This is a genomic window from Solirubrobacter phytolaccae (assembly GCF_027587195.1).
Taxonomy (GTDB): domain Bacteria; phylum Actinomycetota; class Thermoleophilia; order Solirubrobacterales; family Solirubrobacteraceae; genus Solirubrobacter; species Solirubrobacter phytolaccae.
The window spans coordinates 1-50,046 of record NZ_JAPDDP010000055.1 but is presented as its reverse complement, the minus strand read 5'-3'; the positions used below and the strand labels follow the sequence as shown (position 1 = coordinate 50,046).

At 72.6% G+C, this 50,046-nt stretch carries 50 protein-coding genes and 1 pseudogene; 23 read left to right on the top strand and 28 right to left on the bottom strand.

Features of this window, described 5'->3' with window-relative positions:
• Positions 1–683, bottom strand: a pseudogene (locus tag OJ997_RS24755) (hypothetical protein); the annotation flags it as partial.
• Between OJ997_RS24755 and OJ997_RS24750 the strand changes: the two are divergent.
• Complete coding sequence (locus OJ997_RS24750) at positions 673–1,116, top strand: hypothetical protein (protein ID WP_270027940.1); 444 nt, start codon at positions 673–675, stop codon at positions 1,114–1,116. The pseudogene OJ997_RS24755 and the gene OJ997_RS24750 sit on opposite strands and share 11 nt — an antisense overlap.
• Before the next feature lie 152 nt (positions 1,117–1,268).
• Here OJ997_RS24750 and OJ997_RS24745 read toward each other — a convergent pair whose 3' ends face one another.
• Genes OJ997_RS24745 through OJ997_RS24735 form a run of 3 tightly spaced genes read right to left on the bottom strand, consistent with a single transcriptional unit; the run spans position 1,269 to position 4,362 of the window.
• Positions 1,269–2,375 carry a serine hydrolase domain-containing protein gene (locus OJ997_RS24745; RefSeq protein WP_270027939.1) on the bottom strand — a complete coding sequence of 369 codons (1,107 nt, stop codon included), beginning with the start codon at positions 2,373–2,375 and terminating at the stop codon, positions 1,269–1,271.
• Positions 2,372–3,133 carry a hypothetical protein gene (locus OJ997_RS24740; protein ID WP_270027938.1) on the bottom strand — a complete coding sequence of 254 codons (762 nt, stop codon included), beginning with the start codon at positions 3,131–3,133 and terminating at the stop codon, positions 2,372–2,374. The genes OJ997_RS24745 and OJ997_RS24740 overlap by 4 nt, the downstream gene beginning before the upstream one ends.
• Positions 3,130–4,362, bottom strand: coding sequence for a hypothetical protein (locus OJ997_RS24735; RefSeq protein WP_270027937.1), 1,233 nt, complete (start codon positions 4,360–4,362; stop codon positions 3,130–3,132). Before OJ997_RS24735 ends, OJ997_RS24740 begins: the two co-directional genes overlap by 4 nt.
• A gap of 26 nt (positions 4,363–4,388) precedes the next feature.
• Here OJ997_RS24735 and OJ997_RS24730 point away from each other — a divergent pair, with 26 nt between their 5' ends.
• The 3 genes from OJ997_RS24730 (at position 4,389) to OJ997_RS24720 (ending at position 8,102) form a co-directional block, all read left to right on the top strand.
• Complete coding sequence (locus OJ997_RS24730; RefSeq protein WP_270027936.1) at positions 4,389–5,477, top strand: AAA family ATPase; 1,089 nt, start codon at positions 4,389–4,391, stop codon at positions 5,475–5,477.
• On the top strand, positions 5,474–6,589 hold the full coding sequence (locus OJ997_RS24725; protein ID WP_270027935.1) for a vWA domain-containing protein: 1,116 nt from the start codon (positions 5,474–5,476) through the stop codon (positions 6,587–6,589). Before OJ997_RS24730 ends, OJ997_RS24725 begins: the two co-directional genes overlap by 4 nt.
• A gap of 85 nt (positions 6,590–6,674) precedes the next feature.
• Positions 6,675–8,102 carry a hypothetical protein gene (locus tag OJ997_RS24720; protein ID WP_270027934.1) on the top strand — a complete coding sequence of 476 codons (1,428 nt, stop codon included), beginning with the start codon at positions 6,675–6,677 and terminating at the stop codon, positions 8,100–8,102.
• On the opposite strand, the gene OJ997_RS24715 is transcribed toward OJ997_RS24720, so the two are convergent.
• The 3 genes from OJ997_RS24715 to OJ997_RS24705 are packed head-to-tail and all read right to left on the bottom strand — an operon-like array spanning position 8,077 to position 11,885.
• Positions 8,077–10,314: a S15 peptidase family protein gene (locus OJ997_RS24715; RefSeq protein ID WP_270027933.1), complete on the bottom strand. Its 2,238-nt coding sequence runs from the start codon at positions 10,312–10,314 to the stop codon at positions 8,077–8,079. The two genes, OJ997_RS24720 and OJ997_RS24715, sit on opposite strands and share 26 nt — an antisense overlap.
• Before the next feature lie 52 nt (positions 10,315–10,366).
• Positions 10,367–10,840: a Crp/Fnr family transcriptional regulator gene (locus tag OJ997_RS24710; protein ID WP_270027932.1), complete on the bottom strand. Its 474-nt coding sequence runs from the start codon at positions 10,838–10,840 to the stop codon at positions 10,367–10,369.
• Positions 10,841–10,859: 19 nt separating this feature from the next.
• Positions 10,860–11,885: a winged helix DNA-binding domain-containing protein gene (locus OJ997_RS24705; protein WP_270027931.1), complete on the bottom strand. Its 1,026-nt coding sequence runs from the start codon at positions 11,883–11,885 to the stop codon at positions 10,860–10,862.
• Here OJ997_RS24705 and OJ997_RS24700 point away from each other — a divergent pair.
• The gene (locus OJ997_RS24700) at positions 11,884–12,420 is read left to right on the top strand and encodes a YbhB/YbcL family Raf kinase inhibitor-like protein (protein ID WP_270027930.1); all 537 of its coding nucleotides are present in this window, start codon (positions 11,884–11,886) and stop codon (positions 12,418–12,420) included. The genes OJ997_RS24705 and OJ997_RS24700 overlap by 2 nt on opposite strands.
• Here the strand turns inward: OJ997_RS24700 and OJ997_RS24695 are convergent.
• Genes OJ997_RS24695 through OJ997_RS24685 form a run of 3 tightly spaced genes read right to left on the bottom strand, consistent with a single transcriptional unit; the run spans position 12,410 to position 15,057 of the window.
• On the bottom strand, positions 12,410–13,027 hold the full coding sequence (locus OJ997_RS24695) for a cytidylate kinase-like family protein (RefSeq protein ID WP_270027929.1): 618 nt from the start codon (positions 13,025–13,027) through the stop codon (positions 12,410–12,412). The two genes, OJ997_RS24700 and OJ997_RS24695, sit on opposite strands and share 11 nt — an antisense overlap.
• Before the next feature lie 4 nt (positions 13,028–13,031).
• The gene (locus OJ997_RS24690) at positions 13,032–14,000 is read right to left on the bottom strand and encodes a DNA glycosylase AlkZ-like family protein (protein WP_270027928.1); all 969 of its coding nucleotides are present in this window, start codon (positions 13,998–14,000) and stop codon (positions 13,032–13,034) included.
• Positions 13,966–15,057, bottom strand: a complete 1,092-nt coding sequence (locus tag OJ997_RS24685; protein ID WP_270027927.1) for a quinone-dependent dihydroorotate dehydrogenase — start codon at positions 15,055–15,057, stop codon at positions 13,966–13,968. Before OJ997_RS24685 ends, OJ997_RS24690 begins: the two co-directional genes overlap by 35 nt.
• Positions 15,058–15,078: 21 nt before the next feature.
• Between OJ997_RS24685 and OJ997_RS24680 the strand changes: the two genes are divergently transcribed.
• The gene (locus tag OJ997_RS24680; RefSeq protein WP_270027926.1) at positions 15,079–16,368 is read left to right on the top strand and encodes a lytic transglycosylase domain-containing protein; all 1,290 of its coding nucleotides are present in this window, start codon (positions 15,079–15,081) and stop codon (positions 16,366–16,368) included.
• A gap of 416 nt (positions 16,369–16,784) precedes the next feature.
• Here the strand turns inward: OJ997_RS24680 and OJ997_RS24675 are convergent, their stop codons facing one another.
• From OJ997_RS24675 to OJ997_RS24665, 3 genes are read right to left on the bottom strand one after another with little or no spacing between them, the layout of a single operon-like run.
• Positions 16,785–17,645: an SDR family oxidoreductase gene (locus OJ997_RS24675; protein WP_270027925.1), complete on the bottom strand. Its 861-nt coding sequence runs from the start codon at positions 17,643–17,645 to the stop codon at positions 16,785–16,787.
• Between the two features lie 45 nt (positions 17,646–17,690).
• Positions 17,691–18,542: a GNAT family N-acetyltransferase gene (locus OJ997_RS24670; protein WP_270027924.1), complete on the bottom strand. Its 852-nt coding sequence runs from the start codon at positions 18,540–18,542 to the stop codon at positions 17,691–17,693.
• Positions 18,539–19,360: a GNAT family N-acetyltransferase gene (locus tag OJ997_RS24665; RefSeq protein ID WP_270027923.1), complete on the bottom strand. Its 822-nt coding sequence runs from the start codon at positions 19,358–19,360 to the stop codon at positions 18,539–18,541. The genes OJ997_RS24670 and OJ997_RS24665 overlap by 4 nt, the downstream gene beginning before the upstream one ends.
• A gap of 15 nt (positions 19,361–19,375) precedes the next feature.
• On the opposite strand from OJ997_RS24665, the gene OJ997_RS24660 reads away from it, so the two are divergent.
• Both OJ997_RS24660 and OJ997_RS24655 read left to right on the top strand, forming a co-directional pair.
• Complete coding sequence (locus OJ997_RS24660) at positions 19,376–20,206, top strand: alpha/beta fold hydrolase (RefSeq protein ID WP_270027922.1); 831 nt, start codon at positions 19,376–19,378, stop codon at positions 20,204–20,206.
• Positions 20,207–20,238: 32 nt separating this feature from the next.
• Positions 20,239–20,946 carry a DUF3105 domain-containing protein gene (locus OJ997_RS24655; RefSeq protein ID WP_270027921.1) on the top strand — a complete coding sequence of 236 codons (708 nt, stop codon included), beginning with the start codon at positions 20,239–20,241 and terminating at the stop codon, positions 20,944–20,946.
• A gap of 57 nt (positions 20,947–21,003) precedes the next feature.
• On the opposite strand, the gene OJ997_RS24650 is transcribed toward OJ997_RS24655, so the two are convergent.
• Both OJ997_RS24650 and OJ997_RS24645 read right to left on the bottom strand, forming a co-directional pair.
• A complete protein-coding gene (locus OJ997_RS24650; RefSeq protein WP_270027920.1) occupies positions 21,004–21,615 on the bottom strand; it encodes a sugar transferase in 612 nt (203 codons plus the stop codon).
• The gene (locus tag OJ997_RS24645; protein ID WP_270027919.1) at positions 21,612–22,712 is read right to left on the bottom strand and encodes a glycosyltransferase; all 1,101 of its coding nucleotides are present in this window, start codon (positions 22,710–22,712) and stop codon (positions 21,612–21,614) included. Before OJ997_RS24645 ends, OJ997_RS24650 begins: the two co-directional genes overlap by 4 nt.
• A 33-nt stretch (positions 22,713–22,745) precedes the next feature.
• Here OJ997_RS24645 and OJ997_RS24640 point away from each other — a divergent pair, with 33 nt between their 5' ends.
• Positions 22,746–23,228 (top strand): GNAT family N-acetyltransferase, encoded by a 483-nt coding sequence (locus OJ997_RS24640; protein WP_270027918.1) that lies wholly within the window; start codon positions 22,746–22,748, stop codon positions 23,226–23,228.
• Here the strand turns inward: OJ997_RS24640 and OJ997_RS24635 are convergent.
• Complete coding sequence (locus tag OJ997_RS24635; RefSeq protein ID WP_270027917.1) at positions 23,207–24,271, bottom strand: glycosyltransferase family 4 protein; 1,065 nt, start codon at positions 24,269–24,271, stop codon at positions 23,207–23,209. The two genes, OJ997_RS24640 and OJ997_RS24635, sit on opposite strands and share 22 nt — an antisense overlap.
• Positions 24,272–24,318: 47 nt before the next feature.
• Positions 24,319–25,461 carry a S8 family serine peptidase gene (locus OJ997_RS24630; RefSeq protein ID WP_270027916.1) on the bottom strand — a complete coding sequence of 381 codons (1,143 nt, stop codon included), beginning with the start codon at positions 25,459–25,461 and terminating at the stop codon, positions 24,319–24,321.
• Between the two features lie 163 nt (positions 25,462–25,624).
• Between OJ997_RS24630 and OJ997_RS24625 the strand changes: the two genes are divergently transcribed.
• The gene (locus tag OJ997_RS24625) at positions 25,625–26,584 is read left to right on the top strand and encodes a glycosyltransferase family 2 protein (protein WP_270027915.1); all 960 of its coding nucleotides are present in this window, start codon (positions 25,625–25,627) and stop codon (positions 26,582–26,584) included.
• Here OJ997_RS24625 and OJ997_RS24620 read toward each other — a convergent pair.
• Entirely contained in the window at positions 26,538–28,010 is a 1,473-nt protein-coding gene (locus tag OJ997_RS24620; RefSeq protein ID WP_270027914.1) for a lipopolysaccharide biosynthesis protein, read from the bottom strand. The two genes, OJ997_RS24625 and OJ997_RS24620, sit on opposite strands and share 47 nt — an antisense overlap.
• Before the next feature lie 30 nt (positions 28,011–28,040).
• Here OJ997_RS24620 and OJ997_RS24615 point away from each other — a divergent pair, with 30 nt between their 5' ends.
• Positions 28,041–29,315: a glycosyltransferase family protein gene (locus OJ997_RS24615; RefSeq protein WP_270027913.1), complete on the top strand. Its 1,275-nt coding sequence runs from the start codon at positions 28,041–28,043 to the stop codon at positions 29,313–29,315.
• On the opposite strand, the gene OJ997_RS24610 is transcribed toward OJ997_RS24615, so the two are convergent.
• From OJ997_RS24610 to OJ997_RS24585, 6 genes are read right to left on the bottom strand one after another with little or no spacing between them, the layout of a single operon-like run.
• Positions 29,245–30,672: an ArnT family glycosyltransferase gene (locus OJ997_RS24610; RefSeq protein ID WP_270027912.1), complete on the bottom strand. Its 1,428-nt coding sequence runs from the start codon at positions 30,670–30,672 to the stop codon at positions 29,245–29,247. The two genes, OJ997_RS24615 and OJ997_RS24610, sit on opposite strands and share 71 nt — an antisense overlap.
• Positions 30,669–32,171, bottom strand: coding sequence for an O-antigen ligase family protein (locus OJ997_RS24605; protein WP_270027911.1), 1,503 nt, complete (start codon positions 32,169–32,171; stop codon positions 30,669–30,671). Before OJ997_RS24605 ends, OJ997_RS24610 begins: the two co-directional genes overlap by 4 nt.
• Positions 32,172–32,212: 41 nt before the next feature.
• Complete coding sequence (locus OJ997_RS24600; protein WP_270027910.1) at positions 32,213–34,096, bottom strand: FlgD immunoglobulin-like domain containing protein; 1,884 nt, start codon at positions 34,094–34,096, stop codon at positions 32,213–32,215.
• Between the two features lie 16 nt (positions 34,097–34,112).
• Positions 34,113–35,219 carry a LytR C-terminal domain-containing protein gene (locus OJ997_RS24595; protein ID WP_270027909.1) on the bottom strand — a complete coding sequence of 369 codons (1,107 nt, stop codon included), beginning with the start codon at positions 35,217–35,219 and terminating at the stop codon, positions 34,113–34,115.
• 20 nt (positions 35,220–35,239) lie between these two features.
• Positions 35,240–37,144 carry a polysaccharide biosynthesis protein gene (locus tag OJ997_RS24590; RefSeq protein ID WP_270027908.1) on the bottom strand — a complete coding sequence of 635 codons (1,905 nt, stop codon included), beginning with the start codon at positions 37,142–37,144 and terminating at the stop codon, positions 35,240–35,242.
• Between the two features lie 41 nt (positions 37,145–37,185).
• Positions 37,186–38,181, bottom strand: coding sequence for a DUF354 domain-containing protein (locus OJ997_RS24585; protein ID WP_270027907.1), 996 nt, complete (start codon positions 38,179–38,181; stop codon positions 37,186–37,188).
• A 54-nt stretch (positions 38,182–38,235) separates the two neighbouring features.
• On the opposite strand from OJ997_RS24585, the gene OJ997_RS24580 reads away from it, so the two are divergent.
• The 6 genes from OJ997_RS24580 to OJ997_RS24555 all read left to right on the top strand — a co-directional run bounded on the left by OJ997_RS24580 (position 38,236) and on the right by OJ997_RS24555 (position 43,388).
• A complete protein-coding gene (locus tag OJ997_RS24580; protein WP_270027906.1) occupies positions 38,236–39,042 on the top strand; it encodes a serine protease in 807 nt (268 codons plus the stop codon).
• Between the two features lie 78 nt (positions 39,043–39,120).
• Positions 39,121–39,576, top strand: coding sequence for an STAS domain-containing protein (locus OJ997_RS24575; protein WP_270027905.1), 456 nt, complete (start codon positions 39,121–39,123; stop codon positions 39,574–39,576).
• 19 nt (positions 39,577–39,595) lie between these two features.
• A complete protein-coding gene (locus tag OJ997_RS24570; RefSeq protein ID WP_270027904.1) occupies positions 39,596–40,246 on the top strand; it encodes a DedA family protein in 651 nt (216 codons plus the stop codon).
• A complete protein-coding gene (locus OJ997_RS24565) occupies positions 40,230–40,994 on the top strand; it encodes an undecaprenyl-diphosphate phosphatase (protein WP_270027903.1) in 765 nt (254 codons plus the stop codon). The genes OJ997_RS24570 and OJ997_RS24565 overlap by 17 nt, the downstream gene beginning before the upstream one ends.
• Positions 40,991–42,049 carry a phosphoribosylformylglycinamidine cyclo-ligase gene (gene purM / locus OJ997_RS24560; RefSeq protein ID WP_270027902.1) on the top strand — a complete coding sequence of 353 codons (1,059 nt, stop codon included), beginning with the start codon at positions 40,991–40,993 and terminating at the stop codon, positions 42,047–42,049. The genes OJ997_RS24565 and purM overlap by 4 nt, the downstream gene beginning before the upstream one ends.
• Before the next feature lie 49 nt (positions 42,050–42,098).
• Entirely contained in the window at positions 42,099–43,388 is a 1,290-nt protein-coding gene (locus tag OJ997_RS24555; RefSeq protein ID WP_270027901.1) for a hypothetical protein, read from the top strand.
• A 493-nt stretch (positions 43,389–43,881) separates the two neighbouring features.
• Here the strand turns inward: OJ997_RS24555 and OJ997_RS24550 are convergent, their stop codons facing one another.
• The 3 genes from OJ997_RS24550 to OJ997_RS37815 all read right to left on the bottom strand — a co-directional run bounded on the left by OJ997_RS24550 (position 43,882) and on the right by OJ997_RS37815 (position 44,968).
• Positions 43,882–44,064: a hypothetical protein gene (locus OJ997_RS24550; protein WP_270027900.1), complete on the bottom strand. Its 183-nt coding sequence runs from the start codon at positions 44,062–44,064 to the stop codon at positions 43,882–43,884.
• Positions 44,065–44,074: 10 nt separating this feature from the next.
• Entirely contained in the window at positions 44,075–44,263 is a 189-nt protein-coding gene (locus OJ997_RS24545; RefSeq protein ID WP_270027899.1) for a hypothetical protein, read from the bottom strand.
• A 75-nt stretch (positions 44,264–44,338) separates the two neighbouring features.
• Positions 44,339–44,968: a CHAP domain-containing protein gene (locus OJ997_RS37815; RefSeq protein WP_270027898.1), complete on the bottom strand. Its 630-nt coding sequence runs from the start codon at positions 44,966–44,968 to the stop codon at positions 44,339–44,341.
• Positions 44,969–45,023: 55 nt separating this feature from the next.
• Between OJ997_RS37815 and OJ997_RS24535 the strand changes: the two genes are divergently transcribed.
• Genes OJ997_RS24535 through OJ997_RS24520 form a run of 4 tightly spaced genes read left to right on the top strand, consistent with a single transcriptional unit; the run spans position 45,024 to position 48,415 of the window.
• A complete protein-coding gene (locus OJ997_RS24535; RefSeq protein WP_270027897.1) occupies positions 45,024–45,740 on the top strand; it encodes a cytidylyltransferase domain-containing protein in 717 nt (238 codons plus the stop codon).
• Entirely contained in the window at positions 45,733–46,713 is a 981-nt protein-coding gene (locus OJ997_RS24530; RefSeq protein WP_270027896.1) for a DegT/DnrJ/EryC1/StrS family aminotransferase, read from the top strand. Before OJ997_RS24535 ends, OJ997_RS24530 begins: the two co-directional genes overlap by 8 nt.
• Positions 46,710–47,393 carry a WbqC family protein gene (locus OJ997_RS24525; protein ID WP_270027895.1) on the top strand — a complete coding sequence of 228 codons (684 nt, stop codon included), beginning with the start codon at positions 46,710–46,712 and terminating at the stop codon, positions 47,391–47,393. Before OJ997_RS24530 ends, OJ997_RS24525 begins: the two co-directional genes overlap by 4 nt.
• Positions 47,390–48,415, top strand: a complete 1,026-nt coding sequence (locus OJ997_RS24520; RefSeq protein WP_270027894.1) for an N-acetylneuraminate synthase family protein — start codon at positions 47,390–47,392, stop codon at positions 48,413–48,415. The genes OJ997_RS24525 and OJ997_RS24520 overlap by 4 nt, the downstream gene beginning before the upstream one ends.
• Here OJ997_RS24520 and OJ997_RS24515 read toward each other — a convergent pair.
• Complete coding sequence (locus tag OJ997_RS24515) at positions 48,412–49,020, bottom strand: pseudaminic acid biosynthesis-associated methylase (RefSeq protein WP_270027893.1); 609 nt, start codon at positions 49,018–49,020, stop codon at positions 48,412–48,414. The genes OJ997_RS24520 and OJ997_RS24515 overlap by 4 nt on opposite strands.
• Before the next feature lie 22 nt (positions 49,021–49,042).
• Between OJ997_RS24515 and OJ997_RS24510 the strand changes: the two genes are divergently transcribed.
• Entirely contained in the window at positions 49,043–49,645 is a 603-nt protein-coding gene (locus OJ997_RS24510) for a class I SAM-dependent methyltransferase (protein ID WP_270027892.1), read from the top strand.
• Between the two features lie 10 nt (positions 49,646–49,655).
• Positions 49,656–50,046, top strand: a 391-nt coding sequence (locus OJ997_RS24505) for a hypothetical protein (RefSeq protein ID WP_270027891.1), incomplete at its 3' end; no start/stop codon positions are given.

Genomic DNA, 50,046 nt, shown 5'->3' with positions numbered 1-50,046 from the left:
CCCGCGCCCGCCGCGCCGCCGTCGCTCCGCCGCGTCGTCGCTCCCACCTTCGTGCCGACGATCGCCGCGCGGCCCGTCGCCGCATCCGCGCCGCCGGCGCCCGCCGCGCCTTCGTTCCGCCCCGCCATGGCGTTCACCTTCACGCCCGCGGTCACGGCGCAGCGCTTGACGGCCGCGACCGCCCCCGCGGCGCCGGCCGTCCCGCCAACGCGACATGCCGCCCCGGCTCCGCGCCTCACGCTCACGCTCGCCCCGCGGCCTGTCGCGGCGCCGGCCGTCCCGCCAACGCGACGTGCCGCCCCGGCTCCCCGTCTCACGCTCACGGTCGCCGCGCATCCTGTCGCCGCGATCGCGCCGCCCATGCCGCCCGCGCTCCCACCGGCCGCCCCGTTCACCTTCACGCCCGCGACCGTGGCACGGCCCGCGCTCGCGCCGATCGCGCCGGCTCCGCGGCGCCCGGCTCCCGTGCCCTTCTTCGTGGCGCGCACCGCGCTTGCGGCCGCGCCGCCCGCGCCCGCCGTGCCGGCGTCGCGCTTCCCGACGGCGGCGCCGGTCGCGTCGCGGTCGCGGTTCGTGGCCGCTTCGCGTGTGGCGCGGTCGCGCGTGCCCGGGGTGCTGTGCGCTGTCGGCGGGCCTTGACCGTCACGGTCGCGGTTGCCAGTGTGCAGCCGGATGCACCGCACGCTGATCGTCGCCAACCGGACCGCGTCGACGCCGGTGCTTCTGCAGGAGGTCGACCGGCGCGCGGCGGAGCAGCCGACCGCGTTCACGCTGCTCGTCCCCGACCCGACGCCTGAGAACTGGTCGCTGGACGATGCGGTGGCGACCCTGCGCGCCGCCGCGGCCGGCATCCACGGCACCCGCGAGACGCACGTCGACGGGCTCTCCGGCGCTTCCGGGGACGCGTTCGAGTCGATCCAGGCCGCGGTCGCCGGGGGTCGCTACGACGACGTCGTGCTCTCGACGCTCCCGTCGCGCACGTCGCTGTGGCTGCGGCGCGACCTGCCGAGCCGCGTGGAGGCGCTCGGGCTGCCCGTCACGGTGATCACGCCGCCCGTCGCGCGCGGCATCCCCCTGTGGGGCAAAGGCCCCGGCTCACACGAGCGCGACCGCTAGGGAGCCCGCTGCAGAATTCCGACACACCTGCTGCGGCACATCCCCGGCACCTCGCGCCACCCACGACGCTCACGTGCCAGAGGCACGCCACGCTTGTCGCGGGCGTCCCGAGGCACTGGCGGCTGCACCACATCAGGCACATCGCCCATTCTTCAGCGAACTCCCGAGACCGCGTCGTGGAACGGCTGCGGGCTGTCGTCCGGCCCGGCCATCGCGCGCTGCGTCAACAGCACGGCCACGGTGTCGTGAGCGGGATCGACGGCCGCGGTGGTGCCCGTGCCGCCCGACCAGCCCCACGCGCCCGTCGCCTCGATGATCCCGGTCCCGAGGCCCCAGGTCGAACCAGGCGCCAGGAAGACCTCCGGCGCGGAGGCCCGCTGCTGCGGCGTGAGCGCGTTCGTGGTCATCGCGGCGCGTGAGGCGTCGCTGAGCAGCTCGCCGTCCGCGATCGCGCTGTAGAAGCGCAGCACGTCGCCTGCGGTCGAGACCAGCCCGCCGCTGAGCTGCTCGAAGCCCGGCGGGCGGGCGAACTTCCCGTCCGGCGGGTCGGTCAGCTCCAGGCCGGCCCGCTTCGGGCGGTACGCCGCCGCGAGCCGCGCCGGATCGCCGGCGAACGCGGTGTCGGTCATCCCCAGCGGACCGAAGACCCGCTCGGCCAGCAGCTCGCCGACGGTCTTGCCCAGCGCCCGCTCCAGCACCAGCCCGAGCAGGTTGAAGGACGTCTCGTAGCGCCAGCCCTCACCGGGCTGGAACACGAGCGGGAGCGAGCCGACCCGCTCCAGGAACTCGTCGCCCGTGCACGCGTGCCCCATCGCGCTCGGGAACACGTCGCGCTCGATCATCGCCGCCTGCAGCGGGTTCGGCTTCAGCCCCACGCCCCAGCCCGACGTCAACGTCACCAGGTGCCGCACCGTCACCGGCCGCACCGCGGCGACCGTGTCGTCCAGCGGCCCGTCCGGGTCGCGCAGGACCCGCGGCGAAGCCAGCTCCGGCGCCCACCGCGCCACCTCGTCGTCCAGCCCGATGAGCCCGTCCTCGACGAGCCCGAGCAGCAGCGCGCCGCCCATCGGCTTGGTGATCGACGCGATCCGGAACTGCGTCCCGGCCGTCATCGGCGCGCTGTCGGCCTCCACGGCCGTCCGCCCGGCAGCGTGGATCTCCACGTGCCCGCGGACCCGCACCGCGCCCACGTAGCCTGGGAACCGCTCGTCCGCCACGCCACCGTCCGGGACGCGCCAGATCTCATCGAAGGAGCTCATGTCCCGCTTCGACTGCCCGGGACGGCCGGATTCATCGCGATCCGCAGCTCCTCGAGCGCCAGGTCGGGCGTGAGGACGCTCAGGACGTACGTCCCGTCCTCCACCCGCGCGGCGAGCGTGAAGCGCCCGAGCAGCGTCGTGAGCCCACGTGCCCACACGTCCACGAGCCACGAGAACGGCAGCGCGGCGCGCACTACGTGCGTCTCGACCACCACCGTCGGCGCATCGGCCAGCGTGAGCGCGAGCTCCGCGTCCGGCAGGCCGAGCCAGTCGAGCAAGACCAGGCGCACGCGCCCATAGAACGCGGCGTAGGCACGCGACGACACCTCGCCGCGCTCGACGACGTTGGCCGCGACCGTTGCCACGAGCCGATCCGGCAATCCACCGGGCAACCGCAGGAGCGAGAGGTGCTCGGCGTCGAACGACACGATCGACGCGCCTCCCGCTCCCCTCGGCGCGTACGTGAACGCGTGCGCTTCGTCGGACTCGGCACCCCACTCGCGCGAGGCGATCCGGTCGGCCGGGCCGCGGCTCGCCAGCACGAGCACGTGCTCGTCGGCCGCGAAGCGCGTCCACGCGTCGAGCAGCTCGATGCAGGCGCACGGGTCCCCGCCGAGCGCGGCCAGCGTGCGCTCACCGTCGACGTCCGCATGATCGAGCGCGTGCAGCGCGCCGTCACGCCACTGCACACGATGCACGGCGTCGCCGCAGCGCACGCGCGTGACGGCGGGCGGAACGCCCTCCCACCACGCGCTCACCGCCACACCAGCGGAACGCGGATGACCGCCCGGTGGGTGTGGCCCGTGGGCATCAGGTCCACGTACGACGCCTTCGCGTCCAGTGGCGCCTCGAACTGGATGACGCCTGAGCCCTCCGTCTCGGAGCCGTCCCAGTTGCCCGTGTGTGCGACGTACGTGTGCCGCCGGTCGTCGGCGGCCCACCACACCAGATGCGAGCGCAGCGGGTCACCGCCGAAGTGCGACTTCACCGCCGCGCTCGGCGTCACGCGCACGATCAGGCTCCAGCCGTCTTCGGAGGACTCGAGGACGTCGACGGCGACCGCGCACTCGTCGAACACCGGCGTCACCGCGCCGACGACGACCACGCCGCGGGGGCCGTCGCCACCGCGGGGGTGCCCGTGGCCGCGGCGCAGCGACCGCCACGGCTCGGGCAGGCCGCGCTTGCCGCCGCCGTTCCCGTCCAAGGCCGTGTGCACGCGGCGGATCGTGTCCAGCTCGGGATGGTCGACTACAAGCGCGCCCGACGCCACGAGCGTGTCGATCACCGTCTCGAGCGGCGCCGGACGGTGCGACCACTCGTCCGGCGTGATCTGCCGCCACAGGTGCCGCAGCGCGGGATCGGACTCCCGCAGCGGCTCGAGCCGGACCTCGTGGTGCGCGTCCTCGTCCCGCAACTCCAGCCGCTGACCCTCGACCTCGAGCCAGCGCGTCGTCGGCGAGAGCGTGCGGCGCATGGGGTAGAAGGTCCCGTGCAGCTGACGGCCGGACCAGCCGCCCGCGAACTCGGCCTGCACCTCCGTGCCGGTGTCGTCCTTGACCCGCAGGCTGGGCGGCCCGTGGTTGAACGCCGACTCGTCGAGCAGGCCGACGACGCCGAGCTCGGCCCGCTCGCCGAAGATCACGTAGGTCAGGCGGAGCGTCCCGGCGGCATGCGCGACGTCCTGGCCGATCGCCGCCACACGCCGCGCTCGGAGCGGTTCGAGCGCCGCTGGGCCGGCCGTCCGCGGCGGAGCGTGCAAGTGGTGGAAGAGCTCGTGGACCTCGTGCCCACGCAAGGTGGCGGCGAACGTGTACTCCTCGAGCACCTCACCGGCGGTCTCCGCCGCCAGCGCGCCGATGGCCACCAGCGCCCGCGCCGCAGCCGTCGCGACGGTCTCCTCTCCGCCGCCGTGGCGCGGGTCGGGCGCTTCGAGCAGCGCGCGTTCCGCCACCAGGCGCAGGTGCAGCTCGGCGTCGAACACGCTCATCGCCGGGAGCGTGCCACAGTTGAGCGATGGAGCACCAGTCGACCGCGCTCGAAGCGCTCGGGATCGCCGTCGCGGCCCGGGTGCCCGTGCTGCTGTGGGGCGCACCCGGTACCGGCAAGACGTCCGTGATCCGAGCGCTCGCCGACGCGGCCGGCTGGCCGTGCGAGACGGTGATCGCCTCGATCCGCGAGCCGTCGGACTTCGCCGGGCTGCCGATCGTCGCCGACGGCTCGCGCGTGGACTTCGCACCACCGCGCTGGGCAGTGCGGCTCGCCGAGGCAGGCCACGGCGTGGCGTTCTTCGACGAGGTCTCGACGGCGCCACCGGCCGTGCAGGCGGCGTTGCTGCGCGTCGTGCTCGAGCGGACCGTCGGCGACCTCGAGCTGCCCGAGCACGTTGCGGTGGTGGCCGCCGCGAACCCGCCCGAGCAGGCGGCGGACGGCTGGGAGCTGACGCCACCGCTGGCCAACCGCTTCTGCCACCTGGACTGGCCCGTGGACGCGCGGACGATCGCCGCGGGCTTCGCGGGCGGCTGGCCCGACCCCACTCCACCGGACTTGAACCCGGGATGGGAGCGCCGGATTCCCGTCGCGCGCAGCTGGATCGCGGGGTTCCTCACCGTCCGTGGGCCGCTGGCCCTCGACGTACCCGACAACGCGGCCGCCGCGGGCCGCGCGTGGCCGAGCCCTCGCAGTTGGGACATGACCGCACGGCTGCTCGCCGCGGCCGGGAAGGCGAGCGAGCTGGCGCGATCCCTGCTCGTCCGCGGCTGCGTCGGCGCCGGGCCGGGCGTGGAGCTCCTCACGTGGCTCGCCGAGGCCGACCTTCCCGACCCCGAGGTCGCGCTCGCCCATCCCGAGGGCTTCATCCTGCCTGAGCGCGGTGACCGCGCCTACGCGGCGTTGAGCGCCGTCGCCGCGGCCGTCGCCACCGATCCCACGCCGGACCGCTGGGCGCGTGGCTGGCGCGTGTTCGGCCGCGCCACGGCTGCCGCGCCCGATGTCGCCGCCACCGCCGCACGCACGCTCGCCCGGTGCCGCCCGGCGGGCGCGCCGGTGCCGGACGAGGTCAAGGCCTTCGCCCCGCTGCTGCGCGACGCCGGGCTGCTGACTTGATCGACGCGCACAAGGTCGCCGCCGCGCGAGTGGCCGCCGCCGCGCGTCTGCCGTACCTGGCGAGCGCGTTGTTCGCCACGACCGTGCGCGCGGACCCCGGCTCGGGGACGATCGGCGTCGACCGAGCGTGGACCGTCCGCGCCGACCCGGCGGTCGTCGAAGCGCTGCCCGTCGACCAGCTCGCGCGCCTGCTCATCCATCTCACCGCGCACGTCGTCCGCGATCACGCGGGCCGCGCCGACGGGCTCGACCGGCGCGAGCACTGGAACCGGGCCGCTGACGCCGAGATCAACGACGACCTCGAAGACGCTGTGCCCGACGTCGCTCCCGACCGGCCTGAGGATCTCGGCTGCGAGCCGGGCCGGTTCGCCGAGCACTACTACGAGGCCGGAGCGGAGGGGCCACGCCGCTGGGACTGCGGGTCGGGCGCCGACGGCCGCCCCGACGCCTGCGAGGACGGCATCGGCCGCGAGCAGGCGGCGCTGCTGCGGCTCGGCACGGCCGCGGAGATCCACGCCCAGCCGCCGGGCACCGTCCCCGGCGGCTGGCAGCGCTGGGCCGAGTCCGTGCTCCCCTCCAAGGTCGACTGGCGACGGGTCCTCGCCGCCGAGGTGCGCGCCGCGGTCGCCGCCGTGTCGGGAATGGTCGACTACAGCTACCGCCGGCCCGCGCGGCGGCCGCACCCGGACGTCCTGCTGCCGGCGCTCGTGCGGCCGGTTCCGGACGTCGCGATCGTCGTCGACACCTCGGGCTCGATGCACGACGAGCTGCTCGCCCGGGCACTCGCGGAGGTCGAGGCCGTGCTCAAGCGAGCCGGGCTGCGACGGGTACGCGTGCTCGCGGTCGACACCGCGGTGCACGCCGTCCGCAGCGTCAGCCGCGCCGCCCAGGTGGAGCTCGCGGGCGGGGGTGGCACGGACATGGGCGCTGGAATCGAGGCGGCGGCGGTGCTGCGACCTCGACCATCAGTTGTCGTCGTGCTGACCGATGGCTTCACGCCGTGGCCGGATCGACCACCACGTGGGATCCGCGTCGTCGTCGGACTGCTCAGCGACGGGTGGCACGAGAACCCGCCCGAATGGGCACGGACGGTCGTCATAGAAGGCGCATGATCACGCCGTGCGCCCGCGCCAGACACACCATGCGGGGCGCCGCCGAAGTGGCGGCGCGTTCTACTTCTTGATGAAGCCGGGTCCCATGGTGCCTCTCATTCTAGACGCGGCCACAAGGGCGCTGGCGGTCCTGGCGGCGAGTTGGGTGCTCGCCTCGCCCGCGGCGGCCGAGCCCGTCGGGTTGATTATCGACCAGGTACCCGAGGTCCTGAAGCCCGGAACCGAGGCGCACGTCGATGCGGAGGCGCACGGGTTCGCCCGCTGCGCCCTGGTGTTCACCAGCAGGAACGCGCCGGCCGAGCCCTCGACCGCCGACGCGGACGGCGGCATGGACCTGCGGTGGCGCTGGACGGTCCCCGCCGATGCGGCCCCAGGCCCGCTCGAGGCGGAGGTGCGCTGCTGGCGGACCGGCGCCATGACGCCCTCCGACCGCCAGCGGATCTCGATGACCGTGGACGGCGACCCCGGCGCCACGGGCAGCGCCGTCGCCGCGGACACGCTGCGCGTCGCGGCCGCGCGGATCGAACCGGGCCCGAAGCTCACGGAGGTGATCTCGGTCGCCGTCGGGATGGTCACCCTGATGCTCACCGCGGTCGGTCTCTGGCTCGTGTTGCGTCAGATGCGGCTCACGGCGGGGGAGGGTCGTCGCGCACGCGTCTCGGCGCTGTTGGACCGCAGCCAGGGACGCGAGACGCTGCGGAACGTGTCACGCGGGCTGCGCTACATCAACGGCGTCAATGACGCGGGCGACTGCTTCGACCGTCTCCTCGCGTGGGACGTCGCGGTCAGCGGCGAATCGGAGCTGCTGGAGCGCGTCGAGCCCGACGAGCCCGGCCCGCGGATGAACGACATCCAGGTGACGATCGAGTTCTACGAGGAGCTCGCCGCCGGGCACAACGCGGGGACGTTCGACCGGACCCTGACCCGCCAGCTGTTCCGGTCTCCGATCGTGCAGCACATGGACCGCTACTGGTGGCTGCTGCACAGCCACCGGGACGGACGGAGCGCGGCGCTGCGGCCCGCTCCGTACGGGCGCCGGGAGCGGCTGTGGGCCTGGTTACGGCGGCACTCGCTCCCCGAACGTTGGGCGGTGACGCAGATCGGGGTGCAGAGGTTCGAGACCACCGCCTGGGCCGAGGTGGAGGCACTGGCGCGGTTCTTCGTCGCCGAGGACGACAAGCTCGAGCCCGCGGCACGGGACGTCTGGATCGTCGTGCTTCCCACCGAGATCAAGCCTCCGTCCAGCTGCCGGCGCGCGTCGCTCCACCTGAGCCGTCCGTTCGACCGGCTTCATGAGATCGAGCTCGTCCTTGGTCTCGATCCGTGGACGGACGAGCCCGTGAACGAAGCGCCCCCGAAGCGGGTCCTGTGCATCCCGCCGTGGCACCTCCCACTCTCCGACCACGAACGTTGCCGGCGACTGGCCCACGCGATCGCGGCGGCGGACCTCCAGGATCTGCTCCTGAAGGTCCCTCCGCCGCCCGCGCCTACGGGTTCGTCGTCGACAGCGTGAACGTCACCGTCCTGGAGTAGGTGCCGGTGCGCAGCGCGTCCGTCCGGCCGATGGCCTGCTTGAACGTGACGCCGACCGGCTCGTTCGCCGTCGGGCCGCTCCAGGACGACTTGGCCAGCTCGATCCGCAACGGCTGCGGGAGGCTGAACGGGCCGTTGACCAGGTGCCCCGGGTCGCTGACCGTCAGCGTCGCGTCGCCGGCGCTCGAGGTCACCGTGGCCGTGGTGGTCGCGGTGTAGTCGCGATCGATGCCCGGAACGAACGTCGGGAACGTCGCCGGTGCGCCCAGCGACAGGGCCAGGGTCGCCGGGACCGTGCCGCCGACGGTGCTGCTCGTCTGCGTCGCGTACTCGCGGGCGAGCGTGTAGCCCGCCGGGAGGTACTTGGCCTTCGGAGCGGCGACGCTCACGCCGCCGCCGAGGTCCGTGCCGGGCGCGTCGACGAGCGGCAGGCGCAGCTCGAGGTCGCTCACGGTGACCGACTGCTGGCCGGTCGGGGTGCGCAGGTACGTCGAGTCCTGGGCGAGCAGCTCGAGCTTGAGCACGTGGCCGGGCTCCACGCGCCACGCCTGCGGGTGCAGCTGGAAGACCTGCTCCGTCGGGCCGCCGCCCGGGTTCAAGGGGCGCTGGACGCCGCGGGCGATGAGGCGCTGCGAAGCCCCGTCGACGTCGTAGAGCCGCGCCGCGACCATGTCGTTGGCGCCCTTGACGTCGAGCGTGGCGACGATCGTCGGGGAGCCCGCGAGCGTGTACGCGGTGGTCGCCGGCGCGGTCCTGTAGGTCGCGGCGGACGCGTTGTCGGCGCTCGCGGTCGTCGTGCACACGTCGCCCGAGGTGAACGCGTTCGACGGCGCGGTGCCGGGCGCGACGACCGTCTGCGCCGCCGCGCCGGTCACGCGCAGCTCGCCGGGGGCCAGCTGCGCCCAGGTCGGCGCGTGGTACCGCGTCCCCGCGCCGGCCACGGGGCACTTGGAGGTGAGGATGTCGACGCCGCCGCGCGCGTCCGCCGGCTCGGAGCCGACGCCCTTGACGTAGTGGTCCAGCCACGCGTTCTCGGCCGTGGCCAGCGCGGCCCGGTCGGCAGCGGAACCGGAAGCAGCGCGCGGCGAGTGCCCGAAGTCCATGTGGAACATCGAGATCGGCGAGCTCGGGTGCTTCGCCCGGACGCGGTTGTAGTACCGGATCGACTCGTCGACCGGGAAGAGGTCGTCGTTCCAGCCGTTCGCGAGCAGGGCGGGCGCGGGCGGGACGCTGTCGTCGATCCCGTACGCCGAGTGCCGCGACGGCAGCTCGGCCACCATCGCGGCGGCCGCCGCGACCCCGTCGAACGGCCCGCCGGTGTCCGTGAGCGCCTTCCACCCCGGCAAGTCAGCGGACGGATCAGTCCCCATGGGGGCGTAATAGCCCAGCAGCGTGCCGGCCCCGTACAGCGTCGTGTTCCACGCCTGCTTCTGGATGCCGACGCGGTGGCCGCCGCCCAGGTAGGGCGCGTCGACGACGTAGTCGAGCGAGGAGCCGTTCGGGTTCAGCGCGGTCGCGAGGTCCGACCAGGTGTACTCCGGCACGGTCGCGGCGATCGCCATCGGCTTGCCGAGCGGGCTGGTCCACGGAACGTACGACCCGTCGGGCAGCAGCGTCCGGTTGCGCAGCGCGCCGAGCGCGATCGACATGCCGCCGCCGTAGGAGCCGCCGGTCGCACCGATCTTCTGCGGCTCGATCAGCCCGTCGTCGGCGAGCTGGCCGAGCGCGTACTGCGCGTCCCGGACCTCGTAGGCCGTGTGCATCAGGCGGATGTAGCCCTTGCCGGCGCAGCGCGGATCGGCGATCAGCAGGCGCCCGCACGAGCCGCCCCAGCCGCGGTCGGTCATCGTGAAGACGGCGTAGCCGCGGCTCAGGGCGCGCTGGACGTCGGCGCCGGTGAGGCCGAGCTTCGTCCCGCCCCAGCCGTGGAAGATCCCGATCACGGGGTACGGGCCGTCGGCGCCGCTCGCGGGTGCGGGCGGGAACGCGACCGCGACGTCGAGCGGGATCCCGTCCCAGCTCGGGATCTGGGCGGTGCCGGTGCCGCAGAAGCGCTGGCCGCTCGCCTGCACCGTGCAGTTGATCGGCGACGCCGTCTTGGTGAACACCTGAGGGATCGCCGCGTCCGCAACGGACGGGACGACGGCCCAGGCCGCCGCCGCACACGCGGCCGCGGTGAGCATCCTGCGCATCTCTCTCCTCCTCCTTGAGCCGGACTGACCCGTGGAGGAATCTGACAGCGCGTCAGCTGCCGCGCAAGTCGGCGATCACGGCGCTGGCGAGCCGCAGCCGCAGCGCGAGAATCCGCGCCAGGTCGCGCAGCATCAGGTTCGCGATCGCCGGCTCGTGCTCGTGCAGGCGATCGAACGCCGCGAGGTCGATCCGCACGACCTCGACGTCCGTCACGGCCTCGAGCGTCGCGCTGCGCGGGTAGCCGTCGAAGAACGCCAGCTCGCCGAGCACCGACGGGGCGTCGATCTGCTTGAACGCGCCCTCGTCACGCGGCAGGCGGACGCCGACCGTGCCGTCGGTCAGCAGGTACAGCGCGCGGTCGTGCTCGCCGGCCTGGACGAGCGCGAGCCCCGCGTCGACCTGGCGCACCTCCGCGTAGGAGAACACCGTCGCCCAGTCGGCCGCGGTGGCGTCCGGCAGGAACAGCAGGTCGGCGGAGTCCTCGTGCGCTTCCTCGACGAAGACGGTGAACGGTCCCTCGTGCATCGGGCGGAAACGTACTCGGTCAGGCGGAGAAGGCGACCAGCGCCGCGAACTCGCGGTCTACCTCGGCCCGCTGCGCCTTCGTCAGCTCGACGAACGGCGTCAGCGTCCCGTCGGGCTTCCAGGTGCCCGCGACGGCGCCGTCGACGAGGAACGTGCCGATCGACTGCGGCATCTTGGTGTTGAAGATCCGCTCGCGGAACGCCTCCGGCAGCAGGCCCGCGCGGCGGCAGTGCACGAGCAGCGCGGCGTCCCACGTCGGGAGGAAGCGGACGGGCGCGGGCGTGTCGGGGTCGGGCAGCGGCAGGCCGGGCAGGTCGTAGAGCGCGCCGCCGTCCTCGTCCTCGTGCGTGTCGAGCGGCAGCCGGGCGAGCGCGGGCTCGATCTCCTTGTTCGTCATTCCCGCCCAGTTGGCGATCTCGGCCTTGGTCGCCGGGCCGAAGCCCGTCAGGTAGCGAGTGACCAGGTGGTCGAGCGCCTCGTCCGGGTCGACGGCGGGCGGCTCGAGCCAGTCGTAGGCCAGCCCGTAGAGGTCGGCACGGCGCTGCTCCCAGGTGCCGAACGGGGGCACACGGACGAGGTCCACCCACGCGCCGATACCGCGCATCGCCTCCGCGCCGATCAGCGCGACGATCTCCTTGCGGCGCAGCGGACCGCCCTCCAGCGCGGTCTCGAGCACGTCCGCCGCCTCGCTCAGATCGCCGGACTTGGTGACCCGAAGCCACGACGCGCGGCGGGACTCGCGGATCGCGACCGCCAGCGGCCAGTAGTCGGCAGCGGACACGAGGTGGATCGTGAACCGCATCAGCGTCGCCTGGATCACGCTGCGGTCGTGCAGGGCGCGGGTGAGCGCGTCCCGCTCGAACCCTTCCACGCGCGACCACAGCCCGATGTACATCGACGGCGCGTACTGCGCCTGCAGGCCGCCCATCGCGTCGAGCGCCGCCGGCAGCTCCAGCGCCCGTCGCTCGAGCAGACCCTGGCGCGCGAGGACGGCGCGGTTGAGCTGGCGCTGGCTGAGGATCACACGCAGTACTTTGCCGACCATGTCACTGGAACGCCCGCAGGCGCCGGATCCCTACGACCTGCTCCCGCCGCAGCCGTCGTTCACGCTCGAGAGCGACGAGGTCCAAGACGGCGAGCTGATGGACAAGAGCTTCGTCGCGCCGATGGCGGGCGGCGACGCCGACCACTCCCCGCACCTGCGCTGGAGCGGGTTCCCGGCGGAGACGAAGGGCTTCGCGGTGACGTGCTTCGACCCCGACGCCCCGACCCACAGCGGCTTCTGGCACTGGGTGCTCGTCAACCTGCCGGCCTCCACCACGGAGCTCGCGAGCGGCGCCGGCAGCGGTGGCGAGCTGCCGGAGGGCGCGTTCCACGTGCGCAACGACTACGGCGAGAAGGCGTGGGGCGGCGCGGCCCCGCCGGAGGGCGACCCGTCGCACCGGTACGTGTTCGCCGTGCACGCGCTCGACGTGGACGAGCTCGACGTGACCGAGGACGTCTCGCCGGCGTTCGTCGGCTTCAACCTCGCGTTCCACACCATCGCGCGGGCCGTGATCCGGCCGTTGTTCAGCGCGTAAGGGCCGCCGCCGCGATCACCTCGACCACGGTCTCGGGCGAGAGCGCGGTCGAGTCGATCGTGAGGTGGTAGAGCGCGGGGTCGCGGGCGTCGCAGCCGTAGAAGTGGCGCACGTAGGCCTCGCGTGCGCGGTCGCCGTCGCGGCGGAGGCGCTCGGCGTCGCGGGCGGTCACGCCCTCCAGCGCCATCGCCTGCTGGACGCGGCGCTCCTGCGGGCCGTCGAGGCGGACGTGCAGCGCGTCGGGCGCGTCGCGCAGGATCACCGCGCCGGCCCGGCCGAGGATCACGGCGCCGCCCTTCGCGTGCTCGCGGATGAGGTTCTCGGTCTCACGCCGGTAGTCCTCGCCCGCGAGCACCCCGGCCTGGACCATCGCGCCCGCCAGCTCCGGCAGCAGCGCGAACGACGAGGCGAGGCGGCCGATCGCGTCGCCGAGCGACTCGTCGTGCGCGAGCGCGTCGTCCAGCGAGCAGCCGAGCTTCTCGGCGACGCGTGACGGGATGGCGCGGTCGAGGAACTCGACCCCGAGGCGCTCGGCCACGGCGGGGCCGATGCGGCTCCCGCCGGCACCGTAGGACGCGGAGATGGTGACGAGCGACGGCGTGCCCATGAATCTACCCCCAGACCACGCCGGATGCGCCTGGCAGCCGCGCGGCCTCGGCTTCGGCGGCCTCGCGGACGGCCTTGCCGACCTTCGCGAACGGCTCGATCGTGACCACGCCGTCCTCCAGCGCCCAGACGCCCGCCATCACGCCGTCCACGAGCAGGACGGGCGAGAACCAGCCGCCGGGGCGGTAGATCCGTTCGGGGGCGACGGTCGCCCGGTCGTCGCGCGGCGCCGCGACCACGTACTGGTCGAACGCCGGCAGCAAGCGCACGTGGCCCGCGGGCGCAGCGGCCTCGATCGCCTCGACATCGCCGGCCAGCGCAAGGCCGAACTCCGTCTCCTCCACGTCCTCCGGGAACCACTTGCCGGCCTGGGCGGGCGACGGGTGGCCGAACCACTTCGCCAGCTCCTCGCGGGAAGCGGGGCCGTAGCGCGTGAGGAAGCGGCGCGCGACCTCCCGCGTGGCCTCCTCGGGTGCGAGCGGCTCGAACGGCTCGGGCAGCGCGAAGCGCCCGTCCTGCGCGTAGATCAGCTCGCCGCGGAACGCGACCGGCTTGAGCAGGTCGCCATAGCCGCGCGCCAAGCCGGGGTGCACCGACTCCGCCAGCTCCTCGCGGCCCTTCGGCCCTTCGCGCAGCGCCTCCGGGACGCCGGTGATGATCCGCTGCACGTCCTCGGGCGTGAGCTTGAACGCCTTCAGCCACGCCTTCTGCTCGTAGCGCGGCTTGATCGCCGCCTGCGCGCCCACCCACAGCGGCAGCTCGTCCGTGCGGTGCAGATGGAGCGTGCCGCGCTGCGCCCACGTCTTGACGAGGCTGCGGTCCCGCCACAGCAGCGCGCTCACGTCCGGCGCGTCCTCGACCCGCGCCGACAGCGTCAGCTGGGCGCTGGAGAGCACCTGCGCGTGCAGGCCGCAGATGTCCGAGACGACCGCGAGCGGGTCAGCCGCGCGCGCCGTCAGGTGCTGGCGCGCCATGCGCCACGCCAGGACCGACTCCCACTTCACTGCCGACCAACTCCTGGATCGTGGTGGCGCCCGCCGCGCGCACGGCGCGGGCGAGCTCGGCGTTGATGCGACGCGCGAACAGCGGCCCGCCGTAGACGAAGCCGGTGTAGGCCTGGACGAGCGTCGCGCCCGCGCGGACCCGCTCGAGCACGTCGTCGGCGGTCTCGACGCCACCGACGCTCACCAGCAGCACCCGGTCGCCGACGCGGGCCCGCAGTCGCCGCAGGACCGCGAGCGAGCGCGCCTTCAGCGGGGCGCCGGAGACGCCCCCGGGCTTGGCGAGCAGCTCCGCGGGCGCGTGCAGACCCTCGCGCGAGATCGTCGTGTTGGTGGCGACCAGGCCGTCCAGGCCCGCCTCGACGGCGAAGTCCGCGAGCTGGTCGAGCTGCTCGTCGGAGAGGTCGGGCGCGAGCTTGACCAGCACGGGCTTGCCCGCCGCCTCCGCGCGCACGGCTGCCAGCAGCTCACGCAGGTGCTCGATCGTCTGCAGGTCCCGCAGCCCGGTGGTGTTCGGCGAGCTGACGTTGATGACCACGAAGTCGGCGTGCGGGGCGAGCAGCTTCGCCGAGGCGCGGTAGTCGTCCGCGGCGGCCTCCAGCGGGGCGACCTTGGACTTGCCGAGGTTGATCGCGACGATCCCGCGACCGGACCGCGCGGCCAACTTCGGCGCCACGGCGGGCGCGCCCGGGTTCGGGAAGCCCATCGCGTTCATCAGCGCGCGGTCCTTCGCCAGGCGCCACACGCGCGGCTTGGGGTTGCCGGGCTGGCCGATCGCCGTGATCGTCCCCACCTCGACGAAGCCGAAGCCGAAGTTGCCGAGCCCCTCGAAGGCCGTCGCGTGCTTGTCCAAGCCGGCGGCGACGCCGAGCGGCGAGTCGAAGGAGAGCCCGAGCGCCTCGACGCGCAGGACGGGATCGAACTTCGGACGCGGTGCCCGGGCGAGCAGCGCGAGGGCGCGCGTGCCGAGCAGATGCGCGCGTTCAGCGTCGACGCGCGACAGCACGCGGGAGTAGAGGGCGCCGTACAAGGTCGGGTTAGCCTAGACACGGTGCTTCGCCTCCGCCTCGCGCTGGTCGCTGCCGTGCTCGTCGCTGCCGCCGCGCTGTTGTTCGTCTCCACCCGCGGCGACGAGGACCCGAACGTCCCGGTCATCCCGACCCCGCCCGGCGCCGAGCGCGGGGAGGCCGTCGCGGACCCGTTCGCGTGGTCGCCGGAGCGCTCGGACGACCTGACGCGACGCGCCGCCGCGGGCACGAGCCGCGTGCTCTACAGCCGCTCACCGGGCGGCGCGGCGGAGACCGCCAAGCGCGTGGCGACGTTCCGCAAGGACGTCGAGGCGGCGGCCAAGACCGCGGGGGTGAACCCGGACCTGCTCGAAGGGCTCGTGTTCCTGGAGAGCGCCGGGCGGCCCGACGCGCGCGCCCCGGGCAACATCACGGGCGCGGCCGGCCTCACGCAGATCCTCGCCGAGACGGGCCAGAACCTGCTGCGGATGGACATCGACCCGGACCGGAGCGGCAGCTACACGCGCCGGCTCGAGCGGGCGCTGCGCGAGGGCAACCTCAAGCGCGCGGCGGCGCTCAACCGCGCCCGCCGGCGGGTGGACGACCGCTTCGATCCCGCGAAGGCGCTCGCGGGCACGGCGCGCTACCTGCAGCTCGCCCTGAAGGAGTTCGACGGCCGCGAGGACCTCGCGTTCGTCTCCTACCACATGGGCATGGGCAACCTGAACAACGTCCTCGAGGCGTTCGGGGGCGGCCCGCGGCCCTATGTGGAGCTGTACTTCGACTCCACGCCGCGGCGCCATCGGGCGGCGTTCGACAAGCTCGCGTCGTTCGGCGACGACTCCTCGAACTACTACTGGAAGCTGCTCGCCGCGCGGGACATCATGCGCGCCTACCGCAAGGACCCCGCCGCGGTGGCCCGGACCGCCGCCGAGCGCGCGCGGGACGAGAGCGGCCGCCTGGCGATGCTGCGCGGCCTGCCCGAGGGCGACCTGCGCGACGTCAAGGCCACGGCCGAGAACACGGGCCTGACAGTGCCGCCGGACCTGAAGCTGCGCGACGAGGCCGCCGCGACCGCCGTGTACATCGGCGGCGAGGTCCGCTCCATCCTCGGCAGCAGCGCCCTCGAGCTCACCAGCGCCACCGACGACGGCGCGAGCTTCCGCATCTCCCGCGACTACACGTCCGAGCCGCAGGCGCTCGCGTTCCAGTTCGTCCTGGACCGCCTGACGGTGCTCAACGTGATCGCCTGGTCGCGCGCGGAGCGCACCATCCGCGTCACGGCGGGCCGTGACGCGGACGTGCTCGAGCCGCTGCTCGACCGGCTCGGCTAGGGACAACGTCAACGGCTGACCACATCCACTAGCGACGGATGTGGGATGGGCAGGTGAGGAGGGTTCCCCTCACTGAGTGAACGCTCAGGCGTTCACCTCGATCCGACCACATACGACCATCCGCGCACGCCCGTTTTGGAGACGCACCACGCGAGCGTCGAGTTTCTCGGCTCCAGCACGAGAAAGTCGACGCTCGCGTGCAGAGGGCCGTGATCGTTTTGCATCGCGGAACGAACCCGAGCGAATCGCTCGAGGGGAACGCGAACGCGTTCACAGTCCGGGGAACCCGGCTCATCTGCACATGAGCGCACCCGCCCCGACGGGTCAAGAAATCCGTGACGACCGCCGCGCAGCGCCACGCCGTTGGGGCACGGATTTCTTGACGCGGCGGCCACGGGTGTGCTCGCCGTTCGTGCCTAGACCAGCTCTTCTTCCTGCGCGGGCGCCGATTGCGCCGCGCGGGCCTCGTACGCCGCGCGGGCGGCCGCGTCGGTGTCCTTGACGTGGTTGGAGTTCATCGCGCGGCTCACGGCCTCGCGGATGCGGCGCGGCGCGACGGCGCCCGTCCAGATCACGCCCGCGAGGCGCTTGGGCGCCCACACGTCGAACTTGGGGACCTTCAGCGCGTCGATGGTCAGCGCCGCGATGTCCTCGGGGGAGATCCGCGGGACGCCGCGCAGGTCGGGCACGCCGGCGGCGAGCTCGGTCTTGGCGAAGCCCGGCATCACGACCGAGACCTCGATGCCGGTGCCGCGCAGCTCCGCGCGGACGGCCTCGGAGAGCCCGATCACGGCGTGCTTGGTCGCGCAGTAGGTGGCCAGGCCCGGGGCGGCCGCCTTGCCGGCGAGCGACGCGATGTTGACGATGTGGCCCGTGTTGCGCGGGCGCATCCGGCGCATCGCCTCCTGCGTGCCGTGGATGACGGCGCGCACGTTGATCTCCAGCTGCCGCGAGATGCTGGCCTCGTCCTCGTCCTCGAGCGGGGTCACGTGCATGATCCCGGCGTTGTTGACGAGGATGTCGATCGGGCCCAGGCGCTGCTCGACCTCGTCGAGGAAGGCGGTGAACGTGGGGCGGTCGGTCACGTCGAGCGTCAGGCCGAGCGAGCCGTTGTGCAGGCTCGCGGCGGCGGACTCAGCCGCGGTGCCGTCGAGATCGCCGATGGCGACCACGACCCCCTCCCGCGCGAGAGCCTGGGAGAGCGCCAGGCCGATGCCGCGAGCGCCTCCCGTGACGACGGCGACCTTGCCGCTCAGCGAGCGGGGAGTCTTGGACATGGGTCGATTATGACCGGTAAGTGCCTGGCCAATAGGCAAGATGCGTCACAGGAACGCGCCGCTCGGCAGGTACGGGGTGAAGGTGCCGACGTCGCCGGAGGTGAACATCGCGCCGCCGCTGTTGATCCGCAGCTCCAGCCCGGCCTCGAGCGCCACCGCGACCGCCCACTGCTGCTTGGCGGTGAGCGTCTCGAGCTCCACCCTGCCCGTAGCGCGGGCAAGCGCAGCGCGCAGGAGGTCCGCGGCGGCCTCGTCGTCGAGCGCCGCGACGATCCGCACCGCGCCGTCGGTGTTGACGACGGCGTACCCGCGCTCGGGCACGATCAGCAGCGTCTGGCGCATCTCCAGCAGCGTCGCGATGTCCTGCCCGCGCGCGGCGCCGCGCACGTGGCGGTCGACCGTCTCCGTGAGCGGGATGTCGGTCGCGTCGCCGACCCGGACGCCGGCCGGTGGCGCGGCCGGCTTCGGCGTGCCGACCGCGGCCACGTACGGGTGCAGGTCCAGGCCGAGGCGCGAGTAGGCGCGCAGGGCCCGCGGGTCGGGCGAGGCCATGATGATGCGCCCGCGCGCGCCCTCCGCGTACGCGTGCGCTCGGGCGAGCAGCGCGCCGCCGATGCCCGACGACTGGCGATCGGGCCGGACGAGCAGCAGCGAGAGCCCCCACACGTCCTCGCGCCGCAGCGCGAGCGCGACGCCGACGACCTCGCCGTCCTCCTCGGCCACCCACGCGCCGTCCGGGTCCGTGGTGGCGAGGTTGCGGTAGCGCGGCAGGGCGACGGCGGGATCGGGGCGCGGCGGCGGCTCGACGCCCATGCTGATGTCGAGCGCCTCGAAGGTCAGGACGTTGAGGTCGTGGACGGCCAGCACGTCCTCGACGCGCATCGGGCGGATCGTCATAGGTAGGCCCCGCTCGGCAGGTAGGGGTGGAACGGCCCGACGTCGCCGCCCGCGAACAGCACGCCCGCGTCGGCGCTCAGCGCCATCCGCGCGGCGACGCACTCGTGCAGCGCCCACGGCTGGCGCGCGCTGATCCAGCCGACGCCGACCGCACGGCCGTCCGCCCGGGCCAGCGCCGCGCGCAGGAGCGTCCGCGCGCCGTCCTCGTCGTAGGCGGCGAGGATGCGGACGCCGCCGGTGTCGCCGACGACGGCGTAGCCGCGGTCGGAGACGAGCAGCGTCTGGCCGCCTTCGAGGAGGAAGCCGAGGTCCGGGCCGTGCGCTGCGCCGCGCACGTGGCGGTCCACGTCCGCCGCGAAGTCGAGGTCGTCCGCGCCACCTTCCCGCACCCCGTCCGGCGCCTCGACGCCCGCGGGGACGCCGTACGCAGCCAGGCACGGGTGCGCGTCCAGCCCGAGGCGGGCGTAGGCGCGCAGCGCGCGCGGGTCACGGCTGGAGGCGATCAGCCGTCCCTTGGCGCCGTCGGCGTAGGCGTGGACGCGCTCGAGCATCCGCCGCCCCAGCCCCGCCGACTGCAGGTCGGGCCGCACCGAGATCTCGGTCAGCATCCACAGGTCCTCGCGCCGCAGCGCGATCGCCACCGCCGCCAGGCCCGCTTCGTCCTCGGCCACCCAGGCGCCGTCGGCGTCGTGGCGCAGCGGATAGCGGTAGCGGGCGTGCGCCACCGCGTCGCTCGGCCGCGGGTCGTCGGACGCGGCGTAGACGAGCTCCGTCACCGCTTCGACGTCCTCGTCGCGCATCGGGCGCAGATCGGCCATGACTACGATCCTGGCATGGGGAGCTTCTCGATCGACGGTCAGCGGCTCGCCTACGCGGAGTACGGCTCCGGACCCAAGCTCACGATCCTGCTGCACGGGCTGCTGTTCAACCAACGCTTCCACGAGGCGCTGGCGCACGACCTCGCCGAGCGCGGCCACCGCCTCGTGGCCCTCGACCTGCTGGGGCACGGCGAGTCCGACCGCCCGACGGACAAGTGGCGCTACTCGATGCCGTCGTTCGGCGCCCAGGTCGAGGCGCTGCTGGACGAGCTCGGTGAGCGCGAGGCCGTGATCCTGGGCACCTCGCTCGGCGCGAACGTGGCGCTGGAGCTGGCCGTGCGCGCCCCCGACCGCGTCCGCGGGATGGTCGTGGAGATGCCGGTGCTCGACCACGCGCTGATCGGCTGCGCGCTCGCGTTCACGCCGCTGATGGTCGCCCTCACCGCCGGCGAGCCCGCCATGCGCGCCGTCTCCCGGCTCACGCGGCTCATCCCGCGCCGGCGGCTGCCGTGGCAGGCGGACATCCTGCTCGACTGGGTGCGCCAGGACCCGGCGCCGAGCGCCGCCGTGTTCCAGGGCCTCTTCTTCGACCGGATCGCACCGCCGCGTGACGAGCGCGCCGCGATCACGGCCCCGACGCTCGTAATCGGCCACCAGTTCGACCTCGTCCATCCCTTCTCCGACGCCGGGATGCTGGCCGACGAGCTGCCGAACGCGCGCCTGCTCCAGGCCCACTCGCTGGTCGAGTTGCGGGTCTCTCCTCTGCGTCTCACAAACGAGATCGCGGGGTTCCTGGACGAGTGCTGGCGACCCCGCGCGACCAAAGTACGCGCGCGGGCGTCTTAAACACACGTTTGGTCGCTACCATCGCCCGCCGGATGTCGAGTCGCCAAGAAGAAAAAGAACGTCGTAAGCGCGAGCGCCAGGAGCGCGAAGCCGCTGAGAAGGCCAAGGCCGCCAGCCGCAAGCGCACGCAGATGGTCCTCGGCGGCCTGCTCGGTGCAGGCGCCCTCGTCGCCGTCATCGTCGTCCTCGTAGTGGTGGTATTCGGCGGCGACGACGCGAACGACGAGCAGAACCTGCCCGCCGGCGCGGCCGCCATCCCGGCCCAGAAGGAAGCCGACGTCAAGAAGGCGGCGGAGCTCGCGGGCTGCACCTACGAGCCCAAGCTCGCCAACGAGGGCTCGGGGCACGAGGAGAAGGAGTTCAAGGCGGCGGACTACAAGCAGAACCCGCCGACGTCCGGCAACCACTTCCCGGAGTGGTACGAGGACGGCATCTACGCGGCGGGCGACACGCCTGAGCTCGGCAAGCTCGTCCACACGCTCGAGCACGGCCGGATCGACATCCAGTACAAGCCGGGCACGCCCGCGACCACGGTCGCGCAGCTCGAGACGCTGTACGAGGAGATGGACGGCGGTCACCACCTGCTCCTGTTCGAGAACGGCACCGGCATGACGTACGCCGTCGCCGCCACGGCCTGGGACGCCTCGCTGGGCTGCCCGACGATGAAGCCTGAGGTGTTCGACGCCATCCGCGCGTTCCGCACCGAGCACATCGACAAGGGCCCCGAGGTCGTGCCGTAGGCCTGAGGCGGCCACACGAAACTTGAGAAAGGGCGCCTGCGGGCGCCCTTTGTCGTTCTAGCCCCGCCAGCCGCCGGTCTCGCCGCGGTACAGCCCGTGGCCCGTCACGGCCATGCGCGCGGTGAGCACCAGGATGCGCAGGTCCAGCCGCAGGCTCGCCCGTTCGAGGTACTGCAGGTCGAGCTCGATCCGCTCGCTCCACGGCAGCGAGGCGCGGCCGTTGATCTGCGCCCAGCCCGTCAGGCCCGGCCGGACACTCAGCCGCCGGCGCTGCCGCTCGGTGTACTGGTCGACCTGGACCTGGATCGTCGGCCGCGGGCCGATCAGCGACATCTCGCCACGCAGGATGTTGAGCAGGTTCGGCAGCTCGTCGATCGACGTGCGGCGCAGCAGCGCGCCGATCTTGGTGATCCGCGCGTCGCCCGCGTCGACGGCCATGCCGGCACCCATGTGCTCGGCGCCGGAGACCATCGTGCGCAGCTTGATGACCTCGAACGCGTGCCCGTCCAGGCCGATCCGGCGCTGCCTGTAGATCGGATGGCCGGAGCTCTCGAGCCGCACCGCGAGCGCGGCGAGGCCGACGACCGGCGCGGTGATCGCGAGCAGTGGCACGGCGATCGCGAGGTCCAACGCGCGCTTGCGGCGCGAATGCAGGTAGCGGTTGCTCACCGGGTGTCCTCCGGCGCTTCCCAGCCGACCTGGGTGCCGTGACGCAGCCAGTCGTAGAGGCCGAGCGCGAGCGCGGTCGTGGTCAGGACGTAGTAGCGGGCGACGAGGACCGGCTTGGCCTTGCTCTTGGAAGCCGCGGCGAGCAGCAACGCCGTCTGCGCTACGGCCGCGGCCCGGTAGACCCCGCCGCGGCGCAGCAGCGCCAGCGTCGCGAACGCCACCAGCACGTGCAGCAGCGGCGTGCCGTAGCGCAGGAGCCGGTGGCTGGCGATCATCAGCGCGTACAGCGGCGAGTACCCGCGCGGGCTCAGCAGGCCGCCCTTGAGCACGATCGGCCAGCCGTAGGACATCATCCGCCGCTTGCGGGCCCACTCGCCCTCGATCGACGGCACCATCTTCTCGCTCGCCTTCGCCTCAGGCACGTAGACGGCCCGGAAGCCGGCCTTGACCATCTGGAACGGCATCGCGAGGTCGTGGCCCATCGCGGGGTCGACCCGGTCGTAGGCCGCGCGGCGCACCGCGTAGATCGCGCCGTTGCCGCCCGTGACGCTCGCGAGCGCCGACTCCTGCGCGCGCAGGAACATCTCGTAGCGCCAGTACAGGCCTTCCTGGTTCGTGCCCGCCTCGTTGGTGAAGGCGACGTTCCCGCACGCGTAGCCGACCTGCGGGTCCGCGAACGCGCGCACGAGCGTGCGCAGCGCGTCCGGCGCCCACATCGTGTTGGCGTCGCTGAAGGCGATGATCTCCCCGCGCGCCCGCTGGACGGCGGCGTCCTGGGCGAGGTACTTGCCCGTGCGCGCGAGCGCGAGCACGTGGTCGGCGCCCTGGGCCTCGGCCACGGTGGCGGCGTCCCCGCCGTCGACGGCGACGATCACCTCGAGCCCGGGGTAGTCGAGCGCGCGCGCGTTCGCGACCTTGGCCGCGATCACCGACTCCTCCTTGTAGGCCGCGACGACCAGCGTGACGCTCGGCGTGATGTCGGCGCCGGGCGCGGTCGGCGGGTTGCCCTTCAACCGGCGCAGGAGCGCCAGGGCGGGCGCGTAGGCCGCCTGCGTCCACACGATCAGGGCGGAGGAGATCCAGAAGAGCGCGCGCATGAGGCGGCGTGAAGGGTGGCAGACTGCCGGTTCGTGCTCGTCCTCCGCCCGCCCCAGTCCAGCGACGCCGACGCGCTCGTCGCCGCCTGCCAGGACCCTGAGATCCCGCGCTGGACCAACGTCCCGAGCCCGTACACGCGCGATCACGCGCTGACCTTCATCCATCGCGACGACCCGCGCGTGAAGGCCTTCCTCGGCTTCGAGGGCGATCAGCTCGTAGGCTCGTTCAGCCTCCTCGAGATCGATCTGGACGCCCACTACGGCGAGGTCGGCTACTGGGTGGCGAAGGAGGCGCGCGGACGCGGGATCGCGACCCAGGCGGTCGAGCAGCTCAAGGCGACCGCGCTGGAGCTGGGGATCACGCGGCTCGAGCTGCTCGCGCACAAGGACAACGCGGGCTCACGCGGGGTGGCGCGCAAGAGCGGCTTCCACGACACGGGTGAGCTGCGGCCCGCGCCGCGCGTGGACCCGCCGACGCCGCCGGACTACGTCGTCTACGCCTGGAGCGCCGAGTAGAGGTCGAGCGTGCGGCGGGCGATGTCGTCCCAGCCGTACTCGCCCGCCGCGGCGGCCTGTGATGCCGCGGCCATCCGCTCCAGCCGTGCCGGGTCAGCCAGCAGCGCGCTCAGCTCGCCCGCGAGCGCGTCGGGGTCGTCGGGCTCGACGATCGCCGCCGCGCCCGTGTCCGCCACCTCCGGGAACCCGCCGACGCGCGTGAGCAGCATCGGCTTGCCGAAGGCCAACGCCGTGAACAGCACGCCGCTCTGGTCGATCTCGCGGTAGGGCAGCACGACGAGGTCCGCGGCCCGGAACGCGCCCGCGAGCTCGCCCGCCGAGACGAACCGCAGCGCCGTCCGCACGTTGGGCCCGTGGATCGCGGAGACGTCCATGCGCGGCATGCCGATCACCCACAGCTCGGCATCGACGTTCGCGCGCCGCCAGGCCTCCAGCAGCACGTCGACGCCCTTGTACGGCCGCAGCAGGCCGAACATCAGCACGACCGGCTTGTCGGGTTTGGCGAACGGCGCCTCGCCGGGCACGTCGAGCCCGGTCAGCGTGCCGTGGCGAATCACGTGGACGAGCGCCGGGTCCAGCCCGACCTCGTCACGGAGCCGCGCCGCACCGTGCTCGGAGTGCACGACCACCGCGTCCATCCGCTCGTAGAGCTTGCGCTGGCCGGCGAGCTGCCCCGGGCTCGGCTCGCGCGGGAGCACGTCGTGCGCGGTCAGCAGGCGCGGGCGCTTGCGCGGCAGCAGGTACCCGTCGACGTGCTGGACCGGCAGCCACTGGAAGTGGACGACGTCGGCGGCCCGGGCGGTACGGCGGTACCGGAGCATGTCCGGGACGTGCTGCGCGAGCCGGGCGGCCTTGCGCCCCCACGCCGGCGCCCAGCGGTAGAACGCCTCGTCGACGTCCACCCCGGGTGCGGCGGGGACGTCGCCGTACGTGAACGCGCTCGTCACCAACGACACTTCGGCGCCCGCACGAGCGAGCGCCGAAGCGAGTGCCCGGTCGTAGGGCGGCGTATAGGCCGCCGGATCGACCAGGTGGACGCGCACGGCGCCCAGTATGCCTGGGCGCCGCGAACATAAAGCCCCAGGGGGCTTTAGGAAAGCGCCTTGACCAAATTCACGCGGCCGAAGCCGAACTGCTGGTCGCGGCCCGCCGCGCCGAGGTCGTCCACGGAGGTGTCGAGCTTGGAGCGGATCTGGGTCGCCGTGAAGGACGGGTTCTTGGCCGCGATCAGCGCCGCCACGCCCGCCAAGTGCGGGGTCGCCATCGACGTGCCGGAGAAGGCCACGTAGCCACCACCGCGCTTGGTCGAGAGGACGTCCACACCGGCGGCCGCGATCTCGACGTCGCTGTTGGCGTTCGAGAACGAGGCGCGCGCGTCGTTGCGGTCGGTGGCCGCCACGGAGACGACCTCGGCGTACGCGGCCGGGTAGTTGGCCGTCGCGTCACCGTCGTTGCCGGCCGCGGCGATGATCAGCGAGCCGCGCGAGGTGGCGTTGCGGACCGCGGTCTGCAGCGTCGTCGAGGCACCACCGCCGAGCGACATCGAGATGATCTTCACGCCCTTGCCCGCGAGGTAGGTGATGCAGTTCGCCACACCCGCCGTGGTACCCGAGCCGAGCGCGTTGAGCGCCTTGCAGATGGCGAGGCTCGAGTTGTAGGACACGCCCGCGACGCCGACGCCGTTGTTGGCCTTGGCCGCGATCGTGCCGGCCACGTGTGTGCCGTGGTCGTTGTCGTCGTTGCACGAGCCCTCACGGACACGGTCCGTCAGCAGCTGCACCGAGGCGCAGGCGACGACCTTCCCCGCCAGGTCCTCGTGCGCGGCGTCGATGCCGGTGTCGACGATGCCGACCGTGGTCGCCGGGATGTTCGGGTACCCCGCGAGATCCCAGCCCTCCGGCGCGTCCATGTCCGCGTCGTTGGCGTTGTTGAGCCCGTAGAGCTCGCCGAAGCGCGCGTCGTTGGGCACGCCGAGCGCCTTGAGCTCGAGGTTCGGCTCGGCGTACTCGACGGTCGACGAGCGGTTGAGCGTCGCCGCGGCCGCCTTGGCGTCCGCGACCTGCACGACCTGCGCGCCGGTCGCTTCGACCGCGCCGAGCACGGTCGAGAGCCCCGCCCGGTCCGCGGCCGCGGACTTGGACTTCGCGGCGGCACCGGCCTTGTACTTGACGATCACGCTGTCGGCGTTCGCCGTAGCCGGGACCGTGAGCAGCGCGGCGACTCCCAGCGCCACGCAGAACTTTCGCTGCATTGGATTGCCTCCCTTGAGCATCCCCTGAGGGAGGCTGGAACGCACACGGGCGGCGCGACTTGCGCTGCCGCTGACACGGTGTCAGCGATCTGGCAACCCTCAGAGGCGCATGTCACACAACGCTTGCGCCACACTGCAAGCCCTCGTGCCCGTCGAGCTCTCTTTCTGCGTGGTCAACACCGAGCAGCGTGGTCTGCTCCGCTACTGCCTGGACTCGATCGCCCGGGAGCGGGCGACGGTCGACTTCGAGACCGAAGTGCTGGTGCTCGACAACGCCTCCCAGGACGGATCGGTGGAGGTCGCGAGCCGCCATCCCGTGGTCAACGAGGTCATCGCCCTGCCCCAGCGCCAGGGCAAGGCGGCCAACGACTCGCTGCTGCTCGAGCGCGCCCGCGGCCGGTATTGCCTGCTGCTCAACGAGGACTCCGAGCTCGAGCCGGGCGCGACCGTCGCGCTGCACGCCGCGCTCGACGCCGACGAGCAAGCGGGAGCGGCGGGCGCGATGCTGGTGCGCCCCGACGGTGTCCAGCAACCGTCGGCGTGGCGCTTCCCGTCGACGAGCACCGCGCTCTTCACCGCGCTCTGGCTGCACAAGTCGTTCGTCGTCCAGAGCACGGGCATGACCGTCAAGCCGGTCGACTGGGTGCAGTCGGCGGCGATGCTCGTCCGCCGCGCGGCCGCCGAGGAGATCGGCTTCTTCGACACCGAGTTCTTCGTCTACTCCGACGAGGTCGACTTCTGCAAGCGCCTGCACGACGCCGGCTGGCACACGCTCTACGTGCCCGACTCGCGCGCCGTCCACCACGAGCAGCTGCAGACGGGCAACGTCCCGAGCCGCCGGATCGTCGAGTTCTCCCGTAACCGCGAGCGCTACATGCGCAAGCACCACTCGTGGCTCTCGGCGCTCATCGTCCGCTGGCTCACGGCCTGGACCTACGCCGTGCGGGCCGTCGGCGCGCTGGTGATCCCGGGCCACAACCCCAAGCGCTACCTCAAGCACGTCAGCGCCACGCTCGCCCCCGGTCGCGGCGAAGGCCTGCGCGAGGGCGCCGACGAGTTCAACCGGCGGCTGTCGCCTCCGATGGGCTCGGTCGACCTCGACTGAGCAGCCCGCGGGCGGCGCGTAGCTCGCCCGGCCGGAAGAAACGGGTGACGACGAGCGCGAGCGGCAGCGCGGCGAGCACCAGCGCGCGCGTGACGAAGCCCACGACGCCGTCGGTCGGCAGCAGCAGCTCACCGGCCGCGGTGAGCCCGCCGACGACGATGACGAACCGGGAGAGGCGACCCCATTCGAAGTCGACCGGGAACAGCTTGTGGGTGAGCGCCCACATCGCCACGAGCATGACCAGGTAGGCCCCGACCAGCGCGAGGCCGGCGCCCGCGATTCCCAGCGACGGCACGAGCACCACCAGCAGGATCACGTTGACCGCGAGCCCGCACAGCGCGGCGGGCGCGTTGCGGACGGTGACCTGCGCGCGACCGGCCATCGCCACCAGCACGAGGAAGAGCCCGTAGAGCGCCCAGCCGAGCGCCACCCAGGTCAGGGCTTCGTGGGCGGCGAAGAACTCGGGCGCGGCGAAGATCCGCACGACCCAGCGGCCGAGCAGGACGATGCCCGCGACCACGAGCCCGGTGAACAGCACGTAGTACGTGGCGACGCGGGCGTAGACGCGCGAGGCCTCGGCGTCGTCGACGATCGAGTACGCGAGCGGCGGCCAGGCGAGCTGGAACGCGCGCACCGTGAACACGACGATGCCGGCGAGCTTGACGCTCAGCGAGTACAGGCCCGCGTCGTCGGGGCTTTCCGCGCGGTAGAGCCAGAAGCGGTCGACGAAGAAGATCAGGAAGACGGACACCTCGGCGGGCACGGTGGGCAGGCCGAAGCGCAGCATCGAGCCGAGCTGCGGCCGTGACGGCAGGCCGATCGCGTCGCGCTCGACGAACCACAGGCCGAGCAGCACCACGGCGGACGCGGCGTAGTTGCCGAGCACGAGGCCGAACGCGCCCTGGTCGGCGACCACCACCAGCAGCACGGTGAGCACCACGGTCAGCCCGACGTTGATCAACGCGGCGATCGCGAAGTCCCGCGCCCGTTCCTCCACCCGCAGCAGCGCGTAGACGAGCTCGAGGTTCGTGAACGCCCACAGGCCCAGCGCGCCCGCGCGCACCACGTCGGCCTGCTCCGTACCGAGCAGCGCGCGGCTGACGGGGTCCGCGAAGACGACGATCACCAGCGCCGCCACCGTCGTGATCGCCAGCAGCGTGCCGATCGCCGTACGCGCGAGATGGCGCCGCCGCACCGGGTCCGCGTCCAGGTAGTGGAAGCGCACGAACGCCTCCCCCAAGCCGAGCCGCAGCACGATCGAGCTGAGGATGATCGTCGTCAGGATCAGCTCGGCGGTGCCGTAGTCCGCACGCGTGAGATGGCGCGTGTAGACCGGGAGCAGCGCGAGCGCGACGACCTTGGAGACCGCATCGGCGAGCTGGTACGCCGCCCCGGTGCGCAACAGCCGTCGCAGGTAGCTCGTCATCTCTTCGGGAGACGCTAGCGTGCGTGCGCGATGACCGACCCGGCCGGCGGCTACGGATGGCGAGCGGGACCCGCGGGCGCCGCGGCGCGCGCGCAGCGGTCGCTCGGCGACGACGCGCCGGCGATCGGCGTGCTGCTGCTGCCGCGCGCGCTCGAGTCGTTCATCCTGCGCGACCAGGCCGAGGATCTGCTGTCCGCGCCGGGGCTGTTCGCCGTCGAGCCCGCCCGGATCTCCTACGGCGCGTACCTGCGCCTGCCCGCCGCGGTCGGGGACGGGCTCGCGGCCACGCAGGCGAAGCGGCTGAAGCTCCCGGGCGTGCCGCGCCTGATCGTGATCTTCCACCCGCTGCAGTACCCGCTCGCCCGTGGGCTCATCGCGCAGCACCCGGACGCCGAGCTCTGGTACTGGCAGTGGGACCGCTTCGACGCGGCCTACGACGCCTCGCCGCGCCAGCGCGACCGGCTGCAGGAGCTCCATCTCGCGGCTTCGCTGCGGGCGACCAAGAACGTCGTCGTCACCGACGCGCTCGGGGCGCTCGTGCACGAGGAAGGCGGCGCGCCGGAGCTGATCCCGCTGGCGGCGGACTCGTTCCCCGCGCCCGATCCCGGCGCGACGGTCGTGGCGGTCTCGCTCGGGCACCTCGGCCACCGCACGGACTGGAAGCTGCTGCGCGCGGTCGCCGAGGGGATGCCAGAGCTCGTGCTGCTGCTGATCGGCGCGTGGCACGACGCCGAGTCCGGCCACGACGAGGACTTCCAGGCCTGCCGCTCCGCCCCCAACCTCGTCTGGCTCGGGCAGCGCTCGGACGACGAGGCCGCGCGGCTGATCGCCCTGGCCGACGTCGGCATCGTGCCCTTCGAGCGCTCGGACTTCAACGAGACCGGGCTCCCGTACCGGATCCTCAAGTACGCGCGGCTCGGGCGGCGCACGGTCTCACGCGACCTCGCGGGCGTACGCACGTGGGCGAACGCGGTGACGACCGCCGAGACGCCGGAGGAGTGGATCACCGCGCTGCGCGCTCACGCGGGCGCGCGCGTCCGCCCCGACGCCGAGCTGCGCGAGTGGGCGTTCGCCCAGACCGCGCACGCGCAGAACCGGCCGCTGTGGGAGCGGATCGAAGCGCTGGGAATCGAGAGCGGGCGGCTCGGGTCCGAGCGGGGGAGTTCCCGCGACGATCCGAACCGGCAAGAGCCTCCGGGGAACTCCCCGAAGCATCGCCCCCTGGGCGATGCGACTAGCAGCGACGATACGCCGTCAAGATCCCGGCGGAAGCGACGCGTTCGAACGCCGGATTCGGCAGGTTGACCGCCGGGTTCGTCCCGTCGGCGAAGCCGTAGCGGCGCAGCCCCTTCTGGCTCAGCGCGAACACCTCGACGCCACGGTCGCGCCGCTTGGCGCTGCGGGCGCCGATCCGCGCGTCCTCCAGGTGCCACTTCGCGTCCGGGACGAGCCGGTAGGTCGGGAACGTCAGCGGCCCGCACTCCAGCCCGGCCTGCACCTCGGGGTCGTCGAGCAGCGCGACCAGGCTGTCGTGCGTGGCGCGGATGAACCGCATCTCCTCGGTGACGTTGGTCAGCGACGGCGCGAGGATGAGCATCCCGATCGCGCCGACCACGGCCGCCCCGGCACTCGTGCGCAGCCACAGCGCGCGCACGCGGCCTTCAGCCTCGGTGAAGCCGAGCAGCGCGTAGCCGGCGAACAGGCACATGGCGATGGCCGGCACCGTGAGGTACCGCGGCAGGATCGAGAGGCCGAGGATGCCCGTGCCGACGAACGTGATGATCCCGCCGGCGAGCAGCGCGGCCGGGACGAGCAGCCGGCGCCAGCCGATGAACCGCCACGCGAGATAGGCGCCGATCGGCGCGAGGAGCGCCACCGGCGGCCGCACCGTCGAGCCGATGAAGGTCACGAACGAGCCCGGGACGTGCTGGATCCCGCGGACGCGGCCGAGCTCCTCCGCGAGCGTGCTCGTCGCCTGGATCGAGTGCGCGGCGTTGCCGGTCACGATCAGGTCGGTGAGCGCCCAGAGGCCCGGGGCGATGAACACGGCGACGACTCGGCCTGCGGCCTCGCGTCGCTTGGAGGACTCGCCCGAGGGGCTCGTCCTCCCGCGCCACCAGTCACCGACGGCCCAGAGTCCGGTCAGGACCCAGGCCTCGGGACGAAGGAGGCCGGCGAGGACGAGCAGGACCGGCACGCCCCGGCGATCCTCGGCCGCGAGCACACCCGCCCAGATCACCAGCGCAAGGAACGGCGGGTCCACGTACCCGCGTGCGGCGTAAAGCAGGAAGGACGCCGAAGCGGCCACGAACAGCGCCGCCAGCGCGCCGCTCCAGCGCCCGAACACGGCCGCGCCGAGGCGGTACGTGCCGAGCACCATCGCCGCGTGCGCGAGGAAGCACAGCAGCACGAGCGCGCGGTCCCCGCTCTCCCCGAACACCAGCCCGAGCAGCGCGGCGACGGCGATGTAGAGCGGATGCTGCGTCGGCGCGGCGTAGGCCTCGAAGGACGGCAGCGAGCCGCCGAGCAGCTCGCGACCCCACACCAGGTGGTAGTAGGAGTCGTAGTTCGGATAGGTCCGCGTGAGCGCCCACACGAGCACGGCCGCGGCGAGCGCGAGCACCGTGGCGGCCAGCTCGACGCGCCGGGAGAAGCGACTCACGGGACGACGGCGGCGGACTCTTTGCGGTGCCCGTTGAGCGCGGCCGTCGCGTCGTCCGCGGGCCGGCGGCGCGAGCGCGGCGCCGACGCCGCCAGCGCCGAGCCCAGCGCGAGCAGCGTCCACACCACGGGGTCCTCGAGGAAGGCGGCGTAGAGCCACGTGTGGAGGACGAGCGCGGCGAAGCCCGCCGCGATCGCGGCCCGCACCGGGTTCCCGCTCGCGCCGCGCAGCAGCCGGCGGAAGGCCAGCACGAGCAGCGCGATGTAGACGGCCAGCCCGACGATGCCCTGCTCGGCGGCGACCGTGATCGGGATCGTGTGCGAGGCCGACGTCGCCTCACGCCCGGACGCGCGCTCGGCGCGCCGGTACTCGGTGTTGAAGCTGCCCGCGCCCCAGCCCGTCAGGAGCTTCTCGCGGGCGAGGTCCACGCCGCCCTCCATCAGCTCGACGCGGCCCGAGGTGGCGTCGTTGAGCGAGTCCGAGTCGAAGTCGAGCCGCAGCGCGCTCGGGAAGGCGAAGATCACGATCGCCGCGACGACCACGGCCAGCGCGACCGGGATGGCCACGAGCTTGACGCTCCACCGGAGCGCCGCGAGCACGACCAGGCCGAGCAGCAGCGCGGCGAAGCTCGACTGCGAGAGCGTCGTCAGCAGGCCGCCCCAGAGCACGACCAGCGCGGCGATCGCCAGCAGCAGGTTCCGCGGCCGCTTGGCCCACAGCAGCACGCTCGCCAGCCCGAGCATCACCAGCGCGAGGAACCGACCGTAGATGTTCGGGTCGAAGAACAGCGAGTTGACCCGGAAGTACTCCTCGACCTGGTTGGACGCGATCACCTTCGGGTTCAGCAGCAGGTGCCGCGTCTGGAACTCCCAGAAGCCGATCCCGGTGAAGATCAGGGCGAGCACGACCAGCACGCCGCCGCCCCACAGCAGCCGCCGCGGCGTCCACTCCAGGCCGCGCAGCAGCACGAACAGCAGCGCGAACGGAACGTAGAAGAAGATCACCTGCTCGAACGCCTTCGCGTGCCCGTCGCCGTAGATCGACTGCGCGGCGTAGAGCACGATCCCGCCGAGCAGCACCCACTCGAGCCACCCGGCACGCTCCGCGGGGGTGCCGGCGTGCCGCGCGGCCAGCCGCGGGATGAGCCACGCGAGCGCACCCGCCCCGATCACGACGTAGAGCGGGACGAGGAGGTTGGCGGTGCTCCCGCCCGCCTCGACCGGGACGCGGAACGGCAGCGCCGCGAGCGCCAGCACGGCGAAGAACCCGGGCCGGCGCGCGAACAGCCACGCCAGGCCGCCCATCGCGACGACGCCGATGCCCGCCGCGGCCAGGCCCAGCACCGGGCGGTCGCGGATCGTCTCGACCTGCGGCGAGTTCCAGATCTCCCCCACGAGCAGGACCGGCGTGAGGATGAGCGCGCCGAGCATCGCCCACGCGCGCCCGCGCACGGTGCGACCGAGCACGGCCGCGGCCGCGAGCACCGCCGCCAGGATCATTCCGGCGAGCAGAACCCATTCGGGGAAAGCGGCGGTCTCGCTCACTCTTCGGACCTGATCCGCGGCTGCACGCCCCGGAGGATGTCGTAGATGTTGCGGGTGACCTGCGCCACGTTCGGATCGTCCAGCTTCTGGGGCCACTCGGGCAAGCCGACGCGGATCACGGTGCCCTTGCCGAGCTGCACCGCCGAGAGCGCCGGGCGGAGCTCGCGCGCGGCCTTGCCGGACTGCGCGGCCTCGGCCTCCTCCTCGGGCGAGAGCGGCTGGCCGACGCCGGAGAGCACCTTGCCCTTGCCGAGCGAGGTGGACTCCTCCAGGCGCGTGAAGCCCGGCAGGTCCAGCGCGCCCTCCATCAGCCCGTAGCTGGCGCTTGCGTCGGAGTACTCGACGAGATCCGCCGGCGCGGGCAGTCGCCGCTCGCGGGCTACGCGCGCGCCGAACGGGTCGGCCGCCGCGGGCTGCGTCGGGCGCTCGAGTGTGCCGACGTCCTCGTTGTTGCGCACGCGCAGGCGGACGCCGCGACGCAGCGTGTCCGAGCCGAAGATCGCGAGCTTGCCGCCCTGGTCGACGTAGTCGCGCAGGCGGTTCCCGAGCGAGCGCGTCACCCACGTCATCGAGCCGGCGAGCAGCACGCCTTCGCGGTCCGACGCGCGCGGGTTGCGCGTGAGGTCGAGGTCGATGTCACTCGTGAGGTCGTACCGCAGCTTCCGGCGGTCCAGGAACACCAGCAGCGGCGCGACGTTCTCGGCGAAGCCCGCCGGCAGCCCGTCGTCGCCCACGAACATCCGCGGCCAGCGCACCTTGTCGCCGGTCAGGAGCGTGTTCGGCAGCCCGTCGAACGGCGCGTCGTCGACCTTGTCGCGGCCGATCCAGCTCAGCGTCGGGACCACCACCAGCACCCGCGCGCGCTCCTTGGCCTGCACGAGGAACGGCACCGTGGTCGACCAGCGGCCGGCGCGCAGCTCCAGCAGGTACACGCCCGAGGGACCCTCCGGCGCGCGGAAGACGAGGTTCGGGTCGGTCGCCGTGCCGCCCTTGACGTACCGCCCCTGGCCCACGCGGCGCACGCGCCAGCGGAACTCGGCGCCGCGGGCGTCCACGAACACCTCAGTGCGCCCGCCGGCGGTGACCGGCCGCACCGGCGGCTGGGCGCTGATGCCCCGCACGGTCAGGCCCGGGCGGCCGTCGACGGCGCCGGGCTCGAACTCAGACGGCGAGAGGCCACGGTTCCCGGCCCGGTCGCGCACCTGCGCCTGGATGAGGTAGGTGCCCGGCGGAAGCGGCTTGCCGTCCTCGGTCCGGCCGTCCCAGCGCGTGCGCTGGTAGCGGCCCGGACGCGACATCGTGTGGATGAGCTTCGGCTCGCCCTGGTCGGTGCGGAAGACGCGCAGGATCGTGTTGTCGCGCGAGCGGCCCTTGACGTAGATGTCGATCTCACGGTCGCCCTGGGAGACGATGTTCTGCAGCCGCGGATCCCGCTTCGTGCAGGGGTCGCCGATGCAGACCTGGGGCGCGGGCGCCTTCGTGTCGACGTTCATCGTCTTCTGCAGCACCGCGGAGCGGTTCTCGTCGCGGAGCGCGACGCGAACCCGGTAGCGGCCGTCCGGGACCACGGTGCCGTCGTCGCCCTTGCCGTCCCACTCCAGCCGCAGCGGGCGGTAGGCCGCCATCGACACGCTCTCGCGCAGCCGGCGCACGCGGTCGCCGTCGATGTCGACGACGTCGACCGTCGCGACGTCCGCGTCCTTGATCGAGAACGAGATCCGGCTGACGTCCCGCTTGTCGTCGCCGTTGGGCGAGAAGTACTGCGTGATGTCGCCGACGGTGATCACCGACGGCTCGTTCTTGAGCCGCTGGGCCACGAAGAACGCCGCGAACGTCGCGCCGACCAGGACCACGAACGTGATCCGGGCGACGAGCGTCATGGCGCCGCCGCGGGCCTCAGCCGGTGGACTTGTCTTGGCCAACGATCGCGACCACGTTCCACTCCCGGCCCTGCTCGACGGCGCTGGACTCGCCCTGGATCGCCTCGGAGAGCTGCTCCACGCGATCGATCCCGAGCACGTCGGCGACCCCCTGGGCGGCGGCCTTGTCCCCGCGGGCGTACATGACGGTGGAAGTGGTGGTCTGGGCCGCCTCGCCGAGCGTAGCGGCCTCGATGTTGCCTTCCGGGTAGCCCTCGTCGGTCAGCATGGTCTTGTAGGTGCCGGCCAGACCCGTCGTGCTCGTGGCGTTGAAGACGACGATCTGCGCGTCTTCCTTGGTCACGCCGGGCTCCGCGGTGGCCTCGGGCGTGCTCTCGGCACCGGCCTCAGCGGTCGGGTTGGCCGTGGGGTTCGGCGGCACCGCTTGCTCGCCGTCGCCACCGATCTTCGTGAAGCCGTAGCCGACGGCCGCGATCACGAGCACCGCCAGGATCGCGCCGATCACGATGCCGCGCGTGCTGCTGTCGCGGCGCGGCGGCGGAGCGGCGGCGCCACCACGACGGGGCGGCGGCTGCTGGGTGCGGCGCGGCGGGAGCGGCTCCACGCGGCGCGCGGCCGGCGTCGCCGGGGGCGGCACGTACCCGCCACCGTTGGTGGTGGAGGGCAACGGCGCCGGCGGGACGTCCGCGACGGTCTGGGTGGGCGGGGCAGCCGCGGTGGCCAGCGCCGCTGCGGGCACCGGGTGCGGCTTGGGCTCGTGCGGGTCGTGGACGCCGGCGGCGCGCGCGAACGCCAGCGCGGCGACCTCCTCCGGCTTCAGCGCCGCCGTGCCGTTGGCCGGCGCGGCCACGACGGGCTGCGCCTGCGCGACGCGCTGCGGCTGAGCCGCGACGGGCTGAGCGACCGGGGCCTGGCGAACCTGCTGCGCGTGCTCGGCGACGGCGTACTCGAGCTCCGCCGCACGCTCGGGCGCGCGGCCCGCCCATTCGCGCAGGCGTTTGACTTCGCGCGCCTGGGCGAAGTAGAGCAACGTGAGCACAGCCAGGCCGAAGAAGGCGGCGATACCGATGTATGCGCCGTACTTCTCGACCTGCTCCTGGAGCGAGAACGCGAGAAAAACCATGGGAGCCGGAGCCCAGAAGTCTAGGAGGCCGTGCCCCCGGAAGGTTCCGCGGGCGTCGCGCGGCCGGTCGAGAGCTCCGCCACGGCGACCGCCAGCGCGGCCGCGTCGCCCTCTGCCACGAGCAGCGCGACCTTGTCGAAGACGTAGTCCACCCACGCGGGATCCACGGCCGGACGGGCCGCTCGGCGGATCTTCTCCGCGGGGGTCGGCTCGGGCGTCTCGTAGGAGTTGAAGAGCTGCTCGTGCAACTTCTCGCCCGGACGCCGGCCGACGATCTCGATGCCGATGTCGCGGCCGACCTGCAGGCCCGAGAACTCGACCATCTGCTTTGCCAGCCCCATGATCGAGACGGGCTCGCCCATGTCCAGCGCGTACACCTCGCCGCCGTTGGACAGCGAGCCCGAGCGGATGACGAGCTGGACCGCCTCGGGGATCGTCATGAAGAAGCGGGTCATCTCCGGGTCGGTGACCGTCAGCGGACCGCCCGCCGCGATCTGGCGCCGGAAGATCGGGACGACCGAGCCCGAGGAGCCGAGCACGTTGCCGAAGCGCACCGCGCAGAAGCTGGTCTCCGGGAAGTGCGTGTTCGCCGCCTCCATCGCCCACTCGGCGAGCGCCTTCGACGCACCCATGACCGTGGCCGGCGCGACCGCCTTGTCCGTGGAGATGAGCACGAAGGTCTGGACGCCCGCCTCGCCGGCGACGGTCGTCAGGGCGCGCGTGGCGAGCGCGTTGTTGCGCACGGCCTCGATCGGGTTGGACTCCATCAGGCCCACGTGCTTGTAGGCGGCGGCGTGGAAGACGATCTCGGGCTGGTGCTCGGCGAACACCTCGCGCATCCGCTCCTCGTCCTTGACGTCCGCGAGGACGGAGACCGAGGTGAGCACGTGACGCTCGCCGACGAGCTCGCGCTCGATCTCGAACAGGTTCGCCTCGCTGTGGTCCACGAGGACGAGCCGGCTCGGGTTCACGCGGGCGATCTGTCGGCAGATCTCCGAGCCGATCGAGCCGCCCGCGCCCGTGACCAGCACGCGCTGGTCACGCAGGTAGTTGCCGACGGACTCGATCTCCATCCGCACCGGGTTGCGGCCGAGCACGTCCTCGACGCGCACCTCGCGCAGCTGGCGCGTCAGGTGGTTGCCGCCCTGGAGCAGCTCGAACACGGTCGGGACCGTGCGCACCGGCACGCCCTGCTCGCGGCAGGCGCGGACGACGCGGCCGCGCAGCTCGCCGGACGCCGACGGGATCGCGATCATGACTTCGTCCGGCTCGACGTCCTCGAGCACCTCGTCGAGCTCGAAGGTCGTCCCGAGGATGTCGGAGCCCTTCTTGTTGTCGTCGACGTAGCCGATCGGGCGGTAGCCGAGGTCCGGGTTCTTGCGCAGCTCCGCGTACAGCAGGTGGCCGCCGTCGCCGGCGCCGACGATCAGCACCTTGCGGCCGTCGCGGCGCGTGCGCCAGCCCGAGATCCCGCGCATGAAGATCAGGTGCGCGACGAAGCGCGAGCCGGTGAGCAGCGCGCCCAGCAGCAGCCCGTAGAGCACGAGCACGCTGGCCGGGATCGACAGCGGGCGCAGGCCGTCGGGCGTCGACGTCAGCATCACGGGCTGGACGATCGCGACGTAGCCGACCAGCACGAGCACCGCCAGGACGGTGCCCTCGGCGATCTTCAGGTACTCGCGCTGGGAGGAGTACCGCATCCAGTGCCGGTACATGCCGACGATCGCGAAGCAGAACAGCGACCCGAAGATCGCGAACGTGATCGTCCGCCACAACAGGTCCGAGTACCGCGACGGCAACTCGCCGTCGAACCGCAGCGAGTAAGCGAGGTAATAAGCCAGCGCGACCAGCCCCGCGTCCAGCACCACCTGTGGAACGGAGTGGCGGTGGATCGGAAAGGCCGCGGTACGGAGCCGGCGGCGCATCTGGAGCAGTGTATTGGGCAGCGCGGCGCGAAGACGCGGCGCTAACGCGCCCCAACGAAGAGGTCGGTGAACACCTTCGGGTCCCGCCGGATGCGTTCGGCCGCGCTCGCGGCGTCGCGCTTCTCGAACACGACGTCCTCCGCGCGCTCGAGATGGCGCAGCCGGCCGGACGCGATCAGCGCCTCGTCGACGGCGCCGAGGCGGCCTTCGAACGTCGTCCACACCGGCGTGCCGAGCGCGACCGCCTCGCGGTTCATCGTGCCGCCGGCCGAGATCACGAGGTCGGCGTACGCGATCAGCGACTGCGCGTCGATCGCGCGCTCCGGGACGATGAACCCGCCCTCGCGCGCGAGCTCGGCCCGCTGCTCCTCCGTGCGCGGCAGCACGACGACCTGGCCGCCCTTCAGGCGGTGCAGGACCTGCGTGAACACGGGCGCGTCGAAGCGGTGGTAGAGCGAGACCGCCGGCGGCGTGCGCACGACCGCGATCGGCTGCGCGGGGTCGAGGGAGAGCTCCGCCAGCACGGCGGGGTCGGGCTCGAAATCCGCGAGGTAGTACTCCTCCTTCAGGCCCGCGTAGGCGCGGATCTTGCGCTCCGTCGCCCCGTACTGGGCGAGGCGGTCGAAGGGGATCACGTCCGGGACGACGATCCCCGACGCCAGCCGGCAGTTGATCGCGTGCTGCTGGCGCGCCCACTCGTAGTCGAACGCGGTGACGGACGGGATCTGCAGCAGCTTCGCCGCGACCGAGATGTCATTTGAGCCGTGGCCGAGCGCGAGGTCGATCCCGCGTCCGCTCGCCCAGCGCGTGAGCGCGCCCGAGCGCGACAGCAGCCCGAGCCCCTTCGCCGCCAGCTTGCCGCCGCGGTGGTGGCCGATCGCCGTGTGATCGAGCCGGAAGCGCTCGAGCAGGCCGAGCGTCTGCGCGAAGTCCCGCGCGGTGATCAGCACCTCGTCGCCGCGGCTCCGGAGCTCCTCGATCACGGGCCGCATGACGAGCACGTGCGGCGAGTTGGTGAGGTCGATCCAGACGCGCAAGGCGGACCACTCTAGTTACCGCAAGTTCTCATTCGGACCGTCGTTCGTGCGGATATGAACAAGCGCCTCATCACCGGACTCGCCGTTGCGCTGTCGCTCATCGGCGCTTCGTCCGCTTCCGCCCAGTCCTGGGCCCCCGCCTCCTCCGCCACGGTTCATCCGGGCGTTCAGACGTACACGGACGGTGCCCAGTGCACCGCGAACTTCATCTTCAACGACGGATCCGACGTCTACATCGGCCAGGCTGCGCACTGCTCGGGCACCGGCGGCCAGACCGACACGGACGGCTGCGCGACGCAGAGCCTGCCGAACGGCACCGCGGTCGAGGTCACGGGCGCGTCCAAGCCCGGCACGCTCGTCTACAACAGCTGGACGGCGATGCAGGCGGCCGGCGAGACCGATCCCGACACCTGCGCCTACAACGACTTCGCGCTGATCAAGCTCGACCCGGCCGACTACGGCAAGGTCAACCCGTCGGTCCCGACGCTCGGCGGCCCGACCGCGCTCGGCACGACCACCGCGACGCTGGACACGGTCTACACGTACGGCAACTCCTCGCTGCGCCAGGGCATCACGCTGCTGTCGCCGAAGATCGGCAAGAGCCTCGGCGCCTCCGGCGGCGGCTGGACGCACCTCGTCTACACGGTCACGCCGGGCATCCCGGGCGACTCGGGCAGCGGCTTCATGGACGCCAAGGGCAACGCGTTCGGCGTGCTGTCGACGCTCCAGCTCGCGCCGGTCGTCGCCTCCAACGGCGTCTCCGACCTGCCCAAGGCGCTCGCGTACGCCCGCGCCCACGGCGGCCCGCAGGTCTCGCTCGCGGCGGGCACCGAGCCGTTCACCGGCTCCCTCGTCGGCTGATCCCCGACTTGCAGGCTTGACGGCCACGCGGCGCGCGCCATACGCTCTCAGAGCCGGCCCGCGCCGCACCGTCCAGCCATGTTCACGTCTCAGTCCCTGCGAGCCGTACCGAAGCCGGGCTCCGTTGGGTTCAAGGAGCACCGGCTCGACGACGTCGTGCATCAGATCGATGTCGTGGGCGCGCTGGAGGACACCTCCGAGCTGAACCGCCGGATCGAGGGCGCGCTGGCCGCCGGGGTGCGCTGGCTCATCCTCGACCTCAGCGAGGCGGCCGTCGTCTCCGACCTCGTGCTCGAAGGCCTCGTCGACGCCGCGGGCGCGCTGCGCTCACGCAAGGGCGAGCTGATCGTCGCGGGTGCCCAGCGCCACGTCGCGCAACGACTCGCCGCCTACGACGTCGCCCACCGCCCGGCCGTGGCCGCGAACGTCGACCAGGCCGTGATGATCCTGAAGATGTTGCGCCCGAAGACGGACATCCGCCGCGCCAAGCAGCGGATCAACTCTTTGACACTTCCCAGGATTGAACCCAACTAGCTTCTCTACTCTGGGCGCCGTGCTCGTCGCGTCCATAACCGATCCGATCGTCAACTTCGCCGTGGACGTCGTCCGCGAGATGGGGCTGGTCGGCGTGTTCTTGCTCATGCTGGGCGAGAGCGCATGCCTGCCGATCCCGTCCGAGGCGACGATGCTGTTCGCCGGCTTCAACGTCGCCGAGGGCGAGTACTCGCTCTTCCTGGCGACCTTCGTCGGCGTGGCGGCGAACGTCGTCGGGTCCTGGATCGCGTACGCGGTCGGCTACTTCGGGCGCGTGGACCTGATCGAGAAGCACGGGCGCAAGGTCTTCATCAAGCCGCACCACCTCACGTGGGCGGACAACTGGTTCGAGAAGTACGGCGACGCGACCGTGTTCTTCTCGCGCATGCTGCCGATCATCCGCACGTTCATCTCGCTGCCGGCCGGCGTCGCGAAGATGCCGTTCTGGCGCTTCACGGTCCTGACGACGCTCGGCTGCATCCCGTGGGTCTTCATGCTCGTCTTCATCGGCCAGCAGGCCGGTGACCGTTGGGAGTCCTGGAAGGACAACCTGCACTACATCGACTACGCGGTCGTCGCGCTGATCATCCTCGGCGCGATCTGGCTCTTCTTCCGCTGGCGGCGCGGGCGCGGGAACGCCGACGCGGCCGCGGATGCGACGTCCGCCTGAGCTCGCGCAGGTCGCCGCCCTGGGCCTGATCCAGGGCGTCGCCGAGCTGCTGCCGGTGTCCTCGTCCGCGCACGTCGCGGCGGTGCCGGAGCTGCTGGGGTGGGACGTGGCCGGGTGGGACGCGGCGCGCCGCAAGGAGCTCGAGGTCGCGCTGCACACGGGCGCGGCGCTGGCGCTCGCGCCCGAGCTGCTGCGGTTGCTGCCGGATGCGAAGACGCTCGCGTTGTCGCTGGCTCCGCCCGTGATCGTCGGCGGGCTGTTCGAGCGGGCGATCGAGGAGCGGATGGGCGGACTGGTCGCCGGGCTCCTGCTCGGCGCCGCCGCGCTGGCGGCCGCTGACATCGCCGGGGGTGAAGGCGGGTGCGGGCCGCGGGAGCGCGGCGACGCGTTCCAGCCCGGCCTCGCGCTCGGCCTGGCCCAGGCCGCGGCGCTCATCCCGGGCGTGTCGCGGTCCGGCGCGACGCTCGCCGCCGCGCGGGCGCTCGGGTACTCGCGGGCCGAGGCCTCGCGGCTGTCGTTCGGGGTCGCCGGGCCCGTACTCGTCGGCGCGACCGCGCTCAAGGCCTGGCGCGGCCGGAAGACCGCCGATCGAGCGGTCCTCGCGACCGGCGTCGCCGCGTCGCTGATCGGCACGCGGGCCGCGCTGAAGGCGTTCGGGCTCGAGCGCGGGCCGCTGTGGCCGTTCGCGGCCGAACGGGTAGGGCTCGCGGGAGCGATCCTGGCCGTGCGCTACCGTCGGCACGCGTGAGCACCGACGCGTACGCCCAGGCAGGAGTCGACCAACACGGAGCCGACCGGGCCGTCACGGCGTTGGTGTCGGTCCTCAAGACCATCGATCCGGGTCGCGCCTCGCGCTCCCGCCTCGCCAGCGGCCACTACGCCGCCGTGCTCGAGGTGGCGCCGAACCTCGGCATCGCGGTCGGGACCGACGGGGTCGGCTCCAAGCTGATCCTCGCGGAGCAGACCGGCCGCTACGACACGGTCGGCATCGACTGCGTGGCGATGAACGTCAACGACGTGGTGTGCGTCGGCGCGGAGCCGATCGCGCTGCTGGACTACCTCGCCGTCGAGCAGGCCGACCCGACCGTGATGGAGCAGATCGGGATCGGCCTCAAGCGCGGCGCGGAGCTCGCCGGCGTGGAGATCCCGGGCGGCGAGGTCGCGATCCTGCCCGAGCTGATCCGCGGCCATCCGTCGCCGAACGGGTTCGACCTGACGGCCACGTGCTTCGGCACCGTCGCGCTGGACGGCATGGTCACGGGCGAGCGGATCGCTCCCGGCGACGCGCTGATCGGCGTGCCGTCGAGCGGCCTGCACTCGAACTCCTACACGCTCGCGCGCAAGATCGTCGAGGGCCTGCCGCTCGACCAGGCGTTCGAGGGCGGCACGCTCGCCGACGCGCTGCTCGAGCCGACCGTGATCTACGTGCGCGCCGCGTTGGAGCTCGTGCGCAGCGCGGTCGACGTGCGCGGCCTCGCGCACATCACCGGCGGCGGCCTGCTGAACCTGCTGCGCCTCAACGAGTCCGCGGGCTTCGCGGTCTCCGACCCGCTGCCCGTGCCGCCGATCATCGCCTTCCTGATCGAGCGCGGTGGCGTCTCGGTGCCGGAGGCGTGGGAGGTCTTCAACATGGGCTGCGGCTTCGTCGCGGTCGTGCCGGAGGCCGAAGCGGACGCCGCGACCGAGGTGCTCGCCGCGCATCATCCGGGTACACGACGGATCGGTACGGTCACGAGCGAGGCGGGTCGCGTCAGCGCGCCCGGCGTCGCGGGTGACCGCAATGGCCTGAGCGTCACGACCTGAGCTCGACGGATGGTTCAGGTTCCGCGGCGCGCTGCCGATAGGAGCCTCGATGAACCGCCGTCTGAAGATCTCAGTCCGCGACCACGGCCGCAAATCCCACGCGTTCGTCGGCGCACTCGCCGCGGCTGGGCACACGTTCCAGCCGGACGGCGAGGTCGACATCCTGCTGCTCGACCTCGATCCCCCGTACCTGCTCCACAAGCGTCTCCTCGACACGTACTCGGAGATGGGGGCGAAGATCATCCTCTATCCGCACGGCGGCGGCGGTCCGCAGCTGAGCTATGAGGGCCTGTGGGCGCCGGACGCGCGCGTGTTCGCGAACCTCGTGACCGGCCCCGGCCACGCCGAGTACCTGCGCCGCATCGACTACCCCGCGCAGGTCCACTCCATCGGCTGGACCTACTGCGACCAGTTGCCGTTCCGCACCTGCGAGGACGTCCGCAACGTCGTGTTCGCGCCGTGGCATCCCAACGGCGACGGCTCGATGACCGACGTCCAGCGCGACTGGAACACCAAGGCCTTCGAGCAGCTCCTCGCCTCCCCCTTCAAGATCACCGTCCGCCACATCGGCACGCTCGAGCAGAACGGCCTCTGGAAGGCCGAAGGCGTCACCTACGTCAACGGCCGCACCTCGGCGCAGAACACCGAGATGGACCGCGCCGACGCGGTCGTCGCCGCCGACGGCACCTACCCGACGATCGCGGTCGCCCGCGGCGTCCCGACCGTCGTCTACGGCCAGGGCGTGATGGCGATCGGCTTCCCGGGCGAGACCCCCAAGCTGATGCCCGACCGGCCCGAGCTCTACTGGGACTACGCGCAGTACCCGTACGACCTCGCCAACGGCGACCTCGAGACGCTCGTGCGCACCGCCGCCCGCACCGAGGCCACCGCCTGGCGCCGCCGCTACGTCGGCGAGGACTTCGACCCCCTCAAGTTCGTCCGCCTCGTCGAGCGCATCATGTCCGAGGACCCCGACGCGCCCGTCCACATCGACGAGACCCGCAGCCACACCACCCTGGCCCTCGCCGACGAGCTCGTCGAGAACCCCGCCCTCCTGAAGGCCTACTGCAACACCTACGGCCCCGAGGACGACGCAAGCCTGCTCCTGTGGGCCCCGGGCGTCCCGGCCGAGGAGCTCCTCGCCATGGCCGAGACGGCGATCGAGACCTCCGGCGTGGACCCCAACCGCCTCCCGGACATGCTCCTCGCCCCGCTCGCGGGCTCCCCGAAGGTCGACGCCGCCCTCGCCGAGCGGGCCGACACGCTCCTCAGCGAGTGGCCGGCCGCGGGCCGCATCGGCGCGCTGCCGCGCTTCGCTTCCGCGCTCGCCGCGCGGTAACGGCAACGGCTGATCACACGCGCGGGCGCCGCGTCAAGCAATTCATGCCCCGGCGTTGAGGCTGACGACGCGGTCGTCAGGAATTGCTTGACCCGTCGCGGCGGGCGTGATGTGGGCAGGTGAGGAGGGTTCCCCTCACTGAGTGAACGCTCAGGCGTTCACCTCGTTTCGATCACGAAGGACCAGGCGCGCACGCCCGTTTTGGAGACATGCCACGCGAGCGTCGAGTTTCTCGGCTCCAGCACGAGAAAGTCGACGCTCGCGTGCAGAGGGCCGTGATCGTTTTGCATCGCGGAACGAACCCGAGCGAATCGCTCGAGGGGAACGCGAACGCGTTCACAGTCCGGGGAACCCGGCTCATCTGCACATGAGCGCACCCGCCCCGACGGGTCAAGAAATCCGTAGCGACCGCCGCGCGGCGCCACACCGTTGGGGCACGGATTTCTTGACGCGGCGGCCGCGGGTGTGCTCGCCGTTCACGCGGCCCGGCGGCTTAGTCCGTCTCAGTCGGATCGGGCTCAGGCAGCCCGCGTTCGCTCTTGGGCGTCCCGACGGCACCGGGCACGGCGTCGTCGGCCTGCTTGCGCTCCCAGTCCTCGCGGGCGTCGGCGATCTCTTCGCCGAGCTCGTTCGAGCGCTTCTGGAGTTCTTCGACCTCGTCTTCGGGCGTGCTCATCGAGGACGGTCTACCCGTCCGCGGCGTCTTCTGAGCGCGCGCGTTCCTCCAGCTTCTCCTGCAGGTAGGCGGCGCGGTCGGCGCGGCGCTCGTGGGTGCGTTCCTCGCGGGGCAGGTCGGCGTCCTTCGCCTGCTCGCGCTCGGCGTGCTCGCGCTGCAGCTGCTCGAGCTGCAGCTCCTCGGTCTCGGGATCGGCCATACGGGTGAGCGTACGAAAAAGGGCGCCCTTGCGGGGCGCCCTTTCCGAGGGGGGAGGATCGATGGGGAGGAAGCGTTAGCCGAGGCGCACGTAGCCGATCGCGGGCCGGTCACCGGGCGCGTAGCTGCGGCGGATGACCTGGTCGGAGGAGTTGCCCTCGATCGTGTTGATCGTGCCGTCCGCGGCGACGTTCTCGACGACGCCGATGTGCTCGTCCCAGACGATCAGGTCGCCGGGCTGGGGCTTGACGTCGCCGCCGGTGTTCGGCACGGCCTTGCCGGACTTCTCGGCCCAGGCGTAGACGTCGTCGACGCGGCCGAAGCCCTGGCCGTTGTCGCCCAGCGGCACGCCCGCCTCGCGAGCGGCCCAAGAGGTGAAGTACGCGCACCAGGGACCGACGCCCGAGCCGGCCGTGGCCTGGCGGTACTGGGCGATCCGCGGCGAGTCGTTGGAGCCCATGGGCTGCTCTTTGACGCCGATCTCCTGGCTGACCAGGTTCACGATCGCCTGCCCGGCGTTGGAGGTGGGCTGCGCGGCCGTGCTGGCCAGCTGAGCGGTCTGGCCCGCGCTCTGCAGGGCCGTGGAGAAGGCGGTGGAGGAGGCCGGCGTGGCCGCGGGGGCTGCGGGGGCGACCGGCGCGGCGGCGACCGGGGTGAAGAGCGCCTGCAGCTGCTGCATGCGGGCCATGGCGACGTCGTAGCTCACTAGGTCATGTGTCGGCGTTCGACCGCCGAGGCTTTAGCCCTACTATCGGCCCCCTATGGCGGAGCCCATGATCGTGGTGCAGGCGCGGATGTCCTCGTCCCGGCGCCCCGGAAAAGTGCTGGCGGACGTGCACGGCGAGCCCATGCTGCACCTGATGCTCAAGCGGTTGGACCGCGTGCCCGGGCGCGGTGAGATCGTGGTCGCGACGAGTGACCGCGACGACGACGACCCGATCCAGGAGGCCGCGAACGCGCTGGGCGTGCGCGCGCACCGCGGCTCGCTGATGGACGCGCTGGACCGCTACCTGGGCGCGATCGGCGACTTCGACGGCCCCGTCGTGCGCGTGACCGCCGACTGCCCGCTGATCGACCCCGACGTGGTCGCCGCCACAGTCGCCAAGTTCAACGCGACCCCCGGCTGTGGGTACGCCTCCAACGTGCACCCGCGCGCATTCCCCATGGGGCTGGAGACCGAGGTGTGCGGCGCGTGGGCGCTGCGCGCGATCGCCGCCGAGACCGACGACGCCTTCGACCGCGAGCACATCACCCCCGCGCTCGAGCGCGACCCGGAGCGCTTCAAGCACGCCTCGCTCGTCAACGACGAGGACCTCAGCGAGGTCCGCTGGACCGTCGACTACGAGGACGACCTGCTGTTCGTGCGCGAGCTCGTGGGCCGGCTCGGCGACCGCCGTCACGTCGCGGACTGGCGGGAGCTGATGGCGACGGTGCACGCCGAGCCGTCGCTCGCCGACTTCCGCGGCAAGCGTGGCTGACGTCGTCCCGCACAACCGCCTGACCTTCGGCGACGAGGAGACCGCGGCGGTCGCGGCCGTCGTCGCGAGCGGCTACTGGGCCGGCGGCCCGCGCGTGGCCGAGCTCGAGCAGGCGCTCGCGCACGCGTTCGGCAAGCCCGACGCCGCCTGCGTCGCCTCCGGCCTCTCCGCGCTCCGGCTCGCGCTCGCCGCGCTCGGCGTCGGCCCCGGCGACGAAGTGCTGGTGCCCGCCTACGCGTGCGTCGCGATCCCGAACGCCGTCGCCGCGCTCGGCGCGACGCCCGTCGCGGGCGAGATCGAGCCGCGCACCTGGACGCTCGCCCCCACCGACGCCCGCTACGCCGTCGCCGTGCACACGTTCGGCGCGCCCGCCGACGTCGCCGCCTTCACGGGCACGCTCATCGACGACGCGGCCCACGGGCTCCCGGCCGGCATCCCGCCGACCGCCGCCACGATCACCTCGTTCTACGCGACGAAGCTGATCGGCGGCGCGGAGGGCGGCGCGGTGCTCGGCGACCTCGCCGACGCGGTCCGCGACGCGCGCGACTACACGGACAAGCCGGCCAGCGCGCTCCGCCTGAACGACAAGATGAACGACCTCGAGGCCGCGCTCACCCTCGCGCAGCTCCGCCGGCTTCCGGACCTGCTCGCCGCCCGGGAGCGGCTGGCGCGACGCTACGGCGAGCGGCTCGCGCACCTCAAGACGATCGCGCTCCCGGCCGAAGCATCCGGACGTGTCTGGTACCGCTACGCCGTCGAGGCGCAACACACGACCGCCCGCGAGCTCGCCGCCCACCTCCGAGAGCACGGCGTGATCGCCCACGAGCCCGTCGAGGACTGGCGCAGCCCTGAGCAGCGCGAGGCGACCCCGATCGCCACCCGCGCCTACGAGCGCCTGCTCTCGCTCCCGCTGTACCCCACGCTCACCGACGCCGAGCAGGACCGCGTGATCGCCGCGCTGGAGGCCGCATGATCGTCTCGATCAACCAGCCCGCGTACCTGCCGTGGCTCGGCTACTTCCACCGCATCCAGCACTCGGACCTGCACATCGTGCTCGACGACGTCCAGTTCGAGAAGAACTCGTTCACCAACCGCAACAAGATGCGGACCAACGAGGGCTGGACGTGGCTCAGCGTCCCGCTGCTCACCAAGGGCAAGTTCGGCGACCTCGCGATCAACACGGTCGAGATCGCCAACGAGCGCCCGTGGGCGCGCAAGCACTGGGACACGCTGCGCTTCGGCTACAAGAAGGCCGCGCACTTCGCGGAGGAGGCGCCGTACTGGGAGGCGATCTTCGCCCGCACGTGGGAGCGGCTGATCGACCTCCAGCGCGAGACGCTCACCCACCAGCTCGAGGCGCTCGCCATCACCACCGAGCTGCGGTTCTCCAGCAACCTGCAGGTCGAGGGCGCCAAGGCCGACCTCGTGCTGAACCTGTGCAAGGCGGTCGGCGCGACCGTGTACCTCTCGGGGCCGTTCGGCCGCGACTATCTTGACCCGGCGGACTTCGACGAGGCAGGGATCGAGCTGCGCTTCCACGACTACACGCATCCGACCTACGAGCAGGCCCAGCCGGGCTTCGAGCCCTACATGGCGGCGCTCGACGCGCTCCTGGCCCTCGGGCGCGAAGGCGCGAAGGAGCTGCTGGCGTGACCGCGATCGACTTCAACGGCCCGTGCCTGGTGGCCGCCGAGATCGGCGTCAACCACAACGGCGACATGGACCTCGCGCACGCGATGATCGACTCCGCCGTCGACCACGGCGCGCACGCGGTGAAGTTCCAGAACTACCGCACCGAGGACTTCCTGCACGACCGCACGCTCACGTACGAGTACACGTCGCAGGGCAAGACCGTGGTCGAGACGCAGTACGAGATGTTCAAGCGCTGCGAGCTCTCCAGCGCGCAGCTGACCGAGCTGCGCGAGCACTGCGAGGCCCGTGACGCGCTGTTCTTCAGCACGCCCACCAGCGCCGACGGCGTGCGCCAGCTCGTCGAGCTGCAGTCGCCGCTGCTCAAGAACGGCTCGGACTACCTCGTCGACCTCCCGCTGATCGAGGAGATGGCCCGGACCGGCCTGCCGACGCTGATCTCGACCGGCATGGCCACGCTCGGCGAGATCGACGACGCCGTGCGAGCGTTCCGCGCCGCGGGCGGTGGACCGCTCGCGCTGCTGCACTGCACCTCCAGCTATCCGACCAAGCCCGAGGACGTGCACCTGCGCAAGATCCCGGCGCTCGCGGCCGCGTTCGGCTGCCCGGTCGGCCTGAGCGACCACACCGCGGGCATCGAGGCCGCCCTCGGCGCCGTCGCGCTGGGCGCCTGCTTCGTCGAGAAGCACTTCACGACCGACCGCAACCTGCCGGGCCCGGACCACTGGTTCTCGGCCACGCCGGACGAGCTGCGCGCGCTGGTCGACGGCGTCAGCGCCGTCGAGCGCGCGCTCGGCACCAGTGCCATCGGCCCGACGGCGACCGAGGAAGCCGGCCGCCGTTCGTTCCGCCTCAGCTGCGTTGCCGCCCACGACCTCCCGGCCGGCCACACGCTCACACCGGACGACATCGCCTTCAGCCGCCCCGGCCAGGGCATGCCGCCCAAGGGCAAGCAGTGGCTCGTGGGCCGCACGCTCACGCACGCCGTCGTCGACGGCCACGTGCTGACCCCCGAGGACTTCTAGGCGGACTTCTCGAGGATCCAGACCGTGAGGTCGTCCCACACGGCGTCCTGCGGGAAGAACTTGCGGTCGAGCTCCTTGAGCCCGCGCTCGGCGTAGAGCGCGCCGAAGTCGGCCCGGAACAACGCGCCCTCGTGGCCGCGGTAGTGGACCTCCTCGGTCGCCTCGGCGAAGTACTCGCCGCAGACGACGTAGCGCCCGCTCACGCGCACGATCTCGTCCATCACGTCCGGCAGGGTCTCCTGCGGCTGGTGGATCAGCACGCCGGTGGTGAAGACCAGGTCGAACTCACCGTCCGCGAACGGGAGCTCCTTCGCCGGCGTGAGCTCCGTGCGGATGCGCGGCTCGGCCTCTTTCAGGGCCGCCAACGCCGACGCGTTGATGTCCACGCCGGCCACGTTCTCCACGCCCAGCAGCGTCGCCAGCGCCCGCAGGTTGCCGCCGACGTTGCAGCCGACCTCGAGCACCGTCTTGGCCTCGATCGTGTCCAGCACCCACTGCCACAGCGGCACGCGCGCGCTGCCGTCGTCGAAGTTGCGCTTCACATATTCATCGCCGAAGTCCCCGCCCCACAGGGATTCCAGCCGTTGCGCCTCGTCGCCGCTCATATGCGGGATAGCCTACGGATCCATGGCTGAAGACGACGTGTTCGCGGGGGTCGCGAGCTATTACGACGGCCTCGTCGCCGAGCACGGGGACAGCCCGCGCTCGGCCGACTACGGCGACCCACGCTCCCAGCAGGCCAAGTTCGCGGTGCTCGCGGCGGTGGAGGAGCTGCGTGGCGCGCGCGTGCTCGACGTCGGCTGCGGCCTGGCCCACTTCGCCGACTACCTGGACGAGGCCGGGCTCGGGGTCACGTACACCGGCGTGGACCTGTCCGCGGCGATGGTCGGCCTCGCCCGTGAGCGCCGCCCCGACCTCGACATCCGCCAGGCCAACATCCTCCACGAGGACCTGGGCGAGTTCGACGTCGTGCTCGCGAACGGGATCTTCTACCTGCTCGGCGACGACGCGCTCAGCCTCATGCACGGGCTGGTCGAGCGCATGTGGTCGCACGCCCAGCGCGCCGTCGCGTTCAACTCGCTGAGCGCCTGGGCCACCGACGCCGAGGCGGAGGAGTTCCACGCCGACCCGGCCGAGACGGTGAGCTGGGTCCGCGCGACGCTGACGCCCCGCCTCGTCCTGCGCCACGACTACCACACGCGCGATTTCACGGTCTACGCCTACCGCTGAGGTCGTCTTCGTGGCCGACGCCGCCCCGGCGGTCGGCATGGGCCACGTCAGCCGCTGCTCCGCGCTCGCGGCGGCCTACGACGGCCCGGCCCGCTGCCTGGCCTACGACGCGCCGGGCCCGTTCGAGCGCGACGGCGTCGCGTGGGAGCCGTGGAACGGCCCGCTGTCGGCGCTGCGCGCCGAGCTCGCCGTGATCGACGGCTACCGCTTCGAGGCGGTCGCGGACGTCGCGGCGCGCCTGCCCGTGGCGATCTTCCACGACGGCGGCCCTGTGCCGGCGAACGTCGCGCTGGTGATCGCGCCGATCGCGGGGGAAGAGACCACGCAGGGGGGCGGCGCAAGCGCGGCCGCGGGCGGCGGCGCTGGAGCGGCCGGCGCGGCCGCGGGGGCGGCGGCGGGGG

Coding starts and splice junctions, on each gene's coding strand:
- OJ997_RS24665 (WP_270027923.1), bottom strand. CDS start 19,360: ATGGCCGATCTGCGCCCGATGCGCGACGAGGACGTCGAAGCGGTGACG.
- OJ997_RS24615 (WP_270027913.1), top strand. CDS start 28,041: ATGACCGACCCGGCCGGCGGCTACGGATGGCGAGCGGGACCCGCGGGC.
- OJ997_RS24690 (WP_270027928.1), bottom strand. CDS start 14,000: ATGGCGCGCCAGCACCTGACGGCGCGCGCGGCTGACCCGCTCGCGGTC.
- OJ997_RS24590 (WP_270027908.1), bottom strand. CDS start 37,144: ATGCGCCGCCGGCTCCGTACCGCGGCCTTTCCGATCCACCGCCACTCC.
- OJ997_RS24700 (WP_270027930.1), top strand. CDS start 11,884: ATGTCACTGGAACGCCCGCAGGCGCCGGATCCCTACGACCTGCTCCCG.
- OJ997_RS24670 (WP_270027924.1), bottom strand. CDS start 18,542: ATGACGATCCGCCCGATGCGCGTCGAGGACGTGCTGGCCGTCCACGAC.
- OJ997_RS24735 (WP_270027937.1), bottom strand. CDS start 4,362: ATGAGCGTGTTCGACGCCGAGCTGCACCTGCGCCTGGTGGCGGAACGC.
- OJ997_RS24555 (WP_270027901.1), top strand. CDS start 42,099: ATGAACCGCCGTCTGAAGATCTCAGTCCGCGACCACGGCCGCAAATCC.
- OJ997_RS24710 (WP_270027932.1), bottom strand. CDS start 10,840: ATGCACGAGGGACCGTTCACCGTCTTCGTCGAGGAAGCGCACGAGGAC.
- OJ997_RS24655 (WP_270027921.1), top strand. CDS start 20,239: ATGTCGAGTCGCCAAGAAGAAAAAGAACGTCGTAAGCGCGAGCGCCAG.
- OJ997_RS24695 (WP_270027929.1), bottom strand. CDS start 13,027: ATGGGCACGCCGTCGCTCGTCACCATCTCCGCGTCCTACGGTGCCGGC.
- OJ997_RS24515 (WP_270027893.1), bottom strand. CDS start 49,020: ATGAGCGGCGACGAGGCGCAACGGCTGGAATCCCTGTGGGGCGGGGAC.
- OJ997_RS24720 (WP_270027934.1), top strand. CDS start 6,675: ATGGTGCCTCTCATTCTAGACGCGGCCACAAGGGCGCTGGCGGTCCTG.
- OJ997_RS24600 (WP_270027910.1), bottom strand. CDS start 34,096: ATGACGCTCGTCGCCCGGATCACGTTCGTGGTCCTGGTCGGCGCGACG.
- OJ997_RS24620 (WP_270027914.1), bottom strand. CDS start 28,010: ATGACGAGCTACCTGCGACGGCTGTTGCGCACCGGGGCGGCGTACCAG.
- OJ997_RS24705 (WP_270027931.1), bottom strand. CDS start 11,885: ATGGTCGGCAAAGTACTGCGTGTGATCCTCAGCCAGCGCCAGCTCAAC.
- OJ997_RS24715 (WP_270027933.1), bottom strand. CDS start 10,314: ATGCGCAGGATGCTCACCGCGGCCGCGTGTGCGGCGGCGGCCTGGGCC.
- OJ997_RS24565 (WP_270027903.1), top strand. CDS start 40,230: ATGCGACGTCCGCCTGAGCTCGCGCAGGTCGCCGCCCTGGGCCTGATC.
- OJ997_RS24575 (WP_270027905.1), top strand. CDS start 39,121: ATGTTCACGTCTCAGTCCCTGCGAGCCGTACCGAAGCCGGGCTCCGTT.
- OJ997_RS24535 (WP_270027897.1), top strand. CDS start 45,024: ATGGCGGAGCCCATGATCGTGGTGCAGGCGCGGATGTCCTCGTCCCGG.
- OJ997_RS24510 (WP_270027892.1), top strand. CDS start 49,043: ATGGCTGAAGACGACGTGTTCGCGGGGGTCGCGAGCTATTACGACGGC.
- OJ997_RS24550 (WP_270027900.1), bottom strand. CDS start 44,064: ATGAGCACGCCCGAAGACGAGGTCGAAGAACTCCAGAAGCGCTCGAAC.
- OJ997_RS24745 (WP_270027939.1), bottom strand. CDS start 2,375: ATGAGCTCCTTCGATGAGATCTGGCGCGTCCCGGACGGTGGCGTGGCG.
- OJ997_RS24580 (WP_270027906.1), top strand. CDS start 38,236: ATGAACAAGCGCCTCATCACCGGACTCGCCGTTGCGCTGTCGCTCATC.
- OJ997_RS24605 (WP_270027911.1), bottom strand. CDS start 32,171: ATGATCCTGGCGGCGGTGCTCGCGGCCGCGGCCGTGCTCGGTCGCACC.
- OJ997_RS24750 (WP_270027940.1), top strand. CDS start 673: ATGCACCGCACGCTGATCGTCGCCAACCGGACCGCGTCGACGCCGGTG.
- OJ997_RS24645 (WP_270027919.1), bottom strand. CDS start 22,712: ATGCGCGCGCTCTTCTGGATCTCCTCCGCCCTGATCGTGTGGACGCAG.
- OJ997_RS24660 (WP_270027922.1), top strand. CDS start 19,376: ATGGGGAGCTTCTCGATCGACGGTCAGCGGCTCGCCTACGCGGAGTAC.
- OJ997_RS24545 (WP_270027899.1), bottom strand. CDS start 44,263: ATGGCCGATCCCGAGACCGAGGAGCTGCAGCTCGAGCAGCTGCAGCGC.
- OJ997_RS24595 (WP_270027909.1), bottom strand. CDS start 35,219: ATGGTTTTTCTCGCGTTCTCGCTCCAGGAGCAGGTCGAGAAGTACGGC.
- OJ997_RS24525 (WP_270027895.1), top strand. CDS start 46,710: ATGATCGTCTCGATCAACCAGCCCGCGTACCTGCCGTGGCTCGGCTAC.
- OJ997_RS24675 (WP_270027925.1), bottom strand. CDS start 17,645: ATGTCCAAGACTCCCCGCTCGCTGAGCGGCAAGGTCGCCGTCGTCACG.
- OJ997_RS24730 (WP_270027936.1), top strand. CDS start 4,389: ATGGAGCACCAGTCGACCGCGCTCGAAGCGCTCGGGATCGCCGTCGCG.